The sequence below is a fragment of the Sphingobium terrigena genome (genome assembly GCF_003591655.1).
In the GTDB taxonomy this organism is placed as follows: Bacteria; Pseudomonadota; Alphaproteobacteria; order Sphingomonadales; family Sphingomonadaceae; genus Sphingobium; species Sphingobium terrigena.
Window position 1 is genome coordinate 1 of record NZ_QVRA01000030.1, and the last position, 44150, is coordinate 44150.

The window sequence follows — 44150 nt, forward strand, 5'->3', positions numbered from 1 at the left end:
GAAATTACCGTGATCTGACTCATCGCACCGTCCTTAGTATCGGTGCAAACACCGGCGCTTGCACCGGTGCCATGTCAAAATATCAGCCAATCACCGCAAGGCGGCCCTCACCGGAGCGATACGCACAAGGCCCGTGCCGGAATGCAGCAGGCCGTAGCGCAAGGCTATCGCATCAGTTGCGTGTTCATGGGGCCAACCGGGGGGCGCGCCTCCATGGAAATATATGCCAAAGGGCATCATGTCACCAACCCCATCGACTTGAACGAGATCAGTCAAGCAGACATCACGCGGCTCGTTCGGGACGTGTGGCGCGAATATTACGCGCGATAGTCTCGCTCGGTCTGCCCCCACTTAACCAATCCCGGAGATTCATTATGGCCGAAGATCCGCGCGTAAATGCGCATAATGACAGGACTCGCATCGAGCGTGAGAACGCGGAACGCGAAGCCATTGCGAAAGCTGGCCGAAAATCGCGTGATGCCATGCAGCGGCAAATAGAGGCTGACGGACGGAAGTTGCAGGATGGAAACGGCACCAAAAGCGGCTGCTCGGTCGTCGTGATTGCGCTGCTCGGAATTCCCGCTGCGCTGAGCGCAGCATATCGCATCATCGCTTAAAGCGGTCGGGGTGGTGCGGGCGTAAGGTGGATGCTTTCATTATCCAGTTCAAATCCGGTGACTTTCCCGGTTTCGATCGCACCACGGTCGCCTGCGCTGGCAAGACGATTGTATTTTTGGCTATCCGCCCGAAGGATTTCTGCCTCATTCGCGGCCACGGCATCCGCCGCGATTATTTTCGCTTCGTTGCGCTGCGTCTGGTAGGCGGCTTCGCCTAGCTGCTGCGCGCCAAGCACAGTGGCAGCACGGCGCTCCGCCAGAATGCGGGCTTCGCCAGTGTCGGCATGTTCGATTTCGGCGCGCGCTTCGACCACGGCCTCACGTTCCTGCACGACCTCGCCTCGGCGCTTCATGCGCTCGTTCCATTCCTCTTCGAGGTCGCCATTCTCGCGGTCTAGCGCCTGACGGCGCAATGTGAGATCGGCAGCATCCATGCGGGCAATCTCATCCGGCGACAGTCCAGCATTGCGGGCAAGGCGCAGGTGCGCCGGATTGTTCGGATCGAACTTCCCGCTGCGCTTGAGGCGGGTCAATTCGTCCAGCGCTTCCATCTGTTCGCCGATGGCTTCCTGACGTTGACGGATTTCCTCCAGCCGCTTGTCGATTGCGGCAAGCTCTGCATCCAGCGCCGCCAGCTTGCGATCAAGGTCCGCCCGATATTGGTCGAGCGCAAACTCCCAAGCATCGTGCTCCTCATGCTGGCGCTTTTCAGCGTCGATTGTGCGGATAGCAGCAAGACCGCCGGTCAACCGAAAATTGGGGTTAGCGGTATCGGGATTGGCGGCAACATCGGCAAGGAAAGCCATGCCGAGATTGTGTCGCTCAAGTTCGCTGTCCCGCGCAGCACCTGTCTCATGTACGGGATCGACGTGCGCCTCGAAGCGATGGGACAATAGGCCGCCCGCATTACGCGGCGGCCTGTGCATATCTGGAACGGCGGCTCTGAGCCGCTCTATTTCGCTGGCATCCAATGCCATGTGCACCCTCATTATGGCCCGGTTCTCGTTCTGCTTTTGCGGGCACAACCATGATATGCGGGAAAATCTAAAAAATGGTTAACAAAACCCTAATCGGCGTTGGTGTCCGACATACCTATCCCCCCGTATAGGGTCGCCGCACGTCCTAAACTCCCGGCCATGGCGGACCATCCGGCTCCGCCCGGCTCATCGGGAGAAAGGCAATGTTCGGACAGCATAGGGGTGGTGGCGGTAGCATGGGCGGCGGCAATCCCACGAACTGGATCATCAAATGGTTCTCGATCACGATGGCGGTCGGTTTCACCTTCGTATTCACGCCGCAAATTCATGGGGCGACCGTGGATTGGGCCATTGGCTATATGGAAGTGAACTATGGCGCATGGATGGTGGCCATCGGCTGGTTCTTCTGGTGGATCATCGTTGCGATGCTGACATTCCTGTTCAGCGCGCTGGTCGTCATGCTTGCCCTGATGGCGGGCGAATTCCTGATGCTGACGCTCGGAAGTGGCGGCGGTCGGCGATAACGCCGCCCCAAAAAGAAAGGCCTGAACTTCATGGGGTCGCGCCGATATGGCGCGGCCCCAATTTTTGTCGCCTTACCGCTCGATGTCAGGACCGCGATCCGCATGGTCCCGGTCTTTATTCTGTTCGAGCCATTTCACGCGCTCGTTGAAGTCCGACGCGATGTCATGCCGCTTCTGTTCAATATCCCGGTGCGTCGAACGCTGCCGTTGCTCGAACAGCCATGAAAGACGTTCCTCATCCCGGTCGGGCGTAGCCTCCCTTGTGTTCGATTGCTGGCTGGCCAGCCATTGTTCACGCTCCTGATCCTTGATGTGCTGCTGCTGTTCCAGCCAATCGCGGCGGTCGTCCTGTTCGCTGCGCTGTTGCGCTTCCAGCCAAGCCCGCCGGGCATCGTGCTTGTTGCTGCGGTCGGCGGCAAGCTGCGCGGCAAGGTCGCGGTGCAGTTCGACGACACGGTCGCCATGGTCCTTGCGAACATCGACGATGCGCTGTTGTAGCTGGCGACGCTCGGCAAGCTGGGCATCAAGGAGTCGCTGACGCTGTTCGCGGTCGCGCTGGAGCGCGGCCCACGCCTCGCGCTCATGCTCCTCGCGGAGTTTCGCATAGCGGCCCGTAATGCGGTCGAGAACACCGGCAAGGCCATGACGCAGACGTTCGGCGCGCTGGCGCTGTTCGTCCTCATGCCGCTTCCTGAGCCCCTCATCGAGGCGCTGGCGTTCCTCCGCATGATCGACCTTCATCGCCATGCGCTGCGCGTCGAGAGGAGCAAGCCGCTCGGTCTTCTGACTGTCGGCTTCCCCGATCAGCTTTTGCAATGTCGGCGCGATATGTTCGGCGACATGAGCGCGCGTATCGTCGAGGCTGCGAAGTTCCTCGGCGCTGCCGAGTCGTTCGCGCACCTCCTTGCTTTTCCTGTCGAGCAAGCGGGACAGAGCGATGACCTCGCCGCGCCAGGTCATCGCCACATGGCTGCGACGGTCGCCCTTGGCGAGATACAAGCCGCGCGCCTCCAATGCCTGCTCGAAGGACGCGCGATTGTCGGAGAGCGCCCATGCTTCCTTGGCCATCAGCTTCAACTGCTTGGGATCGATGCCTTCGCGCTTGGCTTGCTGGTAAAGCGTCAGGTCGAAATTGCGCGGGTCGCGCTCGGTCCTGTCGATATAACCCTGCGGCAGCTTCCATCCCTGTTCAAGATAGATGTCCTTGGAGATCGCCATCAGCCGCTGCTTGTAGAAGGGCAACGGAATGACGGTCATGCGCTCAGCGTCGATGCGCGACCACACGGCATGGGCATGTCGCCGCCCTTCCTTCTCGTGGAAGATGACGACGCGCGGCTGGTCCTTCAGACCGACAGAAAGCTCGATGTCGGCGATGGCCTTTTCGAACACGGCAACGTCAACGCTCTGGTCCTGCGGCGGAGAAAGGGAGACGGAAAATAAGGTCTGGCGGGATTTGACGCCCTGATCCATGGCCTGCTGCTCACGCATGGCGGCCATGACATCCTCGGCCATGAAGCCGCGAACATCATGCTGTTCGATCTGGTCATTGTCGCGGTCGTTGAGCAAATGGCGCGCCAGCGCCGTTGGATTGCCGCGTGTCGATGCTTTGATGATCATGGGGCATCTCGCGCATCGAGGCCGAGCGCCTGCACCAGCATCCGGCGTATCTCGGCGAGGTCGCGGCAAGCGTGATGCAACTCGGATTCGGTTTCGGGGGTGACGGGAAGGGAGCCGCTGTTGGCCGCCTTGGCGAGTTGGTTGACGTTGGAGGACAGGCGCGATTGGCCCAGAAGAGCCATAAGCTGCGAGAGAAGAATATGGTCACGCACCGGAGCCTTGCCGCGTGTGCGCGGCGGTGGTCGGTCGGGGTCGAACAAGCGCCACTTTATATATGCGCCCAGACTCATGCCAGCCGCGTCACGCTCAAGGCGCGCGCGTTCGTCACGCGATAGCCGCAGCGAAAGCGGCGCATCGCGTTTTTTCTGATCAGGCATGGGTCACGACAAACAAAGGCGCACCATTCCCGCGCGAGTGAACACGCGGGTATGATGCGCCGGGTTGGAACGAAGTTCGGGGGTTTACGGAATCAGGGCCGCGCCATCATGGGCCGGGTGGTTCCGGGCCATCAGTCGCCGGGAGATCTTCCAAGGCATCCAGCGGCATAGCAGCCAAAAGCTGGTTCCAGTCCGCCAAGGTCGAGAAAAGTTGGTTCAAACTTTCCCCTTCAAGGCGCACCATTTTTCTTACGCCTCAGCCAGCATCGCGTCGATGACCGCCTGCCAGACGGCGAGCGCTGGCGCGTCCATCGGCAGGCCCGGATCGCGGATCGTGGTTAGAACGACGCGGGCGTTTTCCCGATACATGCGCCGCATCGGTTCCGCGTCGGGATCGGCCCAGTCCCAGTCGGGCGCGATATTGGCGTACATGGCACGGGCGGCGCGTTCCACGGCTTCTGTCACAGCCATTTGAGTTTCCTGAAGCGGGCGTAGAGCAGGGTGCAGATGATGCTGATTACGCTCAGCACGACGAAATAGCCGTAGCGGGTGCGCAGTTCGGGCATATGGTCGAAATTCATGCCGTAAATGCCCGCGATCGCTGTCGGCACAGCCAGGATCGCGGCCCAGGCGGCGAGCTGACGGGTGATGACGCCGGTGCGCTGTTGTTCGAGCAGATTGCTGAATTCAAACACCGACGTCAGGATTTCGCGCAGATCCTCCACCATTGTCTGGACCCGGCGGACATGGTCGCGCACGTCGCTGAAATAGGGGCGGGCTTCAGGGTCGATGCAGGGCAGTTCCTGCTTGACGAATTTGGTCGCGACCTCCTGCATCGGGGTCAGGATGCGCTGGAAGCGCAGCAACTGGCGGCGCAGGTTGAAGATGCGGGTGATGTCGTCGCGGCCCAGGAAAGTATCGACCGTATGCTGCTCCATCGCCAGCACCTCTTCCTCTATCCCCTCGATAATCGGCAGATAGCCATCGACCACGAAGTCCAGGATGGCGTGCAGGACATAATCGACGCCCTGGGACAGGCGGGCAGGCACCGCCTCCAGATCCTGCCGCAGGGCCAGGTGCGCGCGGGCCGAACCGTGGCGGACGGTGATGATATGGCTGTGGCCCACGAAGATCGCGGTTTCGCCATAGCAGATGCTGCCATCCTCGACATGGGCGGTGCGGGCGACGACGAACAGCTGGTCGCCATAGAGATCTACCTTGGGCAACTGGTTGGCCTTGATCGCATCCTCGACTGCGAGCGGATGCAGATCATAGGTGCGCTGGAGCGCCTGCATTTCAGCCAGCGTCGGGTCGGCGACACCGATCCAGACAAATTCGGATTTGTCATGAGCGCAGTCGATTCGTTCGTCGATCGACACTGCCCGGACACGGGCACCATTGCGATAAAGATAGGCAGCAACGACGGTCATAAGCGGGTCCGGTTGAGGCAAGATGATTGCCGATTAGCAGATGCCGACGCTCTACCCCAGTCGGGCCACGACTTGCATGATTTTTCGTCAAGAGGGTGGCGGCTGACTTTGGCGTGACATAGTTGGGGACGACAGGGGGGTATCGAAAATCGCGCGAAAGCGGAGACGGTTCTACCCATGTTTGCCATAGATTTCGAGGCGTCCTGCCTGCCGCGCCATGGACGGTCCTTTCCGATCGAGGTCGGACTGGCGGGCAGGGACGGTGCGCGCAGCTGGCTGATTCGGCCGCACCCTGACTGGTCGGGGTGGGACTGGACGGCCGAGGCGGAGGCTTTGCATGGGCTGAGCCGGGCGCGGATTGAGCGTGACGGCCTGCCCGTCCATGTCGTGCTGGATCAGCTGGACGATGCGGTGGGCGGGCAACGGGTGGTCGCCGACAGCCTGATCGACCCCTATTGGCTGGACACGCTGGCAGCGGCTGCCGGACGGGCGGCCCCCTTTGCGATCGATCATGTCGCAACCCTGATGGATGAGCGGCAGGTCGATGAAGCGCAGATCAGCGCGGCGGTGCGGATCGCCGACCAGCGCTGTCCGACGCGACATTGGGCGGGCAGCGACGCCTTGTGGCTGGCAAGCGTGATGGCGCAGCTATGGCCCGATGTGACTGGCTATCCCGCCGCCCGGATGCCGCTGATGTCCCGGTAGCAACAATTTGTTACGTCCGGCAAATTTCGGAGACATTCGCCGTCCCTAATTCGGGCGCTCCGGTTCCGCAGGGATCGGATGCTTTCGCCTGAGCAGGAGTTGCGATGATGACGGACAAAGGTGCGCCGGAAGGCCCGCAATGCCGGTAACCGCGCCGCTGATCATGGTCGCCGAGACGCAGCCGGACCTGCGCCGGACGATCCGCGAATTTCTGGAGGAGAGCGGCTTTCGCGTCCTTCCGGCCAAATCCTCCGATGATGTCTTTCAGGCATTGGGCACAATGCCGGTCGGTGTCGTCGTGCTGGATTCGGCGCTGCGCGGGGCGGACGGGCTGGACCTGTGTCGCGACGTGCGCGAACGCAGCGATGTGCCGGTCATTCTGGTCGGTGCCAACAGCAGCGAGGTTGACCGGGTGGTCGGGCTGGAGCTGGGGGCGGATGATTATATGGCCAAACCCTATTCGGGTCGCGAACTGGCGGCGCGGGTGCGGGCGGTGCTGCGCCGGGGGCGTAGCGACCGGTCGCTGGGCCTTGGCCGCCAGACCGAAGCGCTGTTCGATGGTTGGGTGGTGCATTTCGGGCGGCGGGAAGTGTTCGATCCGGCAGGCCTGCCCGTCAATCTGACGGCGGCGGAATTTACATTGCTGGCTGTGTTGCTGGATCATCCACAGACGGTGATTGCGCGGGCGCGGCTGATGGAACTGGCCGGGGTGCGGGACGCGCCATCGTCCGATCGCAGCATCGACGTGCTGATCAGCCGCCTGCGCCGCAAGCTGCGCCATGGCGACCGGCCCGCGCCGATCGTGACCGCGCGCGGCGTCGGCTATATGTTGAGCGCGACGGTCGATCGCCGCTGAAATCGGGCATTGTCGCGCTGGCGTATCAATTCAACGTCCAGACATACTATTTAACAAAGCCGCTGCGACGCAGCAAAACCGCTCTCCTATCTAAGCTGGCAGGCCGGTCCGCCCCCAGACCGGCAAAGCAACAAAAGGATAGACTCCATGAACGAGCTTATCGGTCGCGTTTTCAACTTCGAAAAGCACACTTTTCCGAATGAAAGCGCGCTTTACAATCGACTCGCCAGTGACGGCCAGAGCCCCAAGGCGCTGATGATCTCCTGCGCTGATTCGCGGATCGTGCCCGAACATATCATGCAGGCACAGCCCGGCGATCTGTTCGTATGCCGCAATGCGGGCAATATCGTCCCGCCGCACGCGACGCAAAATGGCGGCGTGACCTCGACGGTCGAATATGCCGTCATGGTGCTGGGCGTGCGCGACATCATCGTGTGCGGTCATAGCGATTGCGGCGCGATGAAGGCTTTGTCCACCGAGGCTGACCTGACTGCCATGCCCAATGTTGCCGCCTGGCTGCGGCACAGCCACGCCGCGCAGCAGGTTTGCCGCGAAAGCTATCCTGCCGATCTGAGCGACGCGGAAAAGCTGCGCAATATGGCGCTGGAAAATGTCGTGGTGCAGCTGGCCCATCTGCGCACCCATCCATCGGTCGCGTCGGGCATCGCGCGCGGTGAGATTGCGCTGCATGGCTGGTATGTCGACATTCACGCCGGTCTGGTGATGGGCCTTGATGGCGAAACCGGCCGCTTTTCGCCGTTGCGCGAAGGGCAGCCACTGCCGGTCGCGTTACCCCATGGTCGTCGCCTCGCGGGCGAAAGCCATTATGCCCTGGCGGCGGAGTAAGCCATGTTGAAAGCCTTTTCCGGTGGCACATTCAGCCGCGATTTCGTAGCGTCGATCGTTGTCTTTCTGGTGGCGATGCCGCTGTGCATGGGCATTGCGGTTGCATCCGGCGTACCGCCGGAAAAAGGCCTGATCACCGGCATCATCGGCGGCATCGTTGTGGGGTTGCTGGCAGGTTCGCCGTTGCAGGTCAGCGGTCCTGCGGCGGGTTTGGCCGTCATCGTCTTTGAAATCGTCCGCGAACAGGGGCTGTCCGCCCTTGGTCCCATCCTGATCCTGGCAGGCGCGATCCAGGTCGTCGCTGGCCTGTTGCGGGTCGGCGGCTGGTTTCGTGCCATCTCGCCTGCGGTCGTCCACGGGATGCTCGCGGGCATCGGCGTGCTGATCGTGGTCGGCCAATTCCATGTGCTGTTCGACGACAAGCCGCTGTCGAGCGGCCTGCAAAATCTGATCGCGATGCCGGGCCAGATTTTCGGGCTGAGCAATAGCGATGCGGCGACGGCCTTTGCGGTCGGCATGGTCACCATCTTTGGCATGTTGGGCTGGGAGAAATTCCGTCCCGCCTCGCTCAAGCTGGTGCCTGGCGCGCTGGTTGGCGTGGTTGCGGCCACGCTGATAGCGTTCCTGCTCGGCCTGCCGGTTGCGCGAGTCACAGTGCCCGAATCGATTGTCGGTGCCATAGCTCTGCCCGACGGTGGCTTGCTGGCGCAGTTGCTCAACCCGACCGTCATCACGACCGCCATTGCCATCGCCTTCATCGCCAGCGCCGAAACATTGCTCTCAGCCGCCGCGGTCGACCGGATGCATGACGGCGTCCGCACCGATTATAACCGCGAACTGAGCGCGCAGGGCGTGGGCAATCTGCTTTGCGGCTTTGCCGGGGCGCTGCCGATGACCGGTGTTATCGTTCGTAGTTCCGCCAACGTGCAGGCAGGGGCCAAGACCCGCATGTCGGCCGTGCTGCATGGCGTATGGATATTGGGCTTCGTCGCGCTGCTCCCCTGGTTGCTGCGTGAAATCCCGATGGCTGCGCTGGCGGGCATATTGGTCGTCACCGGTGTCCGTCTGGTCAGTGTCGATCATGTTCGCCATCTGCTCCACCGCTATGGCCCATTGCCTGCCGTGGTGTGGGCCGCGACGCTGATTTGCGTCGTTGCGACCGACCTGTTGACCGGCGTGCTGGTCGGCATCGGTCTGTCGATGCTGGAACTGGTACCGCATCTTAGCCGCCTGCGGCTCAGGATGGAGGAAGAAAGCCGGGGCGACGCGCATGAAGTCGCGCTGCGCGGGTCTGCGACCTTCCTCAACCTGCCCAAGCTGTCGGCCAAGCTCGATTCGCTGCCGACCGCTGGCCTCGTCATCCTGAATGTCGAGCGGCTGGGGCATATCGACCATACATGCGCGGAAATGGTGCGCGAATGGGTCGACCGCCGCCGCGGCGCGGGGTCGCCCGTTGAACTGTTTGGCGCAACCGGACGGATGCGCCAGCTCGTCGCCTGATCATCCCCCCTCGACCAGGTGACAAAAGGTGCCGCCGTGTCCCCCGACACGGCGGCATTTTGCGCTTTGGCGTCGCCATGTGCCGGGAATTAATAGTTACTTTTATGTCACAGCGATGAGCATCATCTCGCATCTGCGAGAAAATCCTGTTTGCCTGACGGGCATTTGAGAATTAGGCAGACCTCGACCACCGGTACTGGAAGCGCAAGCAACAGACTTTCGGACCAGAGTGGACGCAGGACGGAACATTCTTTCGTAAAGGGGAATGTTCATGAAGTATAAGATCGCTACTGTCGCCCTCGCGCTTATTTCCAGCGTACCGGCTTTCGCGCAGGAAGAACCTGCTAGCCCCGTCACCGTTACGGGCAGCGTTGCACTCGTTTCCGACTATCGTTTCCGTGGCGTGTCGCAGAGCGACAAGGGCATGGCCGTTCAGGGTGGCATTACCGCCACGCATGAAAGCGGCGCCTATGTCGGCACCTGGGCATCGAACCTGGGTGGCTGGGGCCGTTTCGGTGGCTCCAACATGGAACTCGACCTGTTCGCCGGTTACGCCATTCCGTTGGGCGGCGCGACGCTGGACGTCGGTCTGACCTGGTATATGTACCCGTCGGGTGCGGACATCACCGATTTCGCCGAACCCTATATCAAGCTGTCCAGCACGATCGGCCCGGTCAAGGGTCTGGTTGGCGTTGCCTACGCGCCCAAGCAGGAAGCCCTGGGTAACTGGTGCAGCGATGCGGCTTGCACCATCTTCAATCCGGGCGACAAGGAAGATAACCTCTACGTCTGGGCTGACGTGAGCGGCGCCATCCCCAACACGCCGGTTTCGCTGAAGGCGCATCTGGGTTGGTCGAATGGTAACCCCGGCCTTGGCCCGAACGGTACGTCGATCGCGCCGACTGGCAAGTATCTCGACTGGATGGTCGGTGCGGACGTCGCCATTCCCGGCACGCCGCTGACCCTGGGCGTGGCCTATGTCGACACCGACATTGCCCGCGTCGAGGAAAATTATCTGCGTCCCAACTTCATGGTTTCGGGCGATAGCAAGGACGTTGGCAAGTCGATTGCGCGCAGCCAGGTCGTCTTCTCGCTGACCGCAGCCTTCTGATCTAATATGCCGGGCCTGTTCATGCAGGCCCGGCATAACCTTGCCTGTCGCAGTTGCGCTGGCATGACAAATTGTTGCTGGTGCGGCTGCGGATCGTTTCCCAAGCGTCTCATGGTTGACCCCTGTTAAGGGCGACCCTATCCCTGCTGACATGACCAACGCTCTGTCGGCCCCATCATGACTGCCCCCACCATCATCCTGGTCGAGGATGACCCGCCGCTCCGCACCCTGACCGCGCGAGCGTTGCAGGAACATGGCTATCAGGTTCGCCCTGCCTCTTCGGGACCGGAAATGTGGGTCGCGTTTGATGCCGGGCCGGTTGATCTGGTCGTGCTGGACGTCATGCTGCCCGGCACCAACGGCATTGACCTGTGCCGCCAGATCCGGCGCAAGAGCGACGTTCCCATCATCTTCATCAGCGCCAAGGGCAGCGAGACCGACCGGATCGTCGGGCTGGAACTGGGCGCGGACGATTATCTGCCAAAGCCGTTCGGCACCCGCGAACTGATCGCCCGCATCCGCGCCATATTGCGCCGGGTGGGGCTGGAGCGCGGGCCGGACGATCATCGCGAAAATGAAGCGCGCTTCGACGATTGGGTGGTCAATTTTCCCCGCCGCGAACTGCGATCGCCCACCGGCGCGATCGTTGACCTGACCGGTGCGGAATTTGATCTGCTGGGCAGCTTCCTCAGCCATCCGCAGCGGGTGATCGCGCGGGAGCGGCTGATCGAACTGTCGCGCACCCGCATGGGCGACAGCAGCGACCGCAGCATCGACGTGCTGGTCAGCCGCCTGCGCCGTAAGCTGACCACCGAAGATCGCCCCGCGCCGATCACTACCGTGCGCGGCGTCGGATACATGTTCAATGCCGAGGTCAGCCGCGCTTGAAACGGCATTTCAAAGGATCGCTGGGGCTGGTCGGCCGCATTTTTGCGATCCTGTTGCTGACGGTCATGCTGGAATTTGCGGTCGGCACGCTGATGTACGAACGCGCCAGCCAGCTATCGTTGCAGGATGATGAGGCGCGGCGCCTGGCCGAGCATCTGGTGATCGCCCGCAAGCTGCTGACCGAACAACCGGTCGAGGAGCGCCGCACCATGGGTGTGCAGCTGACCACGGATCGGTACGATGTCCACTGGTCGCCCGCTGCGCCGCCGCCGCCGCCGCTGTCGCCCGAACTGGAACGGATGCGGCAACAGATCATCGCCTGGGAACCCAGTCTGGAACGGTCGCGCCTGTGGCTGCGACTGGCGTCGCCCGGTCGCCATTCGGAAATCAATGGCGGGCTGCAATTGCCCGATGGCAGCTGGCTCTATTTCGGGATGCACCATGGCGGGGGCAAATGGGCCTTCACCATCGGGCGGATGGGGATGGCGCTGATCCCGGTGCTCGCTTTGTTGATCGCAGGCTGGGTGCTGATCCGCAAGACGCTGGACCCGCTGCGCGACCTGACCCGCGCGACCGAGCAGATTGGCCTGGGACGGGAAGTCATCTTGCCTGAAGCGGGCACCAATGATGTGCGCAACCTGATCCGCGCCTTCAACGTGATGCAGACCCGCATCCATCGCCTGATCGACGAGCGGACCGAGACGCTGGCGGCGGTCGGCCATGACATGCGGACCCCGCTCGCCCGGCTGCAATTGCGGCTGGAGACGGTGCCGGATGGCGAGACGCGCGCGGCGATGGACGGCGATCTGGAGGAAATGGGGCAGATGATCGAATCGCTGCTCGATTTTCTGGGTGGCGAGAAAGATCCCGAACCCGCGGTGCGCACCGACCTGGCCGTTACGGTGGCGACGATTGTCGATGCGTTTCAGGACCATGGCCATGATGTCGATTATGCCGGGCCGGACCATCTGGAAATGGCGGTGCGGGCGCTCTCGCTCCGCCGGGCGGTGCGCAACCTCATTGAAAATGCGCTTCATTATGGCAAGCGCGCGCGGGTGAGCGTGGAACGCAAGGGGAATGAGGTGCTGATCCGGGTCGATGACGATGGCCCCGGCATCCCGCGCGACCAGTTGGACGCCGTGCTCAAGCCCTTCGCCCGGCTCGACACCGCGCGTCAGCGTAATACGAGCGGGCTGGGGCTGGGACTGGCGATCGTGCAAAAGGCGGTGGATGCCGAAGGGGGTAAGCTGACGCTGGCCAATCGGCCCGAAGGGGGCTTGCGCGCCGAAATCTGCCTGTTCCTGCCCGCCAGCAAATGAGAAACTGTCCGGCTACAAGCAAAACTCGTTTATCGCCAAGTCCCTGAACAGGCTAAGCCTGCGTCATCAAGGAATGAGGCGCATATGACGGCGGACGTGGACAAGCCAAATAGCGAGGTTGACGGTTACTGGGATCTGGATCGGCTGGTTGCTGATCTGGGCGCAGTGCGCGGTCGTTGGCGGCGCGAACAGCAGCATCATGCCGAATATGGCGCGGAGGGTTTTCCCTCGCGCGCCAATCTGACGAAAATCATGCAGGCGCTGTGCGGCGCGCTGTTCCCGCTGCGGCTTGGCCCCGATTTCGTGCGGCTGCATAATGAGGATAGTTTCGTCGCCGAGACGCTCCAGACCGTGCTCAGCCGCCTCTACGGCCAGATCAGGCTGGAGCTGATTTATGCGCTTAAGGACGAACCGGCGACCGCGATCGACGCGCAGGCGACGCGGATCATCAGCGGCTTTGCACAGGCGCTGCCCGGTTTGCGCGAATTGCTCGATACCGATGTGGAGGCGGCGTTTCTGGGCGATCCCGCCGCGCGCAGCGTGGACGAGGTGCTGATCTGCTACCCCTCGATGCTGGCGATCATCCACCATCGGCTGGCGCACCGGCTGCACGAACTGGGCGCGCCGCTGGTGGCGCGGATCATCTCCGAAATCGCCCATGGCAAGACCGGGATCGACATTCACCCTGGCGCGAAGATCGGTCCCAGCTTCTTCATCGATCATGGCACCGGCGTCGTCATCGGCGAAACCGCGATCGTGGGACAGCGGGTGCGGCTCTATCAGGGCGTGACTCTGGGCGCGCGCAGCTTCCCGTCGGACGAGAAGGGTGCGCTGGAAAAGGCACTGCCGCGCCATCCGATCATCGAGGATGATGTCGTCATCTATGCCGGCGCGACGGTGCTGGGGCGGATCATCGTCGGCAGCCGGTCGGTCATCGGCGGCAATGTCTGGCTGACCGACAGCGTGCCGGCCGACTCCAACGTGCGTCAGGCCAAGGCGCAATATGAGGTGACCAGCCGGGTCGAGGTATCCGCCCCGCACCGCGTCCATGCGATGGTGCAAAGCACGGACGGGGTGGGGGAGAATATTTGATCCTACCTCCGTTCGTTTCGAGCGTGTCGAGAAACGCTGGCTGAGGTTTCTCGACTTCGCTCGAAACGAACGGAGGTTGGGTGTTTGATCGGGTTTATTGCGCCGGGCAGCTGGTCCCTTCGCCCGCCACCAGATCCAGGCAGCGGCCGTCAATCTCGCTCTTGGCAACCGGCAGGGCGATCAGCGCCGCCAGCGTGGGCATGATGTCCACCGTCTCCACGCCCAGTGGCTGTTCGAAATGGATCAGCCCCTTGCGCCAGAAGAGGATGGGGACGCGGCGGTCATAGTCCCATGGGCTGCCATGGGTAGCGACATAGCCTTTGGTCGGATCGGGGATCGGGGTCACGCGCGGTTTCAGCAGCAGCAATATGTCGCCCGACCGTTGGGCATCGAAGCTGGCGCGGGCTTCCTGAAGCAGGGTCCAGCTTTCCGGCGGGCCGGAGGGGGAGGGGACGGCGGCGATCTGCGCCTTGGTATAGGCCGCCTCGACCTGCGGATGGGCGCGCAGCAATTTGAGCGTTTCGGCCTCTACCTTCGCGCGCTGGGCGGCGGTCAGTCCTTTGTCGATATACAGGTCGCCCGCCGGGCCGTCGCCCCAGATCAGTTTCCTGCCAGTGAGGCCGGTCTTTGCGCCGATGGTTGCGGTCAGCGCCTTGGGCGTCAGCGCTTCATCGACGCGCGCGTCCATCGGCATGGCATTTTCCTGATGGCGTTCGGGCAGGTCGTGGCCGCCATGGTCGGCAGTCAGCACCACGGCATAGTCGATGCCATCCTTGTCGAGGCGATCGAAGAAAGCGCCCAGTTCCCGGTCGAGCCGGTCGATCTGGATGCAGCTTTCCGTGCCTTCGGTGCCATATGTGTGACCGACATAATCGGTTGCCGACAGGCCGATCGAGATGATGTCGGTCTGTGCCTGCTTGCCCAGCGCCATGCTTTCGATCGCGCCGGCGGCCAGCACCAGCGTCATTGCATCCTGTTCGGGCGAGGCGCGGAAGGCCTTGAAGTCACCGGCGGCGCGGGCGAAGCGACCGGTGCCGACACTCTTGCCAGCGCCGATCGACACGGGGAAATCCTTGGCCATACATTGCTGCGGCAGCTCAAAGCCCGGATTGGGCTGGGCCAGACGCTGGGCGAAAGCTTCGTTGATTTTCGCGACCAGCGGCGGGGTGGCGACGCCCTTGTAGCTGACAAAGCCCTGCGCGCCGCCGATCCACCAAGTCTGGTCGGCGGTCGGCCCGCCCATCATGATCGCGGCGCGATCCTTCCCCGCGACCGACACGACGCGGGTGGCGGGGTTGGCGATCTTCATTCGACCGCCCAAAGTCGGGACTTTGAGGTGAATGGGGGAGGCGACATAATCGCCGCTGTTGCTGCCGGACACGCTTTCATCCTCGGCGCAATAGATCGCCTTGTCCTCCCGCGCGGTCGACAGGTCGAACCAGGTGTTGGCGATGATGCCGGTGCGCGATGGGCGGCTACCGGTCAGGATGGTCGAATGGCCGGGGCAGGTTTCGGTCGCCGCATGGCTTTGATAGCCTTTGGGGAACACGACGCCCTGCGTCAGTCGCTTGAGGCCGCCGCTATAATATTGGCGATATTCGCTGAACAGGTCGGCCGAAAACTGGTCGACCGAGATCGCGACGATCAGCTTGGGCGGCGTCGTTTGTGCGGTCGCGGGGGTTGCGGTGGCGAGCAGCAGGGCGGCGGCGACTTTTCTCAACATCTACTGTACCTTCTCCAGCCTTGACGGCGAACGCCACCGGACCTAGCCCGCTGACATCCACCCGACCAGAGGCCCGATGCGGATTTTTCATGTCATAGTGATGACGCTGGCGTTGCTGGCCGGGGTTTCAGGCGCGCAGGCGCAGGGCGCTTTCGGGGGCGGCGCGCCGCATATCGCCGCGCGGCTGGTGGCCGAAAGCGCCACGCCCGCACCGGGCAAGGCGACGAACATAGCCTTTGCCATGGTGCCGGAGGCGGGGTGGCACGGCTATTGGGAAAATCCGGGCGACGCTGGCCTTGGCATGACAGTGAGCTGGACATTGCCAAAGGGCGTGAGCGTCGGGCGTCTGCGCTATCCGGTGCCGGAAACGCTGCTGATTTCGGGCCTGATGAACCATGTCTATGAAGGCACCTATGGCGTGCTGGCGACCCTGACCGTTGCGCCCGACGTCGCGGCTGGCACGCGCCTGCCGGTGCGGGTGAAAGCACAATGGCTGGCCTGCACCGACAAGGTCTGCGTCCCCGAAAGCGGCGAGATGGCGCTCGATCTGGTGGCGGGCGACGGGCAGGTCGCAGCGGCGGATCGGGCGCGGTTCGACGGGTGGCGCAGCCATCTGCCCCGGCCATTGGGGTCGGAGGCGACCTATGCGATTGCGGGTGGCAAGCTGCGCCTGTCGGTGCCGTTCCCCGCCGATGCGCAGGCCAGCAATGTGCATCTTTTCCCGCTTGCCGAAGGGCTGGCGCGCTATGCCGCGCCGCAGCGCGTGACCCGCGATGGCGACCGGCTGCTGGTCGAAACCGACGCGGGCGAGGGCGGCAAGGGTGGCCCGGTGCAGGCGGTGCTTGCGACCGGGGACCATGTCGGCTTCCTGTTGACGGCCCGCCCCGGCGCGGTCGCGGCGTCAGGCGGCACGATGCAGGCGATCATGATCGCGCTGGGTGGTGCGTTGCTGGGCGGGCTGCTGCTCAACATCATGCCCTGCGTTTTTCCGATATTGGGCCTGAAAGCCATGAAGCTGGCCAAGGCGGGCGGCGATGAGCGCACCGTCCGGCGCGAGGCGTTGGCCTACGCCGCCGGGGTGATCGCCACCTGTCTGGCGCTGGGGGCGGCGCTGCTGGCGTTGCGCGCGGCGGGGGCGGCGGTGGGCTGGGCGTTCCAGTTGCAGGACCCGCGCATCATTTTGACGCTGCTGCTGCTGGTCAGTGCCATCGCCTTCAATCTGGCGGGGCTGTTCGAATTGCGCGCGGTTGGCGGGGGCGAGGGGCTGGCGGGCAAGGGCGGTATGGCGGGCGCGTTCTGGACCGGGGCGCTGGTCGCCTTCGTCGCGACGCCCTGCACCGGGCCGTTCATGGGCGCGGCGATGGGCGCGGCGATGGTGCTGCCGCTGGCAGCCGCGCTGGCGGTGTTCGCCGGGCTGGGGCTGGGGCTGGCGCTGCCCTTCCTGCTGCTGGCCTATATCCCGGCGCTGCGCACGCGGCTGCCGCGCCCCGGACCATGGATGGGGCGGTTCCAGAAGATATTGGCGATCCCGATGTTCCTGACCGCGCTGGGGCTGGCCTGGTTGCTGGGGCAGCAACGCGGCGTTGTGGGCATGACCATTGGTCTGGCTGCTATGCTGGCCTTTGTCCTGCTGCTCTGGTGGCTGGGCAGTCGGCAGCGGGCCGGACGGGGCGGTGGCTGGATCGTCGCGCTGGCGGGGCTGGCCGTGCTGGGCGGGGCGGTGGCGTTGCTGCCGTCGCGCGCGCCCGCCGCTGCTGCGCAGGAGGGGGCGGCGCTCCCGTTCGACGAAGCGAAACTGGCCAGCCTGCGCGCCGCCAACAAACCTATATTTCTCTATTTCACCGCCGACTGGTGCCTGACCTGCAAGGCCAATGAGGCCGCCGCGATCGACCGTGCCGAAACCCGCGCGGCGTTCGACAAGGGCGGCGTCACGGTCATGGTCGGCGACTGGACCAATGCCGATCCCGCGATCACCCGCTTTCTGGAAGGGCAGGGCCGGTCGGGCGTGCCGCTCTACCTCTGGTATGCGCCGGGCAGGGAGGCGCAGACGCTGCCGCAATTGCTGACGCCAGCCACGCTGACGGCGCTGGTGCGCTGATGGCGAAAATTCGTGCCGACCAGTTGCTTGTCGACAATGGCCTGGCGGAAAGCCGGGCGCGGGCGCAGGCGCTGATCCTGGCGGGCCTGGTCTTTCTGGGCGACCGGAAGATCGACAAGGCCGGGCAGCAGGTCGCGCTGGACGCCGAACTGGACGTGCGCGGGCGGGACCATCCCTGGGTGTCGCGTGGCGGCATCAAGCTGGCCCATGCTTTGGCCGAATATGCGATTTCCGTGACCGGCATGGTGGGGCTGGACGTGGGCAGTTCGACCGGCGGCTTTACCGATGTGCTGCTGACCAATGGCGCGGTCCGGGTCTATGCGGTGGACAGCGGCACCAACCAGCTGGCGTGGAAATTGCGCAGCGACGATCGGGTCATTGTCCATGAACAGACCAGCGCGCGCATCCTGACAGCGGCGCACATCCCCGAACCGATCGACATCATCGTGTGCGACGCCAGCTTCATATCGTTGGCCAAGGTGCTGGAGCGGCCCTTGACCTTCGCCCGCCCCGGCGCGGCGCTGGTGGCGCTGATCAAGCCGCAGTTCGAGGCGGGGCGGGATGAAGTCGGCAAGGGCGGGGTGGTGCGCGATCCCGAAATCCACGCGCGTGTCTGCGAAGAGGTCCGCACATGGATACAGGCACAGGGCTGGACCGTTATCGGCATCACGCCCAGTCCGATCACCGGACCGCAGGGCAATGTCGAATTTCTGCTCCATGCCCGGCTTGGTGGATAAACGCCCTATGTTCGTTATTTGGGACGTTGTTACATCTTGCGACAAAAGGCCATGTTGTGTCGTACTGAAAGGCCCGATAGCCCTCCACCATGCGCAATTCCCTGTTTCTTTTCACCGCCCTTTGCCTTGCCGGTTGCAGCGGCGACAAGGCACCCAAGCCGCGCCCGGCCGCGCTGGTCGAGGCCGCGCCGATCGCGACTGCCGATTTCGCCGATACGCTGGACGCGGTCGGCACGGCGCTGGCCAATGAACAGGTCATCCTGTCCGCGCCAGTGACCGAGCGGGTTACGTCGATCAATTTTGCCGATGGCGGCTATGTCGCCAAGGGGCAGGTGATCGCGACTATGGCAATTGCGCAGGAGCAGGCGGAACTGGCCGCGGCGCAGGCGCAGGCGTTGCAGGCCGGGCAGCAATTGCAACGGGTGCAGGCGTTGAAGGCGCGCGGCTTTGCCACCGCCGCCTCGCTCGACCAGCAGCTGGCGCTGGCCAATGCGGCCAAGGCGAGTGCCGACCAGAGCCGGGCCGCGATCAGCGACCGGGTGATCCGCGCGCCCTTTGGCGGCTGGGTCAGCCTGCGCACCGTATCGCCCGGCGCGATCGTGACGGCGGGTACGGCGATCGCCACGGTCAGCGATATTTCGCGGATCAAGCTGGACTTCACCGTGCCGGAAACGCGCCTGGCCACCATTCGCGCGGGTCAGGCCATCCGCGCCGTCTCCGCCGCCTGGCCCGACCGGCCCTTTACCGGCACGATCGCGACGATCGACCCGGTGATCGACCCCGCCACCCGCGCCGTCCGCGTCCGCGCGATCCTGCCCAATCCCGACCGTGCGTTGAAGCCGGGCATGTTGCTGACCGTCAGCATCGTGTCGCGCCAGCGCAAGTCGCTTGCGCTACCCGAACTGGCGGTGGTCGGCGATGGTGAGGAACGCTTCGTGTTCGTGCTGGAGGATCGCAAGGCCAAGCGGGTCAAGGTTGATACCGGCCTGCGCCAGAACGGGCTGGTCGAGATTTTGGGCGGGGTGAAGGCCGGGCAGATGGTCGTTACCGATGGCGTCGTCAAGCTGAGCGATGGCGCGCCGGTGCGGCTGGCAGGGGACAAGCCCGCGCCATCAGCCAAGCCCGCAGGCTAAGTAGCGCCATGCAGCTGTCCGACCTGTCCGTCCGCCGCCCGGTTTTCTCCGCCGTCGTCGCGGTGCTGCTCTGCATCGTCGGGGTGGTCGGCTATCTCAGCCTGTCGGTGCGCGAATATCCCGACACTGATCCGCCGGTCGTGTCGGTCGAAACCAGCTACACCGGCGCTGCCGCTTCGGTCGTGGAAACCCGTATCACCCAGCTGATCGAGGATGCGGTCGCGGGCGTGCAGGGCATCCGCACGATTACGTCGACGTCGCAGGACGGTACGTCCAACATCAGCATCGAATTCGATCCCTCGCGCGACATAGACACCGCGGCCAACGATGTGCGCGACCGGGTGGGATCGGTGGTGGAGGATTTGCCGGAGGATGCGCTGGCACCCGAAATCCGCAAGGTCGATGCGGATGCGCGACCGATCCTGTTCCTGGCCTTCTCCCGCCCCGGCTGGAGCGCAATCCAGCTGAGCGATTATATCGACCGCAATATTGCCGATCGTTTTTCCGCGATCGACGGGGTGGCGCGCGTGACGATCGGCGGAGAGGCGCGGCCATCGACCCGTGTGTGGATGAATGCGGAGCGTCTCGCGGCCTTCGCCCTGACCCCGGCCGATGTCGAAAATGCGCTGCGCGCGCAGAATGTCGAGCTGCCCGCCGGGCGGTTTGAGTCGAAGGATCAGAACCAGACGCTGCGTGTCGATCGTCCTTTCGCCACGCCGGAGCAATTTGCCCAGCTGGTCGTTGGCCGGGGCGACAATGGCTATCAGGTGAAGCTCGGCGATGTCGCGCGGATCGAGGAAGGAGCGGAAAACCCCTATAGCAGCTTCCGCTCCAACGGCGGGACTGGCATTGGTCTGGGGATCGTGCGCCAATCAGGTGCGAACACGCTGGAGGTTGCGGACAGGGCCAAGGCATTGGTCGAACAATTGCGCCCAAGCCTGCCGCAGGGGATGCGGGTGGCGGTCGGCTCCGACGAATCGCTGTTCATCAGCCGGGCGATCGACAATGTCTATGATACGCTGATCGAGGCGGCGCTGCTCGTCATCCTGGTCATCTTCCTGTTTCTGGGGTCGGTGCGGGCGACGATCGTTCCGGCGATTACCGTGCCGATCTGCCTGCTGGCGACCTGCGCGGTCATGTGGCTGCTGGGCCTGTCGATCAACCTGCTGACCCTGCTCGCCTTCGTGCTGGCGATCGGGCTGGTGGTCGATGATGCCATCGTCGTGCTGGAAAATGTCTATCACCGCATCGAACAGGGCGAGGATCCGCTGGTCGCTTCCTATCTCGGCACGCGGCAGGTGGGCTTTGCGATCATTTCCACCACATTGGTCGTGTGCGCGGTGTTCGTGCCGGTCATGTTCCTGGCCGGGCAGACCGGTTTGCTGTTCCGCGAACTGGCGATCGCGATGATCGCCGCCATCGCCTTTTCGGGCTTCATCTCGCTCAGCCTGGCGCCGATGCTCTGTTCCAAACTGCTCAACAATGCCGAGCGCGGGCGGCTGGCGCGCTGGGTGGATGCCCGGTTTCAGCGGCTGGAGCGCGGTTATGCCCGCTGGCTGGACCATGTCCTGCGCAAGCCGCTGCTGCCCTTGATCGGGGTTGGCCTGTTCCTGTGCCTCGCCGGTGGACTGTTCTCATTCCTGCCGAGCGAACTGGCACCAGCGGAAGATACTGGCGTGGTCGACAGCCAGATCAGCGCGCCGGAGGGCACCGGCTATGACCGGATGCTGACCTATATGCGCAAGATCGAAACCGGGCTTGCGCCGCTGCGGGAGGATGGGACGCTCCAGAATCTGATTGTCCGCACGCCAGCAGGTTTTGGCACGTCGGACGATTTCAATAGCGGCAATGTCATCGCCTTCCTGCGCCCGTGGGAGGACCGCACGATCACGACGGCGGAAGTCGCGACCATCATCAACAAGGTGATTGCCGACCAGCCCGGCGTTCGCGGCAATGCGGCACCGCGATCCGGGCTGGGGCGCGGGCGCGGTCTGCCGGTCAATATCGTGCTGGCCGGATCGACCTATGAAGGGCTGGTGGCGGCGCGTGATCGCATCATTGCCACCGCGGCCAGCTATCCGGGGCTGATCAACCTGGACAGCGACTATAAGGAAACCAAGCCGCAAATGCGGATCGACGTCAACCAGCAGCGCGCAGGCGACCTGGGCGTGTCGGTCAACGACATCAGCCAGGCCCTGCAAAGCCTGCTGGGGTCGCGGCGCGTGACCACCTATGTCGACCGGGGCGAGGAATATCGCGTGCTGGTGCAGGCGGAACAGGAAGGGCGGCAGACGCTCGCTGATCTGGAGCGGATACAGGTGCGCGCGACCAATGGTGCGCTCGTGCCGCTGTCGGCGCTCGTCACGGTGCGCGAAGTGGCCGGGCCGCGCCAGCTCAACCGCTATAACAAGCTGCGCGCGATTACCCTGACCGCTGCACTGGCCCCCGGCACGTCGCTGGGACAGGCCCTTGCATTCCTGGAAAATGAAGCGCGCCAGTCGCCCGAAGTGCTGGCGATCGGCTATCGCGGTGAAAGCCAGTCCTTGCGCGAAACCGGCGGTTCGATCTGGCTGATCTTCGGCCTCACCATATTGATCGTCTATCTGCTGCTGGCGGCGCAATTCGAGAGCTTCATCCACCCCGGCGTGATCATCGCCACGGTGCCGCTGGCGGTGGCCGGTGGCGTGCTGGGGCTGATCGTCACCGGCGGGTCGATCAACCTCTACAGCCAGATCGGCATTGTCATGCTGGTGGGGCTGGCGGCCAAGAATGGCATATTGATCGTCGAATTCGCCAACCAGTTGCGTGATGAAGGGCTGGAGGTGGCGCAGGCTATTCGCGAGGCTGCGACCCGTCGCCTGCGACCGATCCTGATGACGTCGATCGCTACCGTCATCGGCGCGGTGCCGCTGGTGATTCGCGGCGGCGCTGGCGCGGCGGCGCGCAACTCGATCGGCGTGGTCATCGTCTTTGGGGTCAGTCTGGCGACGCTGATCACCCTGTTCCTGATCCCCATATTCTATTCGCGTGTTGCGAAGCGCACGCTTTCTCCGCAAACCGTTGGTCGCAAGCTGGATTCGGCGTTGAAGGATTCGCCCGATCCGGCCGAATAGGATGAGCGTGGAGAAGCGTTGCCGATGAACGAAATCGCGTCCCCCGGCCAATTGCGCCTTGCCTATCTGCGCTGGGCGCTGGTGACCGTGCCGGTCATCGTCCTGCTGGGTTTCCTGTCGGGGCAGTTCGCCAATAGCGGCTTTGGCAATCGCTGGTTCGACGCGCTGGTAAAGCCCGCGCTGATGCCGCCGGGCTGGGTGTTCGGCGTTGCCTGGACCATCCTCTATATCGCGATGGCACTGGCACTGGCGATCGTGCTGCACGCGCGCGGGGCGAAGGGGCGGGGCGTGGCGATCGCCCTGTTTCTGGTCCAGTTTGTGATGAACCTTGCCTGGTCGCCGCTCTTTTTCCGGGCGCATCAGGTCGGTAGCGCGCTGGTGCTGATCCTCGTCCTGTTCGTGCTGGTGGCGATCACGACCTGGCTGTTCAGCCGCATCCGCCGCGTCGCGGGCTGGCTGCTGCTGCCCTATCTCGCCTGGCTGGCCTTTGCCTCCTTCCTCAATTATGAGATTAATCGCCTGAACCCGGACGCGGAAACCCTTGTCGCGCCCGCGCTCCAGACCCAGATATGATTTTTGGCGCGGTTGCCGCGCCAGTTGAGAGGATGAGCATCATGCAGAGCGAGAACCGCTTTTTCGACGATCTGGCCAAGCTCGTAAATGGCGCGGCCGGGACCGTGGCGGGCATGAGCCGCGAGTTTGAGGCCAATGCGCGCGAGAAGGCCAAGGAATGGATGGGCGGCGCGGACTTTGTGTCGCGTGAGGAGTTTGACGCGGTCAAGGCGCTGGCGGCTGCGGCGCGCGAAGAGGTGGAATTGCTCAAGGCCCGCATCGACGCGCTGGAAGGCAAGACGTCGGAACCTGTCAAAAAGACCGTCAAGGCCACCAAGATCAAGCCGACCGAGGCGGACTGATCCTGTCTGTCCTTTCGCCGTGCGCGGTGTTAAGGCGCGCCGATGATGGATAGCGACGAGTTTGAGCATGGCGGCCAGGAAGCCGCGCCGATCGACATGCTGGCGGCCTTTTTCGAGGCGCATGGCTGGACCTACGAGCAGGTTGGCGAGGATGAGATCGTCGCCAATACGCAAGGCAGCTGGGCGCAATATGAGCTGCGCGGCATCTGGCGTGACGAGGATCAGGTGCTGCAATTGCTGGCGCTGCCCGACATTCGCGTCACCGACGAAAAGCGCGGCACGATCTACGAGACGCTGGGGCTGATCAACGAACAGCTGTGGCTCGGCCATTTCGAACTATGGTCGTCGAGCGGCATCATCCTGTTCCGCCATGGCGCATTGCTGGGCGCAGGCGGCACGCTGACGCTGGATCAGGCGCAATTGCTGGTCGAGACCGCGATCGACGAGTGCGAGCGCTTCTATCCAGTATTCCAGTTCGTGCTGTGGGGCGGCAAAAGCCCGACCGAGGCGATTGCCGCCAGCCTGATCGAAACCCGCGGCGAGGCCTGAGCGCGTGGCGATCCGTTGGCCCGATCATCTGTTCCTTAGCGGCTGCGGCAATATGGCCGGGCAGATGCTGGTGCGATGGCTGGACTGCGGGCTTGATCCCGCGCGGGTGACGGTGCTGCGGCCAAGCGGGCGTCCGGTCGCGGATGGCGTGACGGTGGTGACGGATTATCCTGCGACGCTGCCCGCCGGGACGACCGTGCTGCTGGGCATGAAGCCCTATCAGATGGCCGATGTCGCCGCAGCGCTGGCGCCCTTATGCGGGGCAGACACGCAGATCGTCTCGATCCTCGCTGGCACGCCGCTCGCTGATTTGCGGGCGCGTTTTCCGGCTGTGCGCGACATGGTGCGGGCGATGCCCAATCTGCCCGTGGGACTGGGCGAGGGTGTCACGGCACTGTTTGCCGATGACAGGACATCGGCGCAGGCAAAGGCCGATGTCGCGGCACTTATCGAACCGCTCGGCCTGGCCGAATGGATCAGCGATGAAGCGCTGTTCAATCAGGTGACGGCGCTATCGGGCTGCGGCCCTGCCTTCCTGTTCCGCTTCATCGACGCGCTGGCGCGAGCGGGTGAGGCGCTGGGCATCCCTGCTGATCAGGCCGCGCGCATGGCGCTGGCGACGGTGCAGGGTTCGGCCAATATGGCTGCGCGGGCGAGTGCCCTCACCGGCGACAGTCCGGGGGTGCTGGCCGACCGGGTCGCCAGCCCCGGCGGCATGACGCGCGAGGGGATGAATGTGCTGGACGCCGACGACCGCTTGCTGACGCTGCTGACCGACACGCTGACCGCCGCCCGCGATCGCGGCGAAACGATGGCGCGCGGCGCGTAATTATTATCGGAGCCTTGCCATGCTATCCCCCGAAACGCCCATATTGATTCTGACGACCGGCGGCACGATCGACAAAATCTATTTCGATGCGCTGTCCGACTATCAGGTCGGTGAAACGGTGATGGCCCGGTTGCTGGACGTGGCGCGGGTCATGCGGCCCTTCCGTATCGAGGAAGTGGTGCGCAAGGATAGTCTGGAACTGGACGATGCCGACCGCGCGCTGATCCATGCCCGCGTCGGAGCCGCGCCGGAAAGCCATATCGTCATCACCCATGGCACTGACACGATGACCGACACCGCCAAGGCGCTGGCCGATATTCCCGGCAAGACGGTGGTACTGGTCGGTGCGCTGGCCCCGGCCCGCTTTGGCGAGAGCGACGCGAGCTTCAATCTGGGCATGGCCTTTGCGACCGTGCAGGTGGCGGAGCCGGGCATCTATATCACGATGAGCGGTTCGGTGTTCCGCGCCAACGCCGTGATCAAGGATCGCGCCAAGGGGGCGTTTGTGCCGTTGGACGAGTGAGCCGCCGTCACCGCCCGGAACCGTCCCAACCCGTCGTGCATTATCCGCCCATCTGAACGATGAGGAGGAGAGTTTCATGGCCGACTATCAGGAGCGTCCTGCAACGACGACGACCACGGTGATCGAAAAGCGCAGCGGCGGGGGCATGACCTTTGCGATCCTGCTGCTGGTGGTCGTGGTGGCGGTCGCCGCTTTCTTCCTGGTCAGCAGCGAGACGAGCAAGGATAATGCCGTCACCAGCGCTGCGACAGAGGTTGGGCAGGCTGCCAGCGATGTCGGCGATGCAGCCAAGGATGCGGTCGGCACCAAGGGCGAATAAGCCCGCGCATTACCCCACGAAAAAGGGCGCGCCTTTCGCAAGGCGCGCCCTTTTTTGCGTCAATGGCTGATGTCAGCCTTCGACCTTGGCATATTTCGGCGCGGCTTCGTTGAGGATCGCGAGGATCTTCTTGAGCGCGGCGGGTTCGTCCGTCTCTTCCATCGCTGCCAGTTCGCGGGCGAGGCGGCTGGATGCAGCCTCGAAAATCTGGCGTTCGGAATAGCTTTGTTCGGGCTGGTCGTCGGCGCGGAACAGGTCGCGGGTCACTTCGGCGATCGACACCAGGTCGCCCGAATTGATCTTCGCTTCATATTCCTGCGCGCGGCGCGACCACATGGTGCGCTTGACCTTGGGCTTGCCCTTCAATGTTTCCATCGATTCTTCGAGCGTCTTGTTGGACGAGAGCTTGCGCATGCCCACGCCTTCGGCCTTGTTGGTCGGCACGCGGAGCGTCATGCGCTCTTTTTCGAAGCGGAGCACATATAGCTCCAGCTCCATGCCGGCGATCTGCTCCTTTTGCAGTTCGATCACACGGCCCACGCCATGCTTGGGGTAAACGACATAATCACCAACGTCAAAGGACAGCGCCTTGGCAGCCATTTGGAACCTTTCCAATCAACCGGGGAACGGGGCCGTCGCGGAACATATGCGCAAGGGGCATATGCATGGGGGGTCCACGGCGCCACCGTCAGGACATGAAGCTAATTCTCCAGGGACGGACAGGAGGGTGTCCGACCGTTGGAACACTGCATAGCAGATTCGTAACAAAATTACCACCCCCGGACATAATCGCCGGGAGTGCAAGGCAAAACGGACGGGAAGCGGGCGGCGCAGGGCCGCCCGGATCAGTCGCCGGAACCGGGTTCGGGCGAGAAAAACTTTTCCAGCTTGCCTTCCACGCCCTTCATGGCGTCGGCGTCGGCAGGCGCTTCACCCTTGACCGTGATGTTGGGCCATTCAGCCGAATATTTGGTGTTGAGTTCCAGCCATTTTTCCAGGCCATTCTCGGTATCGGGCAGGATGGCCTCGGCCGGGCATTCCGGTTCGCACACGCCGCAATCGATACATTCGCTCGGATTGATGACCAGCATATTTTCGCCCTCGTAGAAACAGTCCACGGGGCAGACCTCGACGCAATCCATATATTTGCAGCGGATGCAGTTGTCGGTCACGACATAGGTCATTGTCAGGGCACTCTTGGTTGGAAAAGCGCGGTCCTGCTATGCGCAGCCACGCGCAAGGTCAATGAGGATAATGTTGGCCGGCGCGTAGGGGTGGTTTTGCGTCGGGCGGGGTGGGAGTTCATGCTGTCGTTGGGGTGAATGAAGCGGGCGTGCAGGACAGGCTATTTGCTCTGACTTTCCAGACGTTCGGCCAAACGCATCATCAGGTCCATCCGCTCGTGCAGCAGAGCGACGATAAGGGCTGGGCTGTTTTCGCGCATAAGGCAGAAGATGTAATGGTGTTGGCATCGGATCATGCGAAGGCCGGGATGCAGCGCGTCCATATCGCGAGATACGCCGCGACCGGTCGCTACGGCGTTCATGCAATTGACGAGTTTGGCGGAATAGAGGCCTGCCTGACGGTCGCCCCAGCGCGTGTAGGTGTAAGAAACAATATCGCGCAATTCGGTCGCCGCCGTCGCGGTCAGGACATAGGCTGGCGTCAAGCGTGCCGGTTCCGGCTCAATTCATCCGCGATGATATCCTCGGCGTTCAACGGCGAAACATTGCCCGCAAGGCCTTCCGCGATCCGCTGTTGCAGCAAGTCGCGCAATTCGTCCCATGCCTGGTCGCCGTCGTCAATCTGCGACGGGAACAGCCGTTCCAGCGTATATTGCTTGATCGTCTTGCCTTGCAGCGCGGCCATGGCCTTCAGGCTTTGATGCTGCTGGTCAGTGATGTCGATCGTCAGGCGGCTCATTCACGCTCTATAGCTGCCTGCCTACATTTTTACAAATGTGGGCAGCGAATTTCTGAGACGGGCCGATGATTCGTGTCGATCTTGTCCCTCACCCCCCGATCGTCAGCTCCTCATAGCAGCCCTGTGCCTCGACCGCCGGGCCGCGTCGTACCGGCAGTTGCGCTACCCGCACTACGCGCACGCCCTGGCCATGGGGGAAGGTGATGAGGTCGCCCACGCGCACGGCGGCGTGAGCGCGTTCGATGCGGCGGCCGTTCACGCGGATGTGGCCGTCCTCGGCCAGTTTCTGCGCGCTCGACCGGCTGGGGCAGAGCCGGACGAACCACAGATATTTGTCGATGCGCAGTGTCGGGCCATGGCCGCCCACCGCGACCGGATCAGCCATTGCGGCCGAGCAGCGCGGCGAGACCGGCAAAGGCGTTGTTGGCGGGGGGCGCTGGCGCTCTGGCGGGCGTTGCGGCGGCGGGGCGGGGCGCGGGCTTGCCGCGTGGCTTGCCGTCGCGCGCCGGAGCGGGCTGCTGCTGGGGCGGGCGCGCTTTTTGGCGGCCCTTGAACACCCAGTTGGGCTTGCCTTCCTCTGCGCCCTCCACGGCACGGAAACCGGCAGCGCGCATCAGGGCGAGAAACGCGGCTTCGGACAGGCCCAGCGAGACGATCTGGGGGCTGGTGGTGGTGAAGGCTTCGCCCTTGGCAATGGCTTCATGCGCGGTGCGGGCCATGCGTTCGGCCATGTCGATGCGCAGCATCTGTTCGCCGAAGGTGCGGAAGCCTGCGATCCGCGCGCCCATCTGGTCGAATTTCTCGCCCGCCGGGATCAGGGTGAGGCCGGGCAGGGGCAAAGGCAGGCAGGGCTTGCCGATCCGTGCCGCGAGCAAGGCACCGCGCCAGCGTGCCGCGCCGGGTTTGAGCAGGCCGGGATGATAAAGGTCCAGCACGCCGATATCGATGCCGGCGCGGCGCAGTAAATGGCGCTGGTCCTTGTCCAGATGGCCAAGCGCCGAATCGAGATCGGTGCGCGGGCTGACCCCGCCTGCGTCTCCCAGCTGCGCGAATACGGCGCGCACGACCGGTGGCACCTGCGGGTCGGCGGCGCTTTCGGCCATCTTGACCAGCGGCAGCAAATGCTTCTGCTTTTGCGCATCTACCCAGTTGGTCAGGCGCGATGTCACCTGTTTCTGCACATCCTGATCCAGCGCCAGAATCGCGCGATCCAGCCGGATTTCGGGCGTCAGCAGGGTTGGCCCCGCCAGCAAGGCGGCGACCGGCTTACCGTTCCACGCGATGCCGGGCGCGTCGCCCGCAGCGTCCAGAAGCGCGAAATCCACGTCCGCCGCGCCGATCAATTCGTCTGCCTTCACCCGTAATACCTTTCCAAGGCGCCTTTCCGCCGCAGCCAACAGCAATTTCCTGTCCTGATGGCGCGTAGCGGGATCGACCGAGAATCGGAAGCCGTCAAGTCGACCGATCGCTTCCCCATCTACACAGACATTGCCGTCGGCCTCTACCGTCACGGGCAACTGGTTCACATTCTGGCCGATGTCACGCAACAGGACGGTGGTGCGCCGGTCGACGAAACGCTGCGTCAGCGCGGCGTGCAGCGCGTCGGACAATTTTTCCTCCAGCGCGCGGGTGCGTTCGGCCATCTCTGCGGGGTCAGCCAGCCAGTCGGCGCGATGGGCGATATAGGCCCATGTCCGCGCCGCCGCGATCCGGCCCGACAGCGTGTCTATGTCGCCCTGCACCGAATCGAGCCGGGCGAGTTGCTGCGCGAACCAGTCGCGCGGGATATGGCCGGCTCCTTCGGACAGGAATTGCCAGATGCGGCTGACGGTGCGGGCATGATGGTCTGCGCCCAGTTTCTGAAAATCGGGCAGGCCGCAGGCGTCCCAGAGCCGCGCCACCTGCCGCTGGCCGCGCACCCGGTCGATGACTTGCGGGTCGGCGGCCATGCGCTTCAAGACAGCGAGATCGACCGCTTCGGGCGCGGCGCGCAGTTCGGGGCGGTCGGGCCGTTCCTCCAGATCGGCGATCAGGGTCGCCAGACTGTCCAGCCGGGGTGCGCCATCGCGCCAGTAGAGATGGTCGATCGGCGGAAAGCGGTGCGCCTCTATCGCCTCAATCTCTTCCGGGGTGAAGGCCGCATTGCCATCTTCGCCGCCCAGACTGCCGAAGGTGCCATCCTTGTGGTGGCGGCCTGCGCGCCCGGCGATCTGCGCCATTTCCGCGACGGTCAGGCGGCGGCTGCGACGGCCATCGAACTTGCGCAGCGACGCGAAGGCGACATGGGCGACGTCCAGGTTCAGCCCCATGCCGATCGCGTCGGTGGCGACGAAATAATCGACCTCGCCATTCAGGAACATCTGCACCTGCGCATTGCGGGTGCGGGGGCTGAGCGCGCCCATCACTACTGCCGCGCCACCACGAAAGCGCCGCAGCATTTCGGCCACGGCATAGACTTCCTCGGCGGAGAAGGCGACGATGGCGGAGCGTTTGGGCAGGCGGGACAGCTTCTTCGCGCCCGCATAGGAGAGGGTGGAAAAGCGCGGGCGACCGATAATATCCACATCGGGAATGAGCGATTTGACGAGCCGGGCGATGCTGGCCGATCCCAGGATCATCGTTTCCTCGCGCCCGCGTGCGCGCAGCAGCCGGTCAGTGAAGATATGGCCGCGTTCCGGGTCCGCGCCGATCTGTGCCTCGTCCAAAGCGACGAAGGCGTAATCGGACTGTAGCGGCATGGATTCGGCGGTGCAGAGGAAATAGCGGGCCTGTGGCGGCACGATCTTTTCCTCGCCCGTGATCAGCGCGACCTGCGCCGGCCCCTTGATCGCGACGACCCGATCATAGACTTCGCGGGCCAGCAGGCGCAGCGGAAATCCCATCATGCCGCTGCTATGGCCGCACATGCGTTCGACGGCCAGATGGGTCTTGCCGGTGTTGGTCGGACCCAGAACGGCGGTGACGGGCGAACGGGTGAACTGGACCATGGCCCATTCTGTCGGGCAGGACGGGGCCGGGGGCAAGCGGATTTAGAGGTTCCCTCCATAGCCACAATCCTGTCGGACCGCTGGCACCGTTCGTCGCACGGCTGTGTGTCACAGGGCCGTCTTAAATTGACTTTAACCTTGGGGGTTCACAACAGAGGGGCTCGACGCACGGCGCGCGGGGCCGTTGCGGACGCAATGATAAAAATGCCCTGGGGGTCGCGGGTTTGTTTCAGGAAAGCCAGTTCGGTTCGCAACAGGGCGGCGCGTCCATGTCGCTGTGGCTGGCCGATTCGCTTGCCCGGACGCCGTTAGCCCCACCACCGCAGGACTGGCGCGCGCGTTTGCGCGAGTGGTCGGACGAGGTGGAACTGGTCCCCGACCTTGGCCAGCGCGTCGGCAGCCTGACATGGTTTCGTGGCCTTGCCACCTGTATCGGCCTGTGCGCCACCGCCCTCTATTTGTCTCCCGGTTTTCAGCCGGTGCCGGGTGCGCCGGGTGCGCTGCTGGGCGACAAGCAGTTTGACGAAGTGCGCAGCCAGATGATCACGCCGCTGGCGCTGGGCGCGGATAGTGGTCATCGCATGGGGTCCACCGATGCGGTGCAACCGCTGCGCCAGACGCCCGAACGGCCGCAGATCGAATTGAATGCACAGGTCGGCAGCAGCGATACGCTGTCGCGCGCACTGTCGCGCGCTGGTGTCAGCGGTGGTGACGTCGCGACGATCAACGCGCTGGTCGGCGGGGACATTGCCGGCGGGGTGAAGCCCGGCACGCGCCTCGACATCATTTTGGGCCGCCGCGCCAGCCGCGACCGGCCCCGGCCGCTCGACCGGCTGGCGTTCCGCGCGCGGCTCGACCTGGGGCTGGAACTGACGCGCACCGGTGGCGTGCTGTCGGTCAAGCGCATTCCCATCCGCGTCGATGATACGCCGCTGCGGATTCAGGGCGTGGTCGGCGACAGCATCTATCGCTCCGCCCGTGCAGCCGGTGCGCCGCCCAAGGCGGTGCAGGCCTTCCTGCGGGTGATCGCGGGGCAGGTCGATCTGGGCGGGATCGGGGCGGGCGACCGCTATGATATCGTCACCGCCTATCGCCGCGCGGAAACCGGCGACGTTGAGGTGGGCGATCTTCTCTATGCAGGTCTGAAGCGCTCCAGCGGCAAGTCGGTCGACATGCTGCGCTGGACCAGGGATGGCCGCACCGAATGGTTCGAAGCATCCGGCGTGGGCGAACGACGCGGCGTGCTGTCATCCCCGGTCGCGGGGCGGATGACGTCGGGCTATGGCCAGCGGCGGCACCCGATATTGGGTTATACCCGGATGCACGCGGGCATCGATTTCGCTGCGCGCTACGGATCGCCCATCTATGCCGTGACCGATGGCATTGTCGCCTTTGCCGGTCGCCACGGCGGGCATGGCAATTATGTCCGCATCCAGCATGGTGGTGGCCTCGCCACAGGTTACGCCCATATGAGCCGCATCGCCGCTGCGCCGGGGCAGCGGGTCCGCCGGGGGCAGGTGATCGGCTATGTCGGCTCCACCGGCCTGTCGACCGGGCCGCATCTCCATTATGAACTCTATCGCAATGGCGGGACGATCAACCCGCTGTTGGTGAAATTCACGACGACTGCGCAACTGGCGGGTGCCGAACTGGCCGCGTTCCGGGCGAAGCTGGCCCAATATAAGGGGCTGCATGTCGGGCAGCAGGACCGCTTCGCGCAAAAGGCGGTCGCGCCGGTGGCGAGCGGGAAATAATCACATTTATCCATTCCTCCCCTTTAAGGGCAGCGGAATTGCACATGACTTTTCGTTACCCCTACAACGTCATCCTGAATTTATTTCAGGATCCATCGTGCCCCAAAAACCGCCGCTGGAGACGCGAAATGGATGCTGAAACAAGTTCAGCATGACGATGAAGGTGAGGGCAGTTCAATATGCAATAGCGCTGCCCTTGCAGGGGAGGAATTCATCAACATCCGGGTTTCCGTCATGCCCCTGCTTGGCTAGAGGGCAGGCATGACGATGCCCATCACCGCCATCCTGCTCGCCGGATCACGGCCAACGCCCGATCCGCTGGCGGTGGCTGCGGGGGTGGGGATCAAGCCGCTGGTGCCGGTGGCGGGCGAGCCGATGATCAACCATCCCGCGCGAACGTTGCTGGCGCATCCGGCGGTGGGGCAGGTCATCATCCTGACCCAGTCGGCCGATCCCTTTGCTGCCGATCCCGCGACGGCATGGTTGCTCACGCACCCGCATGTCCGTTTCGAGCAAAGCGGCGCAGGGATTGCTTCCTCGCTGCTGGCGTTGCTGGAGCGGGGTGATGTGCCGTTTCCGATTTTGCTGACGACCGCCGACCATGTGCTGCTCGATAGCGCGATGCTCGACCAGTTCACGCGCGAGGCGGCGGGGGCGGACATTGCCGTCGCCATGGTGGAGCGGCGCACATTGCTGGCGCGCTATCCGGGGTCGCGCCGCACCTGGCTCAAATTTCGCGATGGCTGGTGGTCCGGGGCCAATATCTTCTGGTTCGGCAGCGACCGGGCACGGCCCGTCATCGCGCTGTGGCAGGAGGTCGAGCAGGACCGCAAGAAGGGCTGGAAGATCGTGTCCGCCTTTGGTCCCGTCGCGCTGATCGGCACGTTGTTGCGCATATTGACGTTGCGCGGCGGTATCGCGCGGATCGGGCGGCGCTTCGGGCTGGTGGCGCGGCTGGTGGCGATGGAGAAGGCCGAAGCCTGTATCGATGCCGATAAGGTGGACGATGTGGTGCTGATCGAACGGATCGTCGCCGCGCGGGGTTAGGCCGCCTTGCGTGCGCCGTCGAGCTTGCCCAGCAGCGCCTCGACATCCTGCGCCGGGATCGGGCGGCTGAACAGATAGCCCTGGATCTGGCCGCACCCTTCTGCGCGCAATATGTCGAGCTGCTCGCTATGTTCCACGCCCTCGGCGGTGGTTTCGATGCCCAGCGCGTCGGCCAGCGTCGTGATCGCGCGGATGATCGCGGTTGCGCCCTTATGCTCCAGCAGGTCGACGATGAAGCTGCGGTCGATCTTGAGCTTGTCGAAGGGGAAGCTGCGCAAATAGCTGAGCGAGCTGTAGCCGGTGCCGAAATCGTCGAGCGCCACGCGCACGCCCAGCGCGCGCAGGCTGTGGAGCGAGGAGAGCGTCGCCTCGACATTCTCGATGAACAGGCTTTCGGTGATTTCCAGTTCCAGCCGGTTGGGCGCAATGCCCGACCGCGCCAGCGCCTGCAGCACCACGGCGGTCAGATTGGGGCTGCGAAACTGGATCGGGGATATGTTGACGGCAACGCGGATATGGTCGGGCCAGGTCGCGGCGATCCGGCAGGCTTCGTGCAGCGCCCATTCGCCGATCGGGATGATGAGGCCGGTTTCCTCCGCCAGCGGGATGAAATTGACCGGCGACACCATGCCGCGGGTGGGATGCTGCCAGCGCAGCAGCGCTTCGAACGCGGTAACGCGATTTTGCGACAGGCCAAAGAGCGGCTGAAAATGCAGCGCCAGCTCGCCATTGCGCAGCGCGTCGTGCAGGTCGGTTTCCAGCGCGCGGCGCGCCTGCGCCTCGGCATCCATGGCGCTTTCAAAGAAGCGATGGCTGCCCTTGCCCTCGCTCTTGGCCCGGTGCAGCGCGAGTTCCGCATTTTTGAGCAGGCTGGTCGCGTCCGCGCCGTCCTGCGGACTGAGCGCGATGCCGACGCTGGCGCTGACGATGATGCGGTGGCCGTCTATGTCGAAAGGCTCGCTCAGCGCCGTGACGATAGCGCGGCCAATCTGGTCGGCGGTCTGCCCGCCTGCGCGCAGCTTGACCGCAAACTCGTCGCCAGCCAGCCGGGCGACAAAGCCGCTGGGGCAGGTCGCGGCCAGCCGCGTGCCGACTTCACACAGCAGCGCGTCGCCAATCGGATGGCCCAATGATTCGTTGATTGATTTGAAATTGTCGATGTCGATGCTGAACAGCATCAGATTGCCGCCCTCGGCACGGGTCAGGCCCAGCGCGACCTGTTCGCGCAACATTGCCCGGTTGGGCAGGCCGGTCAGCGCGTCGTGGAACGCCATATGCGCAATCTGCGCCTCGCGCGCTTCGACGGCATCGACCATGCGGTTGAAGCTTTGCGCCAGCCGCCCGATTTCATCGCGCGTCTCCACCTTCACCTGGGCATGTTCGCCGGCGCTCACCTTGCGCGCGGCGGCCTCCAGCGCGACGATCGGCTGCGTCAGGCGGCGGGAAGCAGCAAATGCCCCGGCCACTGCCATCACGGCGCCAACTGCGCCAAAGCCGAACAAGGCCCACAGGATCGGCGCATAGCCCGCCATTGCCTTGGTCAGACTATATTCCAGCACCAGCATTTCCGGCGCAGTCTCGATCAGCGTTTCGACCGATCGGGTCTGCACCAGCATCAGTTCGCCATCGCGCATGACTTCGCGCAGATTGGAGTCTTTGGCCTTGGCAGAATGTGGGGCACCGGGCAGCGGCATGAGTTGCGGATGCAGGTCGATCGAGGAGAGTTTCGCCAGCGCATTGAGGTCGGCTGGACCCATGTTGCGGGCGAACACGACCCAGCCGGTCAGCATCGGCACGCGCACCGGTGCAGCGGCCGCGATATGGCTGTCGCTGCCCCATCGCACGACGCCCTGCGTCCGCCCGGCGTCGAGCGCGTCGTAAAGCTGATCCTGTTCCGGGCGGCTCAAATCCTTGATGTCGCCCACCACCGTGCCATCGACGCCGACGAACAGCGCATGGTCGAGCTGGAAGCGTCCTTCCAGACTGTGCAGCGCGGATTCGATCGTCGGGGCGTCACCGGTGCCGACAGCCTCGCGGAAGCCGAAATCGCTGGCCAGCACGTCGGCCCCCTGGCCAAGCTGGCGCAGCTGCATCGCCGAAATCCGGTCGAACAGCGCGCTGCCGACATTCATTTCGCGGCGGATGACATTTTCGGCATAGCTTTCGATGGCATTGCGCGTGCCATAGAGCGTCAGGCTCGTCACGCCGATGAACAGCGCGCCGTAGAAGAGCGTCATCCTGATCGTCAGGGTGGACTGCACTGTGCGCTGCCAACGCAGCCATAGCCGTTTGAGTTTAACCAGGCGCGTCATTTGGAGGCGCGCAACGCCAAAGGCACGCTTTTGCTCACCGTGCCGCTGCCGGAAATGGGCAGGTTGATCAGCATCTCATTATCCTTGCCCTTGAGCAGGGGGTGCCAGACCGTGACCTGCGCCGTGCCGGTCGCCAGCCCGTTGATCCGCGCTTGCCCTGCGGCATTGCTCTTGGTGGCAAAGGGGGTGTCGACCACCTTGATGAAGCCGCTCATCGAGTCGTGAATATTGCAGCCCAGCGCCACCGCGCCCGCGCTGGTGAATGTATAGCTGCGGCTTTCATCCTGCCCGAACAGCTTGATTTCAAACTTGGCGGGTTTGGAGAAGGAATAGACATGGTGCCGCACCTTGTCCTTGTTGGGGAATTTCACCGTCGCGCCTACCGGCACGATCAGGACATGGGGGGCAAAGGCGATATTCTGCTGCACCATGGTCGTGCCCCATGGAAAGCGGATCGGCCCGGCAGGAATGCCGCCGGCGGGACGGACGGTGACGACCGCGTCACTGACAGGGCGACCAGCGGAATCGACGATCCGAAGATCAAGGTCGCCCGCGATTGCCGGGCTGGCGATCAAAGAGAGGGCGGCGAGAAGAAGGCGTGGCTTGTTCATGGTTGATCGTGGTAAACGGAAATATTGAACAAATGTTTAGTTCATTTTGGACCATATTTTCGGATGGGTAGGGTGGTGAACCCGATTTTAACCATGATCTGCCTAACAGCCGATCATGACCTATGTCCGTCCTCTCCTGATCATCGCCCTCACGCTGGCCGCTGTGTCGCCGCAACAGGGCATGGCCAGACCGATCCGCAATGGCGGCAAATTGCTGCTGACCAACGGCATCACGTCGCTTGAAGGCGCGTCAGGCGGTGGCCTGACCCCCTGGGCGGTGATCGCAGGCAATGAAACATCAGACGGCATCGGCCTGTCGGCCCATGGCACGCTGGTCGAGGTCAAGGATTATGACTATCAGAGCGCGGGCGTGGCGATCGGCATTCGCGACCGGATCGAGCTGAGCTACACGCATCAGGATTTCAACACGAACGAGATTGGCGCGGCGCTGGGGCTGGGCAAGGATTTTGCCTTCTCGCAGGATATTTTCGGCGCGAAGGTCAGGCTTGCAGGCGATCTGGTCTATGACCGGCTGCCCGCCATCGCGGTCGGCATCCAGTATAAGAACAATAATCAGGGTGCAGTCGTCCGCGCGGTTGGCGCGAAGAGTGACGAGGGCGTCGATTATTATGCCTCCGTCAGCAAATTATTCCTCTCCCGCTCCATCCTGCTGTCCGGCACTGCGCGGCTGACAAAGGCGAACCAGATGGGGCTGCTGGGCTTTGGCGGCGGCAAGCAGGGCGGGCATACGCTCCAGTTCGAAGGGTCGGCGGCCTGGCAATTGTCCCGCCGTATCGCCATCGGTGGCGAATATCGGCGCAAGCCCGATAATCTGAACATTGCGCGGGAGGATGACTGGTTCGATGCTTTCGCCGCCGTCGCGATCAGCCGCAATGTCACCGCGACGATCGCCTATGCTGACCTCGGATCAATCGCCACGGTGAAGAAGCAGCGCGGCGTGCTTCTCCAGTTCCAGACCGCCTTCTAAAGGACGCAACTCCATGTCCATCATCCTGTCGCTGCTGCTGTTGCAGGCCCCTCATGCGCTGCCGGGCGAAACCGCTGTCGATCCCTATGTTGCGGATAACCGCCATGCCGGGGCTGCGCCGTTTGAGGGGGACGGCATGGCGCGCGCCTTTGGCGGACAGGAGGGTATCCGCCGCATCGTCGACCGTTTCGTCGCGATCAACTTTGCCGACCCGGTGATTGGCGAGATTTTCGCCAATCATGATCAGGTTCGCCTGAAGCGCACCTTGTTCGAGCAATTCTGTTTCATCCTGAACGCCGGGTGCAGCTACACCGGGCGGGACATGGCCAGCGCGCACAAGGATCTGGGCGTGCAGAAGGCCGACATGAACCGCCTCGTTGAAACGCTCCAGCGGGCGATGGGCGAGGAGGGTGTGAGCTTTCCGGCGCAGAACCGTTTTCTGTCCAAACTCGCGCCGATGCGCCGCGATGTGATTGAAAACTAACGTTACGCCTGCGGTCCGACGGAAACCCTTTCTCCATGCGCTCGTTTAACATGTGGAAATCACGCAAGGAGTAAATCACATGGGTGAAGCAACCGACAAGCTGAAGGCCGCTGGCAACAAGGCCGCTGGTGCCGTCAAGGAAGGTATCGGCAAGGCGACCGACAATGAGCGTCTGGAAGCCGAAGGCAAGGCGCAGAAGGCCAAGGGTACGGCGCAGGACGTCGCCGGTTCGGTCAAGGGCGCACTCGGCGACAAGATCTGAATTTGAGTTGCTCCCAAGCAGGAGAAAGCCCCGCCCTTATCCGGCGGGGTTTTCTTTGTCCGCCAGATAGGCGCGCACGTCCCGCCGCAACTCGCCTGCGCACAGGTAGAGTGCGATGACGTTGGGGATGGCCATCAGGAAGAAGCTGCTGTCGACGATGCCGACGACGCGGCCAAGGTCGATCGCGGCGGCGGGCGGCAGGGCGACGATGTACAGGATCTTGTAGGTCCATTGCGCCCTTGGGCCATGGCCGAACAGATAGCCCCATGCCTGCAAGCCATAAAATCCCCATGCCACCAGCGTCGAGTAAGCGAACAGGAACACGACGATCGCCAGCAGCCAGGGAAACCAGGGCGACACTTGCGCAAAGGCGGCGGACGTGATCGCAATCCCCTCCAGCCCGCTATTCCATGTTCCGGCAACGACCAGCGCCAGTCCGCCGAGCGCGCAGACGATCATCGTGCCGAGCAGGGGTTCGAGCAGCGCGACCAGACCTTCGGACACCGGATGCCGCGCCCGCGCAAGGCTGTGCGCCATCACCGCTGACCCGACGCCCGCTTCACTGGCAAACACCGCGCGGCGCATCCCCGCGACAAACGCGCCCACCGCGCCGCCAGTCGCCGCCTGACCGCTCCACGCCCCGTCCCAGATCAGCGCCAGTGCGCCCGGAATCGCGTCCAGATGCAGGATCAGTATCGCCAGCACGCCCGCCAGATAGACCGCGACCTTCAGGGGCGTCAGCCGCTTGGCGACCTCCCCCAGCCAGGCCGCGCCACCCAGCGTCACCAGCGCAACGGCTCCGGCCAGGAACACGCCATAGGCCCAGCCATTGGTGAGGCCGGTGACGACCTTCACCTGCGCGAAACTCTGGTTCACCTGCACCATCGGGATCGCGCCGAACAGGGCGAAGAAGGCATAGGCCCCGCCCAGCATCATGCCGATCCTTGGCCAGCCCCGCGCCGCGCCCACCGCCTTCAAAACATACATCGGCCCGCCATGGACATGACCCTGTGCGTCAAACACGCGATATTTCAGGCCCAGCGTGACCTCCGCCATCTTCACCGTCATCGCGAACCAGCCGATGATGAACATCCACAAGATCGCGCCCGGCCCGCCCATGGTCAGCGCCACCGCGACGCCCGCGATATTGCCAAGGCCGATCGTGCCGGACAGCGCCGTGCTGAGCGCTGCCCACTGGCTGACATCGCCCTGCGCTTCGCCCTTGTCCGGCTGGGTGCGCAGGATGCGGATCGCGCGGCCGACCTGGGTGATGTTGGGAAAGCCCAGCCAGAGCGTAAAGAACAGCATCGGCAGTGCCAGATACAGCACGATCAGTTCGATCTGCGCGCCCGCCACCGGCACCTTGAAAAACACCGCGCCCGAAAGCGCGTCGATAAACTCATTGAAACTGTCCATCGCGCCGGGATGCCGCGAGGCCGCTGGAAAGTCGATCAAGAAAAACTTGGGCTTTCTCCCATCCCGTTCGCCCTGAGCGAAGTCGAAGGGCTCGACCGAGCGCAGCGAGGTGCCTTCGCCTCCGCTCAGGCAAAGGCTTCGACTTCGCTCAGCCCGAACGGTTCAGGGGTTGATACGGGGCGCCTCCCCGGTGCATGAGAAACGCATGACCAGACGATATTTCGGCACCGACGGCATACGCGGGCGCACCAACGCATGGCCGATGACGGCGCAACTGGCGATGCAGGTCGGCATGGCGGCTGGCACCCATTTCCAGCGCGGCGACCACCGCCATCGCGTGGTGATCGGCAAGGATACGCGCCTGTCGGGCTATATGGTCGAAAATGCGCTGGTCGCGGGCTTTACCGCCGTCGGCATGGACGTGGTGCAGTTCGGGCCGATCCCGACGCCCGCCGTCGCCATGCTGGCCCATTCGATGCGCGCGGACCTTGGCGTCATGATATCGGCCAGCCACAATCCCTATTTCGACAATGGTATCAAGCTGTTCGGCCCGGACGGCTACAAGCTGTCGGATGAGGATGAGCTGAAGATAGAGGCGCTGATCGACCAGCAGGTGCCGCTGGCCGCGTCCAAGGATATTGGCCGCGCCCGCCGGGTCGAGGATGCGCGTGGCCGCTATATCCATGCGGTCAAATCCAGCTTCCCCGCCGACCTGCGGCTCGATGGCCTGAAAATCGTGGTCGATTGCGCCAATGGGGCCGCCTATCAGGTTGCGCCGTCCGCCTTGTGGGAACTGGGCGCGACCGTCGTGGCGGTCGGCGTCAATCCCAATGGCACCAATATCAATGATGGCTGCGGATCGACCGCGCCTTTGCTGTGTCAGGAAACCGTCGTGTCGTCGGGCGCGGACATCGGCATTGCGCTGGATGGTGACGCGGACCGGCTGATCGTGGTCGATGAGAAAGGCCAGATCGTCGATGGCGACCAGATCATGGCGCTGATCGCCGCCAATTTCGCGCGCGCGGGGACGCTGCGCGGGGGCGGACTGGTGGCGACGGTGATGTCCAATCTGGGGCTGGAGCGCTTTCTGACCGGGCAGGGCATTGGCCTGGAGCGCACCAGCGTGGGCGACCGCTATGTGCTGGAGCGGATGCGCAGCGGCGGCTTCAATGTCGGCGGGGAGCAGTCGGGCCATATGATCCTGTCCGATTATGCGACCACCGGCGACGGTACGGTTGCGGCGTTGCAGGTGCTGGCTGCACTCGTCCGGTCCGGCAAGCCTGCCAGCGAGACGCTGCACCAGTTTGATCCGGTGCCGCAGCTTTTGAAGAATGTGCGCTTTTCCGGGGGCAAGCCGCTGGAGCATGACGACGTCAAGCGCGTCATCGCGCAGGCGGAGGCGGAGCTGACCGGAGTTGGCCGTCTGGTCATCCGTCCGTCCGGCACCGAACCGGTGATCCGGGTAATGGCCGAGGGCGACCGCGAGGAACAGGTGCGCGACGTGGTGGAGCGCATCTGCGCGGCGGTCGCGAAGGCGGCGGCGTGATGCCATCCCTTCATCGTCATGCCAGCGAAGGCTGGCATCTCTCTTCTTCTGTTGTGCCAGAGGGCAGTGCGATCCCAGCCTTCGCTGGGATGACGGAGAAAATGGATGCTTGAAATGCGCCCCGATTGCGAACGCTGCGGCACGGACCTGCCAGCCGATGAACCCGGCGCGTTCATCTGTTCGTTTGAATGCACCTTTTGCGCGCCCTGTGCCGAGGCGCTGGACGATCGTTGCCCCAATTGCGGCGGCGAACTGATGGACCGGCCCAGCCGCACGGGCAAGGCGCTGGCGGGCAATCCGGCGTCCATTACGCGCCATTACAAGGGATGAGGATCGCGCGCATCCTGATCATTGCCGGGTCCGACAGTGGCGGGGGGGCTGGTATCCAGGCGGATATCAAGGCCGTGACGATGCTGGGCGGTCACGCCATGACCGCGATCACCGCGATCACTGCGCAGAATACGCTGGGGGTGCAGGGCGTCCACCCGATCCCGACCGATATGGTGTTGGCGCAGATGCACAGCTGCATCAGCGATATTGGCGTGGATGCGGTGAAGATCGGCATGATCGGATCGGCGGACACGGCGATGGCGGTGGCCGAACTGCTCACTGGCTTGAGCGATGTGCCGATCGTCTTTGATCCGGTGATGGTCGCGACCAGCGGATCGGTGCTGGCCGACGCGGCGACGATTGCGGCGTTCGAGAAATTGATGGCCATCGCCACGCTGGTGACGCCCAATATCCCCGAATTGGCGGCCCTTGGCGGCGAAGGGATTGCCGCGCGGTTCGGCACGCATGTGCTGGCCAAGGGCGGGCATGGCGTGGGTGCGCTGCTGGTTGACCGGCTGGTCGGGCCGGAGGGGCTGGTCACCGACTGGACCGACCCGCGCATCGATACGCCGCACACCCATGGCACCGGCTGCACGCTGGCCAGTGGGATTGCGACCGGACTGGGGCAGGGGATGGCGCTGGGTGCCGCGATCGCGCGGGCGCGGGCCTATGTGCGCGCGGCGCTGACGATCGCGCCGGGGCTGGGCGGTGGGCATGGGCCGATGGGTGCGCCGCCGGAATTTCTTGCGCATTTTCATGCCTGATTTTGCCCATGAACTGCGTCATCATCCAGGGCTTGTCGCCGGAGTGGATGAGGCGGGCAGGGGACCGCTTGCCGGACCGGTGGTTGCGGCGGCGGTGATCTTGCGGGCGGAGGATTGCCCCGAAGGCCTCAACGACAGCAAGAAACTCTCGGCCAAACGACGCGCGGCGCTGGAGGGGGAGATCAAGGCGCGGGCGATCTGCTGGGGGCTGGGGCTGGCCAGTGTCGAGGAGATCGACCGGATCAACATCCTGTGGGCAACGATGCTGGCGATGACGCGGGCGGTCGAGGCGCTGGGGCAGGATTGCCAGCATGTGCTGGTCGATGGCAACCGGGTGCCGGACTGGCGCTGGCCTGCCACGGCGGTCATCGGCGGTGATGCGCTATGCCTGTCGATCGCCGCGGCCTCCATCCTGGCCAAGGAAGCGCGGGACCGGATGATGCTGGAGGCCGCCATCACCCATCCGCATTATGGCTGGGAGAGCAACAAGGGCTATGGCAGCGTGCAGCATCTCGCCGCGCTGCGGACCCATGGCCCGACCCCGCTGCACCGGCGCAGCTTTGCCCCGGTGGCGCAGATGCTGCTGATTTAGGCGCATCTCCCCTCCCCAGCGGGGAGGGTTGATTGGCGTCACGTGCCTCCAATCAAGGGGAGGGGGAGCGAGGCGAAGCTGAGCGTCAACTCCGGCGGCAGTACACCCCCACCCATCCTCCCCCTTCAAGGGGGAGGAGACAGAAAGGGCGAGATATTGCCCCTTTCCCCCTGTCCCAAGTCGGGACCGTTGCGGTAAAGCGCCTGGCTCCCCTCTGGCGCGCGGCGGGCTTATGGTTAAGAAAGGCTTATGCTTTTCCCCCGGCTGTTCGTCCTGCTGTGCTGCCTGGCTATGGGCGTGCCGTCCGCGCGGGCGGAGCTGGCGGATTTGCCGCTGGCACCGGGCGCGTTTCGCTGGGCCGATGATGGCGCCGGCGATGGGGCAGGGGTCGGGGGGCCGCTCTATTTGATCGTCAGTATCGCGCGGCAGCGTGTGCATGTCTATCGCGGCGACCGGCTGATCGGCGCGGCCAGCGTGTCCACGGGGACGAAGGGCCATCGCACCCCCACCGGCAGCTTCCCCATCCTGCAAAAGCGCCAGTGGCACCGCTCCAACCTCTACAGCAATGCGCCCATGCCGTTCATGCAGCGGCTGACCTGGGACGGCATTGCGCTCCACGCCGGGCATAATCCCGGCTACCCCGCCAGCCATGGCTGTATCCGCCTGCCCTATGCCTTTGCCCGGCAACTCTTCGCGCTGACGCAGATCGGCACGCTGACCGAAGTGACCACGGACCGGCTGAACGCCGCGATCCTGCTCGACCCGTTGGTGCTGGGCGACAAGGGGAGCAGTGTGGTGACGTTCGGGATGGGTGGCGGCGATATGCGGCGCGGGAGTGGCGCGCGGGTGCCGCTGCTGGAGATCGACCCGGACATTTTCGGGGTGTGGGGCCGGCGGTAAGGGGGCGGGCGGGGCTTATGCAGCCTTGCCAAATCAGCAAAGTTCACACCATCGCAGGCCACGCAAAAGCGTGGGAGCAGACTCCGCTTATGGACTTCGCAATAGGATATTTTTTGCAAATTGTGCCGCGACGCCCGTAGGCGCGCGGAGACGATCAACCGGACGGAGAGAAAGAGCCGGGGGGTATGGCATCGGGTGGGGGTGTAGGACAGGGTAAGAATTACATATGACTTTTCGTTGTTCCCCCAACGTCATCCTGAACTTGTTTCAGGATCCATCGCGCCCCACTAGCCGCCGCTTGCGACGAGAAATGGAGGTCGTGTCCCACGGGGTGGTGTAGGAACCGTCGATCCACGGCAGGATCGGGTTCGGGTCAGGCGGCCAGAGCTGGCAGGCTGACGATTGGGTTATGGCTCACCGAGCCGATTGTTTCCAGC

The 44150-nt window shown here is 64.0% G+C and carries 45 protein-coding genes; 30 read left to right on the top strand and 15 right to left on the bottom strand.

Features of this window, described 5'->3' with window-relative positions; genetic code table 11:
• Window positions 1–374 precede the first annotated feature (374 nt).
• Window positions 375–617 carry a hypothetical protein gene (locus D0Z70_RS20870; protein ID WP_119749770.1) on the top strand — a complete coding sequence of 81 codons (243 nt, stop codon included), beginning with the start codon at window positions 375–377 and terminating at the stop codon, window positions 615–617.
• Here D0Z70_RS20870 and D0Z70_RS20875 read toward each other — a convergent pair.
• Window positions 614–1594, bottom strand: coding sequence for a hypothetical protein (locus D0Z70_RS20875; RefSeq protein ID WP_147418809.1), 981 nt, complete (start codon window positions 1592–1594; stop codon window positions 614–616). The two genes, D0Z70_RS20870 and D0Z70_RS20875, sit on opposite strands and share 4 nt — an antisense overlap.
• A gap of 203 nt (window positions 1595–1797) precedes the next feature.
• On the opposite strand from D0Z70_RS20875, the gene D0Z70_RS20880 reads away from it, so the two are divergent.
• Window positions 1798–2118, top strand: a complete 321-nt coding sequence (locus D0Z70_RS20880; protein WP_147418810.1) for a hypothetical protein — start codon at window positions 1798–1800, stop codon at window positions 2116–2118.
• A 72-nt stretch (window positions 2119–2190) separates the two neighbouring features.
• Here the strand turns inward: D0Z70_RS20880 and D0Z70_RS20885 are convergent, their stop codons facing one another.
• The 4 genes from D0Z70_RS20885 to D0Z70_RS20900 all read right to left on the bottom strand — a co-directional run bounded on the left by D0Z70_RS20885 (window position 2191) and on the right by D0Z70_RS20900 (window position 5542).
• Window positions 2191–3735, bottom strand: coding sequence for a relaxase/mobilization nuclease domain-containing protein (locus D0Z70_RS20885; protein WP_119749776.1), 1545 nt, complete (start codon window positions 3733–3735; stop codon window positions 2191–2193).
• Complete coding sequence (locus tag D0Z70_RS20890) at window positions 3732–4112, bottom strand: hypothetical protein (RefSeq protein ID WP_119749778.1); 381 nt, start codon at window positions 4110–4112, stop codon at window positions 3732–3734. Before D0Z70_RS20890 ends, D0Z70_RS20885 begins: the two co-directional genes overlap by 4 nt.
• Window positions 4113–4361: 249 nt before the next feature.
• A complete protein-coding gene (locus D0Z70_RS20895) occupies window positions 4362–4583 on the bottom strand; it encodes a hypothetical protein (RefSeq protein ID WP_119749780.1) in 222 nt (73 codons plus the stop codon).
• Window positions 4574–5542, bottom strand: coding sequence for a magnesium and cobalt transport protein CorA (locus D0Z70_RS20900; RefSeq protein WP_119749782.1), 969 nt, complete (start codon window positions 5540–5542; stop codon window positions 4574–4576). Before D0Z70_RS20900 ends, D0Z70_RS20895 begins: the two co-directional genes overlap by 10 nt.
• Window positions 5543–5719: 177 nt before the next feature.
• On the opposite strand from D0Z70_RS20900, the gene D0Z70_RS20905 reads away from it, so the two are divergent.
• From D0Z70_RS20905 to epsC, 8 genes are all read left to right on the top strand, one after another.
• The gene (locus D0Z70_RS20905; protein WP_119749784.1) at window positions 5720–6247 is read left to right on the top strand and encodes a hypothetical protein; all 528 of its coding nucleotides are present in this window, start codon (window positions 5720–5722) and stop codon (window positions 6245–6247) included.
• A 139-nt stretch (window positions 6248–6386) separates the two neighbouring features.
• A complete protein-coding gene (locus D0Z70_RS20910; RefSeq protein ID WP_119749786.1) occupies window positions 6387–7103 on the top strand; it encodes a response regulator transcription factor in 717 nt (238 codons plus the stop codon).
• A 147-nt stretch (window positions 7104–7250) separates the two neighbouring features.
• Window positions 7251–7949, top strand: coding sequence for a carbonic anhydrase (locus D0Z70_RS20915; RefSeq protein WP_119749788.1), 699 nt, complete (start codon window positions 7251–7253; stop codon window positions 7947–7949).
• A gap of 3 nt (window positions 7950–7952) precedes the next feature.
• Entirely contained in the window at window positions 7953–9449 is a 1497-nt protein-coding gene (locus tag D0Z70_RS20920) for a SulP family inorganic anion transporter (RefSeq protein ID WP_119749790.1), read from the top strand.
• A 265-nt stretch (window positions 9450–9714) separates the two neighbouring features.
• Window positions 9715–10560 carry a TorF family putative porin gene (locus D0Z70_RS20925; protein WP_119749792.1) on the top strand — a complete coding sequence of 282 codons (846 nt, stop codon included), beginning with the start codon at window positions 9715–9717 and terminating at the stop codon, window positions 10558–10560.
• Window positions 10561–10737: 177 nt separating this feature from the next.
• On the top strand, window positions 10738–11448 hold the full coding sequence (locus tag D0Z70_RS20930) for a response regulator (protein WP_006961535.1): 711 nt from the start codon (window positions 10738–10740) through the stop codon (window positions 11446–11448).
• Window positions 11445–12767 (top strand): ATP-binding protein, encoded by a 1323-nt coding sequence (locus D0Z70_RS20935; protein WP_119749794.1) that lies wholly within the window; start codon window positions 11445–11447, stop codon window positions 12765–12767. The genes D0Z70_RS20930 and D0Z70_RS20935 overlap by 4 nt, the downstream gene beginning before the upstream one ends.
• Window positions 12768–12851: 84 nt before the next feature.
• Complete coding sequence (gene epsC / locus D0Z70_RS20940; RefSeq protein ID WP_119749796.1) at window positions 12852–13859, top strand: serine O-acetyltransferase EpsC; 1008 nt, start codon at window positions 12852–12854, stop codon at window positions 13857–13859.
• Window positions 13860–13953: 94 nt separating this feature from the next.
• On the opposite strand, the gene D0Z70_RS20945 is transcribed toward epsC, so the two are convergent.
• Entirely contained in the window at window positions 13954–15582 is a 1629-nt protein-coding gene (locus D0Z70_RS20945; protein ID WP_119749798.1) for an alkaline phosphatase family protein, read from the bottom strand.
• A 76-nt stretch (window positions 15583–15658) separates the two neighbouring features.
• Here D0Z70_RS20945 and D0Z70_RS20950 point away from each other — a divergent pair, with 76 nt between their 5' ends.
• From D0Z70_RS20950 to D0Z70_RS20995, 10 genes are all read left to right on the top strand, one after another.
• Window positions 15659–17680 carry a protein-disulfide reductase DsbD family protein gene (locus D0Z70_RS20950; RefSeq protein WP_119749800.1) on the top strand — a complete coding sequence of 674 codons (2022 nt, stop codon included), beginning with the start codon at window positions 15659–15661 and terminating at the stop codon, window positions 17678–17680.
• Window positions 17680–18417 carry a TlyA family RNA methyltransferase gene (locus D0Z70_RS20955; RefSeq protein ID WP_119749802.1) on the top strand — a complete coding sequence of 246 codons (738 nt, stop codon included), beginning with the start codon at window positions 17680–17682 and terminating at the stop codon, window positions 18415–18417. Before D0Z70_RS20950 ends, D0Z70_RS20955 begins: the two co-directional genes overlap by 1 nt.
• Window positions 18418–18506: 89 nt before the next feature.
• Complete coding sequence (locus D0Z70_RS20960) at window positions 18507–19550, top strand: efflux RND transporter periplasmic adaptor subunit (RefSeq protein WP_119749804.1); 1044 nt, start codon at window positions 18507–18509, stop codon at window positions 19548–19550.
• An 8-nt stretch (window positions 19551–19558) separates the two neighbouring features.
• Window positions 19559–22663 carry an efflux RND transporter permease subunit gene (locus tag D0Z70_RS20965; protein WP_119749806.1) on the top strand — a complete coding sequence of 1035 codons (3105 nt, stop codon included), beginning with the start codon at window positions 19559–19561 and terminating at the stop codon, window positions 22661–22663.
• Window positions 22664–22687: 24 nt separating this feature from the next.
• Window positions 22688–23236: a TspO/MBR family protein gene (locus tag D0Z70_RS20970; RefSeq protein WP_119749808.1), complete on the top strand. Its 549-nt coding sequence runs from the start codon at window positions 22688–22690 to the stop codon at window positions 23234–23236.
• Window positions 23237–23277: 41 nt separating this feature from the next.
• Window positions 23278–23577 carry an accessory factor UbiK family protein gene (locus D0Z70_RS20975; RefSeq protein WP_119749850.1) on the top strand — a complete coding sequence of 100 codons (300 nt, stop codon included), beginning with the start codon at window positions 23278–23280 and terminating at the stop codon, window positions 23575–23577.
• A gap of 42 nt (window positions 23578–23619) precedes the next feature.
• Complete coding sequence (locus D0Z70_RS20980; protein WP_006963728.1) at window positions 23620–24126, top strand: type III secretion system chaperone family protein; 507 nt, start codon at window positions 23620–23622, stop codon at window positions 24124–24126.
• Between the two features lie 64 nt (window positions 24127–24190).
• The gene (locus tag D0Z70_RS20985; RefSeq protein WP_420820397.1) at window positions 24191–24955 is read left to right on the top strand and encodes a pyrroline-5-carboxylate reductase family protein; all 765 of its coding nucleotides are present in this window, start codon (window positions 24191–24193) and stop codon (window positions 24953–24955) included.
• A 19-nt stretch (window positions 24956–24974) separates the two neighbouring features.
• Window positions 24975–25478: an asparaginase domain-containing protein gene (locus D0Z70_RS20990; RefSeq protein ID WP_119749812.1), complete on the top strand. Its 504-nt coding sequence runs from the start codon at window positions 24975–24977 to the stop codon at window positions 25476–25478.
• 76 nt (window positions 25479–25554) lie between these two features.
• Window positions 25555–25797, top strand: coding sequence for a hypothetical protein (locus D0Z70_RS20995; RefSeq protein WP_119749814.1), 243 nt, complete (start codon window positions 25555–25557; stop codon window positions 25795–25797).
• A gap of 72 nt (window positions 25798–25869) precedes the next feature.
• Here D0Z70_RS20995 and D0Z70_RS21000 read toward each other — a convergent pair whose 3' ends face one another.
• The 6 genes from D0Z70_RS21000 to D0Z70_RS21025 form a co-directional block, all read right to left on the bottom strand.
• Complete coding sequence (locus D0Z70_RS21000; RefSeq protein WP_017182186.1) at window positions 25870–26397, bottom strand: CarD family transcriptional regulator; 528 nt, start codon at window positions 26395–26397, stop codon at window positions 25870–25872.
• A 245-nt stretch (window positions 26398–26642) separates the two neighbouring features.
• Complete coding sequence (gene fdxA, locus D0Z70_RS21005; protein ID WP_119749816.1) at window positions 26643–26981, bottom strand: ferredoxin FdxA; 339 nt, start codon at window positions 26979–26981, stop codon at window positions 26643–26645.
• A gap of 161 nt (window positions 26982–27142) precedes the next feature.
• The gene (locus tag D0Z70_RS21010) at window positions 27143–27466 is read right to left on the bottom strand and encodes a type II toxin-antitoxin system RelE/ParE family toxin (RefSeq protein ID WP_119749818.1); all 324 of its coding nucleotides are present in this window, start codon (window positions 27464–27466) and stop codon (window positions 27143–27145) included.
• On the bottom strand, window positions 27463–27720 hold the full coding sequence (locus tag D0Z70_RS21015; protein WP_119749820.1) for an antitoxin: 258 nt from the start codon (window positions 27718–27720) through the stop codon (window positions 27463–27465). Before D0Z70_RS21015 ends, D0Z70_RS21010 begins: the two co-directional genes overlap by 4 nt.
• An 88-nt stretch (window positions 27721–27808) precedes the next feature.
• Window positions 27809–28105, bottom strand: coding sequence for an RNA-binding S4 domain-containing protein (locus D0Z70_RS21020; RefSeq protein ID WP_119749822.1), 297 nt, complete (start codon window positions 28103–28105; stop codon window positions 27809–27811).
• Window positions 28098–30707 (bottom strand): helicase-related protein, encoded by a 2610-nt coding sequence (locus D0Z70_RS21025; protein ID WP_119749824.1) that lies wholly within the window; start codon window positions 30705–30707, stop codon window positions 28098–28100. The genes D0Z70_RS21020 and D0Z70_RS21025 overlap by 8 nt, the downstream gene beginning before the upstream one ends.
• 224 nt (window positions 30708–30931) lie before the next feature.
• Here D0Z70_RS21025 and D0Z70_RS21030 point away from each other — a divergent pair, with 224 nt between their 5' ends.
• Together D0Z70_RS21030 and D0Z70_RS21035 are read left to right on the top strand one after the other, a co-directional pair.
• The gene (locus D0Z70_RS21030; RefSeq protein ID WP_119749826.1) at window positions 30932–32461 is read left to right on the top strand and encodes a M23 family metallopeptidase; all 1530 of its coding nucleotides are present in this window, start codon (window positions 30932–30934) and stop codon (window positions 32459–32461) included.
• Between the two features lie 261 nt (window positions 32462–32722).
• Window positions 32723–33508 (top strand): nucleotidyltransferase family protein, encoded by a 786-nt coding sequence (locus tag D0Z70_RS21035; protein ID WP_119749828.1) that lies wholly within the window; start codon window positions 32723–32725, stop codon window positions 33506–33508.
• Here D0Z70_RS21035 and D0Z70_RS21040 read toward each other — a convergent pair.
• Both D0Z70_RS21040 and D0Z70_RS21045 read right to left on the bottom strand, forming a co-directional pair.
• A complete protein-coding gene (locus tag D0Z70_RS21040; RefSeq protein WP_119749830.1) occupies window positions 33505–35820 on the bottom strand; it encodes a putative bifunctional diguanylate cyclase/phosphodiesterase in 2316 nt (771 codons plus the stop codon). The two genes, D0Z70_RS21035 and D0Z70_RS21040, sit on opposite strands and share 4 nt — an antisense overlap.
• Window positions 35817–36431, bottom strand: a complete 615-nt coding sequence (locus D0Z70_RS21045) for a cupredoxin domain-containing protein (protein ID WP_119749832.1) — start codon at window positions 36429–36431, stop codon at window positions 35817–35819. The genes D0Z70_RS21040 and D0Z70_RS21045 overlap by 4 nt, the downstream gene beginning before the upstream one ends.
• A 115-nt stretch (window positions 36432–36546) precedes the next feature.
• On the opposite strand from D0Z70_RS21045, the gene D0Z70_RS21050 reads away from it, so the two are divergent.
• The 3 genes from D0Z70_RS21050 (at window position 36547) to D0Z70_RS21060 (ending at window position 38165) form a co-directional block, all read left to right on the top strand.
• The gene (locus D0Z70_RS21050; protein WP_119749834.1) at window positions 36547–37419 is read left to right on the top strand and encodes a DUF3034 family protein; all 873 of its coding nucleotides are present in this window, start codon (window positions 36547–36549) and stop codon (window positions 37417–37419) included.
• Between the two features lie 13 nt (window positions 37420–37432).
• Window positions 37433–37903, top strand: a complete 471-nt coding sequence (locus D0Z70_RS21055; RefSeq protein WP_119749836.1) for a group I truncated hemoglobin — start codon at window positions 37433–37435, stop codon at window positions 37901–37903.
• A gap of 79 nt (window positions 37904–37982) precedes the next feature.
• Complete coding sequence (locus tag D0Z70_RS21060; RefSeq protein WP_119749838.1) at window positions 37983–38165, top strand: CsbD family protein; 183 nt, start codon at window positions 37983–37985, stop codon at window positions 38163–38165.
• Window positions 38166–38201: 36 nt separating this feature from the next.
• Here the strand turns inward: D0Z70_RS21060 and D0Z70_RS21065 are convergent, their stop codons facing one another.
• A complete protein-coding gene (locus D0Z70_RS21065) occupies window positions 38202–39581 on the bottom strand; it encodes an alanine/glycine:cation symporter family protein (protein ID WP_119749852.1) in 1380 nt (459 codons plus the stop codon).
• 205 nt (window positions 39582–39786) lie between these two features.
• Here D0Z70_RS21065 and glmM point away from each other — a divergent pair, with 205 nt between their 5' ends.
• From glmM to D0Z70_RS21090, 5 genes are all read left to right on the top strand, one after another.
• A complete protein-coding gene (gene glmM / locus D0Z70_RS21070; RefSeq protein WP_119749840.1) occupies window positions 39787–41127 on the top strand; it encodes a phosphoglucosamine mutase in 1341 nt (446 codons plus the stop codon).
• A gap of 105 nt (window positions 41128–41232) precedes the next feature.
• Window positions 41233–41457, top strand: a complete 225-nt coding sequence (locus tag D0Z70_RS21075) for a DUF1272 domain-containing protein (protein ID WP_119749842.1) — start codon at window positions 41233–41235, stop codon at window positions 41455–41457.
• Window positions 41454–42221 carry a bifunctional hydroxymethylpyrimidine kinase/phosphomethylpyrimidine kinase gene (gene thiD / locus D0Z70_RS21080; protein ID WP_119749844.1) on the top strand — a complete coding sequence of 256 codons (768 nt, stop codon included), beginning with the start codon at window positions 41454–41456 and terminating at the stop codon, window positions 42219–42221. Before D0Z70_RS21075 ends, thiD begins: the two co-directional genes overlap by 4 nt.
• Window positions 42214–42813, top strand: a complete 600-nt coding sequence (locus D0Z70_RS21085; RefSeq protein WP_119749846.1) for a ribonuclease HII — start codon at window positions 42214–42216, stop codon at window positions 42811–42813. Before thiD ends, D0Z70_RS21085 begins: the two co-directional genes overlap by 8 nt.
• Before the next feature lie 249 nt (window positions 42814–43062).
• A complete protein-coding gene (locus D0Z70_RS21090; protein WP_119749848.1) occupies window positions 43063–43713 on the top strand; it encodes a L,D-transpeptidase family protein in 651 nt (216 codons plus the stop codon).
• Window positions 43714–44150 lie beyond the last annotated feature (437 nt).

Coding starts and splice junctions, on each gene's coding strand:
- D0Z70_RS20995 (WP_119749814.1), top strand. CDS start 25,555: ATGGCCGACTATCAGGAGCGTCCTGCAACGACGACGACCACGGTGATC.
- D0Z70_RS21035 (WP_119749828.1), top strand. CDS start 32,723: ATGACGATGCCCATCACCGCCATCCTGCTCGCCGGATCACGGCCAACG.
- D0Z70_RS20945 (WP_119749798.1), bottom strand. CDS start 15,582: ATGTTGAGAAAAGTCGCCGCCGCCCTGCTGCTCGCCACCGCAACCCCC.
- D0Z70_RS20875 (WP_147418809.1), bottom strand. CDS start 1,594: ATGGCATTGGATGCCAGCGAAATAGAGCGGCTCAGAGCCGCCGTTCCA.
- D0Z70_RS21075 (WP_119749842.1), top strand. CDS start 41,233: ATGCTTGAAATGCGCCCCGATTGCGAACGCTGCGGCACGGACCTGCCA.
- D0Z70_RS20975 (WP_119749850.1), top strand. CDS start 23,278: ATGCAGAGCGAGAACCGCTTTTTCGACGATCTGGCCAAGCTCGTAAAT.
- D0Z70_RS20960 (WP_119749804.1), top strand. CDS start 18,507: ATGCGCAATTCCCTGTTTCTTTTCACCGCCCTTTGCCTTGCCGGTTGC.
- D0Z70_RS21025 (WP_119749824.1), bottom strand. CDS start 30,707: ATGGTCCAGTTCACCCGTTCGCCCGTCACCGCCGTTCTGGGTCCGACC.
- D0Z70_RS21085 (WP_119749846.1), top strand. CDS start 42,214: ATGCCTGATTTTGCCCATGAACTGCGTCATCATCCAGGGCTTGTCGCC.
- D0Z70_RS21065 (WP_119749852.1), bottom strand. CDS start 39,581: ATGGACAGTTTCAATGAGTTTATCGACGCGCTTTCGGGCGCGGTGTTT.
- D0Z70_RS21045 (WP_119749832.1), bottom strand. CDS start 36,431: ATGAACAAGCCACGCCTTCTTCTCGCCGCCCTCTCTTTGATCGCCAGC.
- D0Z70_RS21040 (WP_119749830.1), bottom strand. CDS start 35,820: ATGACGCGCCTGGTTAAACTCAAACGGCTATGGCTGCGTTGGCAGCGC.
- epsC (WP_119749796.1), top strand. CDS start 12,852: ATGACGGCGGACGTGGACAAGCCAAATAGCGAGGTTGACGGTTACTGG.
- D0Z70_RS20915 (WP_119749788.1), top strand. CDS start 7,251: ATGAACGAGCTTATCGGTCGCGTTTTCAACTTCGAAAAGCACACTTTT.
- D0Z70_RS20970 (WP_119749808.1), top strand. CDS start 22,688: ATGAACGAAATCGCGTCCCCCGGCCAATTGCGCCTTGCCTATCTGCGC.
- D0Z70_RS20955 (WP_119749802.1), top strand. CDS start 17,680: ATGGCGAAAATTCGTGCCGACCAGTTGCTTGTCGACAATGGCCTGGCG.
- D0Z70_RS20890 (WP_119749778.1), bottom strand. CDS start 4,112: ATGCCTGATCAGAAAAAACGCGATGCGCCGCTTTCGCTGCGGCTATCG.
- D0Z70_RS21000 (WP_017182186.1), bottom strand. CDS start 26,397: ATGGCTGCCAAGGCGCTGTCCTTTGACGTTGGTGATTATGTCGTTTAC.
- D0Z70_RS20900 (WP_119749782.1), bottom strand. CDS start 5,542: ATGACCGTCGTTGCTGCCTATCTTTATCGCAATGGTGCCCGTGTCCGG.
- D0Z70_RS20980 (WP_006963728.1), top strand. CDS start 23,620: ATGATGGATAGCGACGAGTTTGAGCATGGCGGCCAGGAAGCCGCGCCG.
- D0Z70_RS21020 (WP_119749822.1), bottom strand. CDS start 28,105: ATGGCTGATCCGGTCGCGGTGGGCGGCCATGGCCCGACACTGCGCATC.
- fdxA (WP_119749816.1), bottom strand. CDS start 26,981: ATGACCTATGTCGTGACCGACAACTGCATCCGCTGCAAATATATGGAT.
- D0Z70_RS20990 (WP_119749812.1), top strand. CDS start 24,975: ATGCTATCCCCCGAAACGCCCATATTGATTCTGACGACCGGCGGCACG.
- D0Z70_RS20910 (WP_119749786.1), top strand. CDS start 6,387: ATGCCGGTAACCGCGCCGCTGATCATGGTCGCCGAGACGCAGCCGGAC.
- D0Z70_RS20985 (WP_420820397.1), top strand. CDS start 24,191: ATGCTGGTGCGATGGCTGGACTGCGGGCTTGATCCCGCGCGGGTGACG.
- D0Z70_RS20905 (WP_119749784.1), top strand. CDS start 5,720: ATGTTTGCCATAGATTTCGAGGCGTCCTGCCTGCCGCGCCATGGACGG.
- D0Z70_RS20920 (WP_119749790.1), top strand. CDS start 7,953: ATGTTGAAAGCCTTTTCCGGTGGCACATTCAGCCGCGATTTCGTAGCG.
- glmM (WP_119749840.1), top strand. CDS start 39,787: ATGACCAGACGATATTTCGGCACCGACGGCATACGCGGGCGCACCAAC.
- D0Z70_RS21015 (WP_119749820.1), bottom strand. CDS start 27,720: ATGAGCCGCCTGACGATCGACATCACTGACCAGCAGCATCAAAGCCTG.
- D0Z70_RS20870 (WP_119749770.1), top strand. CDS start 375: ATGGCCGAAGATCCGCGCGTAAATGCGCATAATGACAGGACTCGCATC.
- D0Z70_RS21050 (WP_119749834.1), top strand. CDS start 36,547: ATGACCTATGTCCGTCCTCTCCTGATCATCGCCCTCACGCTGGCCGCT.
- D0Z70_RS20950 (WP_119749800.1), top strand. CDS start 15,659: ATGCGGATTTTTCATGTCATAGTGATGACGCTGGCGTTGCTGGCCGGG.
- D0Z70_RS21090 (WP_119749848.1), top strand. CDS start 43,063: ATGCTTTTCCCCCGGCTGTTCGTCCTGCTGTGCTGCCTGGCTATGGGC.
- D0Z70_RS20925 (WP_119749792.1), top strand. CDS start 9,715: ATGTTCATGAAGTATAAGATCGCTACTGTCGCCCTCGCGCTTATTTCC.
- D0Z70_RS20880 (WP_147418810.1), top strand. CDS start 1,798: ATGTTCGGACAGCATAGGGGTGGTGGCGGTAGCATGGGCGGCGGCAAT.
- D0Z70_RS20965 (WP_119749806.1), top strand. CDS start 19,559: ATGCAGCTGTCCGACCTGTCCGTCCGCCGCCCGGTTTTCTCCGCCGTC.
- D0Z70_RS20930 (WP_006961535.1), top strand. CDS start 10,738: ATGACTGCCCCCACCATCATCCTGGTCGAGGATGACCCGCCGCTCCGC.
- thiD (WP_119749844.1), top strand. CDS start 41,454: ATGAGGATCGCGCGCATCCTGATCATTGCCGGGTCCGACAGTGGCGGG.
- D0Z70_RS21060 (WP_119749838.1), top strand. CDS start 37,983: ATGGGTGAAGCAACCGACAAGCTGAAGGCCGCTGGCAACAAGGCCGCT.
- D0Z70_RS20895 (WP_119749780.1), bottom strand. CDS start 4,583: ATGGCTGTGACAGAAGCCGTGGAACGCGCCGCCCGTGCCATGTACGCC.
- D0Z70_RS20885 (WP_119749776.1), bottom strand. CDS start 3,735: ATGATCATCAAAGCATCGACACGCGGCAATCCAACGGCGCTGGCGCGC.
- D0Z70_RS21055 (WP_119749836.1), top strand. CDS start 37,433: ATGTCCATCATCCTGTCGCTGCTGCTGTTGCAGGCCCCTCATGCGCTG.